This is a genomic window from Sphingomonas folli (assembly GCF_019429525.1).
GTDB lineage: Bacteria > Pseudomonadota > Alphaproteobacteria > Sphingomonadales > Sphingomonadaceae > Sphingomonas > Sphingomonas folii.
In genome coordinates this window covers 115,343-170,947 of record NZ_JAHXZL010000011.1, presented here as the reverse complement: position 1 = coordinate 170,947, position 55,605 = coordinate 115,343, and the positions used below count along the sequence as shown (strand labels likewise).

54 protein-coding genes (1 of these 54 running past the window's edge) are annotated in these 55,605 nt (G+C 71.7%); 32 read left to right on the top strand and 22 right to left on the bottom strand.

The features are described 5' to 3' along the window. The 6 genes in view from KZ813_RS16535 to KZ813_RS16510 are tightly spaced (at most 1 nt apart) and all read right to left on the bottom strand, a layout consistent with a single transcriptional unit that may run on beyond the window. A protein-coding gene (locus KZ813_RS16535) for a FliI/YscN family ATPase (protein ID WP_219756080.1) crosses the window boundary here: on the bottom strand, nt 1-1,143 show its 5' portion. 189 nt of this gene lie to the left of the window's left edge; 1,143 of the gene's 1,332 nt are visible here — the first part of the coding sequence; its start codon is at nt 1,141-1,143; the stop codon falls past the left edge of the window. Further along, a complete protein-coding gene (locus tag KZ813_RS16530; RefSeq protein ID WP_219756079.1) occupies nt 1,137-1,883 on the bottom strand; it encodes a FliH/SctL family protein in 747 nt (248 codons plus the stop codon). Before KZ813_RS16530 ends, KZ813_RS16535 begins: the two co-directional genes overlap by 7 nt. Beyond that, entirely contained in the window at nt 1,876-2,904 is a 1,029-nt protein-coding gene (fliG, locus tag KZ813_RS16525; RefSeq protein WP_308461919.1) for a flagellar motor switch protein FliG, read from the bottom strand. Before fliG ends, KZ813_RS16530 begins: the two co-directional genes overlap by 8 nt. Next, nucleotides 2,901-4,643, bottom strand: coding sequence for a flagellar basal-body MS-ring/collar protein FliF (gene fliF, locus KZ813_RS16520; RefSeq protein WP_219756078.1), 1,743 nt, complete (start codon nt 4,641-4,643; stop codon nt 2,901-2,903). Before fliF ends, fliG begins: the two co-directional genes overlap by 4 nt. Before the next feature lies 1 nt (nt 4,644). Then, nucleotides 4,645-5,001: a flagellar hook-basal body complex protein FliE gene (gene fliE, locus KZ813_RS16515; protein WP_219756077.1), complete on the bottom strand. Its 357-nt coding sequence runs from the start codon at nt 4,999-5,001 to the stop codon at nt 4,645-4,647. Further along, a complete protein-coding gene (locus tag KZ813_RS16510) occupies nt 4,998-6,272 on the bottom strand; it encodes a sigma-54 interaction domain-containing protein (RefSeq protein ID WP_219756076.1) in 1,275 nt (424 codons plus the stop codon). Before KZ813_RS16510 ends, fliE begins: the two co-directional genes overlap by 4 nt. A 277-nt stretch (nt 6,273-6,549) precedes the next feature. Here KZ813_RS16510 and KZ813_RS16505 point away from each other — a divergent pair, with 277 nt between their 5' ends. Further along, complete coding sequence (locus tag KZ813_RS16505) at nt 6,550-7,377, top strand: flagellin N-terminal helical domain-containing protein (RefSeq protein WP_219756075.1); 828 nt, start codon at nt 6,550-6,552, stop codon at nt 7,375-7,377. Nucleotides 7,378-7,754: 377 nt separating this feature from the next. Continuing rightward, nucleotides 7,755-8,585 (top strand): flagellin N-terminal helical domain-containing protein, encoded by an 831-nt coding sequence (locus KZ813_RS16500; RefSeq protein ID WP_219756074.1) that lies wholly within the window; start codon nt 7,755-7,757, stop codon nt 8,583-8,585. 291 nt (nt 8,586-8,876) lie between these two features. On the opposite strand, the gene KZ813_RS16495 is transcribed toward KZ813_RS16500, so the two are convergent. The 9 genes from KZ813_RS16495 to KZ813_RS16455 all read right to left on the bottom strand — a co-directional run bounded on the left by KZ813_RS16495 (nt 8,877) and on the right by KZ813_RS16455 (nt 15,402). Further along, a complete protein-coding gene (locus KZ813_RS16495; RefSeq protein WP_219756073.1) occupies nt 8,877-9,029 on the bottom strand; it encodes a hypothetical protein in 153 nt (50 codons plus the stop codon). 60 nt (nt 9,030-9,089) lie between these two features. Next, entirely contained in the window at nt 9,090-9,878 is a 789-nt protein-coding gene (locus KZ813_RS16490) for a sigma-70 family RNA polymerase sigma factor (protein ID WP_219756072.1), read from the bottom strand. Next, on the bottom strand, nt 9,875-11,932 hold the full coding sequence (gene flhA, locus KZ813_RS16485) for a flagellar biosynthesis protein FlhA (protein ID WP_219756111.1): 2,058 nt from the start codon (nt 11,930-11,932) through the stop codon (nt 9,875-9,877). Before flhA ends, KZ813_RS16490 begins: the two co-directional genes overlap by 4 nt. Nucleotides 11,933-11,942: 10 nt before the next feature. Further along, complete coding sequence (locus KZ813_RS16480) at nt 11,943-12,809, bottom strand: lytic transglycosylase domain-containing protein (RefSeq protein ID WP_219756071.1); 867 nt, start codon at nt 12,807-12,809, stop codon at nt 11,943-11,945. Nucleotides 12,810-12,991: 182 nt separating this feature from the next. Next, a complete protein-coding gene (locus KZ813_RS16475; RefSeq protein WP_219756070.1) occupies nt 12,992-13,303 on the bottom strand; it encodes a flagellar protein FlgN in 312 nt (103 codons plus the stop codon). Continuing rightward, entirely contained in the window at nt 13,290-13,586 is a 297-nt protein-coding gene (gene flgM / locus KZ813_RS16470) for a flagellar biosynthesis anti-sigma factor FlgM (RefSeq protein ID WP_219756069.1), read from the bottom strand. The genes KZ813_RS16475 and flgM overlap by 14 nt, the downstream gene beginning before the upstream one ends. A gap of 78 nt (nt 13,587-13,664) precedes the next feature. Beyond that, nucleotides 13,665-14,183 carry a flagella basal body P-ring formation protein FlgA gene (locus KZ813_RS16465; protein WP_219756068.1) on the bottom strand — a complete coding sequence of 173 codons (519 nt, stop codon included), beginning with the start codon at nt 14,181-14,183 and terminating at the stop codon, nt 13,665-13,667. Continuing rightward, the gene (locus tag KZ813_RS16460) at nt 14,180-14,701 is read right to left on the bottom strand and encodes a hypothetical protein (RefSeq protein ID WP_308461918.1); all 522 of its coding nucleotides are present in this window, start codon (nt 14,699-14,701) and stop codon (nt 14,180-14,182) included. The genes KZ813_RS16465 and KZ813_RS16460 overlap by 4 nt, the downstream gene beginning before the upstream one ends. After that, on the bottom strand, nt 14,698-15,402 hold the full coding sequence (locus KZ813_RS16455) for a motility protein A (protein WP_219756067.1): 705 nt from the start codon (nt 15,400-15,402) through the stop codon (nt 14,698-14,700). Before KZ813_RS16455 ends, KZ813_RS16460 begins: the two co-directional genes overlap by 4 nt. Nucleotides 15,403-16,014: 612 nt before the next feature. Between KZ813_RS16455 and KZ813_RS16450 the strand changes: the two genes are divergently transcribed. From KZ813_RS16450 to KZ813_RS16390, 13 genes are all read left to right on the top strand, one after another. Next, a complete protein-coding gene (locus tag KZ813_RS16450; protein ID WP_373369289.1) occupies nt 16,015-16,299 on the top strand; it encodes a flagellar basal body rod protein FlgB in 285 nt (94 codons plus the stop codon). Nucleotides 16,300-16,303: 4 nt separating this feature from the next. Then, nucleotides 16,304-16,714: a flagellar basal body rod protein FlgC gene (gene flgC / locus KZ813_RS16445; protein ID WP_132908352.1), complete on the top strand. Its 411-nt coding sequence runs from the start codon at nt 16,304-16,306 to the stop codon at nt 16,712-16,714. 2 nt (nt 16,715-16,716) lie between these two features. Further along, nucleotides 16,717-17,439 (top strand): flagellar hook assembly protein FlgD, encoded by a 723-nt coding sequence (locus tag KZ813_RS16440; protein WP_219756065.1) that lies wholly within the window; start codon nt 16,717-16,719, stop codon nt 17,437-17,439. 42 nt (nt 17,440-17,481) lie between these two features. After that, nucleotides 17,482-18,762, top strand: coding sequence for a flagellar hook protein FlgE (locus tag KZ813_RS16435; protein ID WP_219756064.1), 1,281 nt, complete (start codon nt 17,482-17,484; stop codon nt 18,760-18,762). A gap of 32 nt (nt 18,763-18,794) precedes the next feature. Next, complete coding sequence (locus KZ813_RS16430; protein ID WP_219756063.1) at nt 18,795-19,547, top strand: flagellar basal body rod protein FlgF; 753 nt, start codon at nt 18,795-18,797, stop codon at nt 19,545-19,547. A 14-nt stretch (nt 19,548-19,561) separates the two neighbouring features. Next, nucleotides 19,562-20,353 carry a flagellar basal-body rod protein FlgG gene (gene flgG, locus KZ813_RS16425; protein WP_219756062.1) on the top strand — a complete coding sequence of 264 codons (792 nt, stop codon included), beginning with the start codon at nt 19,562-19,564 and terminating at the stop codon, nt 20,351-20,353. Nucleotides 20,354-20,361: 8 nt separating this feature from the next. Further along, the gene (locus tag KZ813_RS16420; RefSeq protein WP_219756061.1) at nt 20,362-21,090 is read left to right on the top strand and encodes a flagellar basal body L-ring protein FlgH; all 729 of its coding nucleotides are present in this window, start codon (nt 20,362-20,364) and stop codon (nt 21,088-21,090) included. Beyond that, nucleotides 21,090-22,190: a flagellar basal body P-ring protein FlgI gene (locus KZ813_RS16415; RefSeq protein ID WP_219756060.1), complete on the top strand. Its 1,101-nt coding sequence runs from the start codon at nt 21,090-21,092 to the stop codon at nt 22,188-22,190. Before KZ813_RS16420 ends, KZ813_RS16415 begins: the two co-directional genes overlap by 1 nt. Beyond that, the gene (locus tag KZ813_RS16410; protein WP_219756059.1) at nt 22,190-22,531 is read left to right on the top strand and encodes a rod-binding protein; all 342 of its coding nucleotides are present in this window, start codon (nt 22,190-22,192) and stop codon (nt 22,529-22,531) included. Before KZ813_RS16415 ends, KZ813_RS16410 begins: the two co-directional genes overlap by 1 nt. Further along, on the top strand, nt 22,528-23,865 hold the full coding sequence (gene flgK, locus KZ813_RS16405; protein ID WP_219756058.1) for a flagellar hook-associated protein FlgK: 1,338 nt from the start codon (nt 22,528-22,530) through the stop codon (nt 23,863-23,865). The genes KZ813_RS16410 and flgK overlap by 4 nt, the downstream gene beginning before the upstream one ends. A 6-nt stretch (nt 23,866-23,871) precedes the next feature. Beyond that, the gene (locus KZ813_RS16400) at nt 23,872-24,771 is read left to right on the top strand and encodes a flagellin N-terminal helical domain-containing protein (RefSeq protein ID WP_219756057.1); all 900 of its coding nucleotides are present in this window, start codon (nt 23,872-23,874) and stop codon (nt 24,769-24,771) included. Nucleotides 24,772-25,090: 319 nt separating this feature from the next. Further along, nucleotides 25,091-25,303, top strand: coding sequence for a hypothetical protein (locus KZ813_RS16395; RefSeq protein ID WP_219756056.1), 213 nt, complete (start codon nt 25,091-25,093; stop codon nt 25,301-25,303). Further along, complete coding sequence (locus KZ813_RS16390) at nt 25,300-25,512, top strand: hypothetical protein (protein WP_219756055.1); 213 nt, start codon at nt 25,300-25,302, stop codon at nt 25,510-25,512. Before KZ813_RS16395 ends, KZ813_RS16390 begins: the two co-directional genes overlap by 4 nt. A 157-nt stretch (nt 25,513-25,669) precedes the next feature. Here the strand turns inward: KZ813_RS16390 and KZ813_RS16385 are convergent, their stop codons facing one another. After that, entirely contained in the window at nt 25,670-26,815 is a 1,146-nt protein-coding gene (locus KZ813_RS16385; RefSeq protein ID WP_219756054.1) for a CaiB/BaiF CoA transferase family protein, read from the bottom strand. 120 nt (nt 26,816-26,935) lie between these two features. Between KZ813_RS16385 and KZ813_RS16380 the strand changes: the two genes are divergently transcribed. The 3 genes from KZ813_RS16380 (at nt 26,936) to fghA (ending at nt 29,431) form a co-directional block, all read left to right on the top strand. Continuing rightward, nucleotides 26,936-28,042, top strand: a complete 1,107-nt coding sequence (locus KZ813_RS16380; RefSeq protein ID WP_219756053.1) for an S-(hydroxymethyl)glutathione dehydrogenase/class III alcohol dehydrogenase — start codon at nt 26,936-26,938, stop codon at nt 28,040-28,042. Between the two features lie 160 nt (nt 28,043-28,202). After that, nucleotides 28,203-28,586, top strand: a complete 384-nt coding sequence (locus tag KZ813_RS16375) for a VOC family protein (RefSeq protein WP_219756052.1) — start codon at nt 28,203-28,205, stop codon at nt 28,584-28,586. Between the two features lie 14 nt (nt 28,587-28,600). Next, nucleotides 28,601-29,431, top strand: a complete 831-nt coding sequence (gene fghA, locus KZ813_RS16370; protein WP_219756051.1) for an S-formylglutathione hydrolase — start codon at nt 28,601-28,603, stop codon at nt 29,429-29,431. Nucleotides 29,432-29,614: 183 nt separating this feature from the next. Here fghA and KZ813_RS16365 read toward each other — a convergent pair whose 3' ends face one another. Beyond that, a complete protein-coding gene (locus KZ813_RS16365) occupies nt 29,615-32,461 on the bottom strand; it encodes a TonB-dependent receptor (RefSeq protein WP_219756050.1) in 2,847 nt (948 codons plus the stop codon). A 173-nt stretch (nt 32,462-32,634) separates the two neighbouring features. Between KZ813_RS16365 and KZ813_RS16360 the strand changes: the two genes are divergently transcribed. Genes KZ813_RS16360 through KZ813_RS16345 form a run of 4 tightly spaced genes read left to right on the top strand, consistent with a single transcriptional unit; the run spans nt 32,635 to nt 35,791 of the window. Then, nucleotides 32,635-34,173, top strand: a complete 1,539-nt coding sequence (locus KZ813_RS16360) for a tryptophan halogenase family protein (RefSeq protein ID WP_308461917.1) — start codon at nt 32,635-32,637, stop codon at nt 34,171-34,173. After that, nucleotides 34,170-34,883 carry a SapC family protein gene (locus KZ813_RS16355; protein ID WP_219756048.1) on the top strand — a complete coding sequence of 238 codons (714 nt, stop codon included), beginning with the start codon at nt 34,170-34,172 and terminating at the stop codon, nt 34,881-34,883. Before KZ813_RS16360 ends, KZ813_RS16355 begins: the two co-directional genes overlap by 4 nt. Nucleotides 34,884-34,932: 49 nt before the next feature. Next, nucleotides 34,933-35,289, top strand: a complete 357-nt coding sequence (locus KZ813_RS16350; protein WP_183921807.1) for a GntR family transcriptional regulator — start codon at nt 34,933-34,935, stop codon at nt 35,287-35,289. A gap of 16 nt (nt 35,290-35,305) precedes the next feature. Next, nucleotides 35,306-35,791: an Ivy family c-type lysozyme inhibitor gene (locus tag KZ813_RS16345; RefSeq protein ID WP_219756047.1), complete on the top strand. Its 486-nt coding sequence runs from the start codon at nt 35,306-35,308 to the stop codon at nt 35,789-35,791. A gap of 243 nt (nt 35,792-36,034) precedes the next feature. Here KZ813_RS16345 and KZ813_RS16340 read toward each other — a convergent pair whose 3' ends face one another. Next, the gene (locus KZ813_RS16340) at nt 36,035-37,705 is read right to left on the bottom strand and encodes an acyl-CoA dehydrogenase family protein (RefSeq protein WP_219756046.1); all 1,671 of its coding nucleotides are present in this window, start codon (nt 37,703-37,705) and stop codon (nt 36,035-36,037) included. Nucleotides 37,706-37,741: 36 nt separating this feature from the next. On the opposite strand from KZ813_RS16340, the gene KZ813_RS16335 reads away from it, so the two are divergent. After that, nucleotides 37,742-38,668, top strand: coding sequence for an L-threonylcarbamoyladenylate synthase (locus tag KZ813_RS16335; RefSeq protein WP_219756045.1), 927 nt, complete (start codon nt 37,742-37,744; stop codon nt 38,666-38,668). Nucleotides 38,669-38,900: 232 nt separating this feature from the next. On the opposite strand, the gene msrA is transcribed toward KZ813_RS16335, so the two are convergent. After that, nucleotides 38,901-39,446, bottom strand: coding sequence for a peptide-methionine (S)-S-oxide reductase MsrA (gene msrA, locus KZ813_RS16330; RefSeq protein WP_219756044.1), 546 nt, complete (start codon nt 39,444-39,446; stop codon nt 38,901-38,903). 67 nt (nt 39,447-39,513) lie between these two features. Here msrA and galE point away from each other — a divergent pair, with 67 nt between their 5' ends. After that, on the top strand, nt 39,514-40,524 hold the full coding sequence (gene galE / locus KZ813_RS16325) for a UDP-glucose 4-epimerase GalE (protein ID WP_219756043.1): 1,011 nt from the start codon (nt 39,514-39,516) through the stop codon (nt 40,522-40,524). Continuing rightward, nucleotides 40,521-41,354: an HpcH/HpaI aldolase/citrate lyase family protein gene (locus KZ813_RS16320; RefSeq protein ID WP_219756042.1), complete on the top strand. Its 834-nt coding sequence runs from the start codon at nt 40,521-40,523 to the stop codon at nt 41,352-41,354. Before galE ends, KZ813_RS16320 begins: the two co-directional genes overlap by 4 nt. On the opposite strand, the gene KZ813_RS16315 is transcribed toward KZ813_RS16320, so the two are convergent. Both KZ813_RS16315 and KZ813_RS16310 read right to left on the bottom strand, forming a co-directional pair. Continuing rightward, complete coding sequence (locus KZ813_RS16315; protein ID WP_219756041.1) at nt 41,351-42,052, bottom strand: hypothetical protein; 702 nt, start codon at nt 42,050-42,052, stop codon at nt 41,351-41,353. The genes KZ813_RS16320 and KZ813_RS16315 overlap by 4 nt on opposite strands. A 223-nt stretch (nt 42,053-42,275) precedes the next feature. Beyond that, nucleotides 42,276-42,983: a phosphatase PAP2 family protein gene (locus KZ813_RS16310; protein WP_258046879.1), complete on the bottom strand. Its 708-nt coding sequence runs from the start codon at nt 42,981-42,983 to the stop codon at nt 42,276-42,278. A 468-nt stretch (nt 42,984-43,451) separates the two neighbouring features. Here KZ813_RS16310 and KZ813_RS16305 point away from each other — a divergent pair, with 468 nt between their 5' ends. Genes KZ813_RS16305 through KZ813_RS16295 form a run of 3 tightly spaced genes read left to right on the top strand, consistent with a single transcriptional unit; the run spans nt 43,452 to nt 49,103 of the window. Then, on the top strand, nt 43,452-45,980 hold the full coding sequence (locus KZ813_RS16305; RefSeq protein ID WP_219756040.1) for a TonB-dependent receptor: 2,529 nt from the start codon (nt 43,452-43,454) through the stop codon (nt 45,978-45,980). Nucleotides 45,981-46,039: 59 nt separating this feature from the next. Then, nucleotides 46,040-47,911, top strand: a complete 1,872-nt coding sequence (locus KZ813_RS16300) for a PAS domain-containing sensor histidine kinase (RefSeq protein WP_219756039.1) — start codon at nt 46,040-46,042, stop codon at nt 47,909-47,911. Nucleotides 47,912-47,918: 7 nt separating this feature from the next. After that, entirely contained in the window at nt 47,919-49,103 is a 1,185-nt protein-coding gene (locus KZ813_RS16295) for an acyl-CoA dehydrogenase (RefSeq protein WP_219756038.1), read from the top strand. Nucleotides 49,104-49,362: 259 nt separating this feature from the next. On the opposite strand, the gene KZ813_RS16290 is transcribed toward KZ813_RS16295, so the two are convergent. Continuing rightward, on the bottom strand, nt 49,363-49,971 hold the full coding sequence (locus tag KZ813_RS16290) for an NAD(P)-dependent oxidoreductase (RefSeq protein WP_219756037.1): 609 nt from the start codon (nt 49,969-49,971) through the stop codon (nt 49,363-49,365). A gap of 55 nt (nt 49,972-50,026) precedes the next feature. Here KZ813_RS16290 and KZ813_RS16285 point away from each other — a divergent pair, with 55 nt between their 5' ends. The 4 genes from KZ813_RS16285 to KZ813_RS16270 all read left to right on the top strand — a co-directional run bounded on the left by KZ813_RS16285 (nt 50,027) and on the right by KZ813_RS16270 (nt 55,450). Further along, on the top strand, nt 50,027-50,461 hold the full coding sequence (locus KZ813_RS16285) for a winged helix-turn-helix transcriptional regulator (protein ID WP_219756036.1): 435 nt from the start codon (nt 50,027-50,029) through the stop codon (nt 50,459-50,461). A 57-nt stretch (nt 50,462-50,518) separates the two neighbouring features. After that, complete coding sequence (locus tag KZ813_RS16280; RefSeq protein ID WP_258046878.1) at nt 50,519-51,613, top strand: Gfo/Idh/MocA family protein; 1,095 nt, start codon at nt 50,519-50,521, stop codon at nt 51,611-51,613. Then, nucleotides 51,610-52,617, top strand: a complete 1,008-nt coding sequence (locus tag KZ813_RS16275; protein ID WP_258046877.1) for an SMP-30/gluconolactonase/LRE family protein — start codon at nt 51,610-51,612, stop codon at nt 52,615-52,617. The genes KZ813_RS16280 and KZ813_RS16275 overlap by 4 nt, the downstream gene beginning before the upstream one ends. A gap of 370 nt (nt 52,618-52,987) precedes the next feature. After that, on the top strand, nt 52,988-55,450 hold the full coding sequence (locus KZ813_RS16270) for a TonB-dependent receptor (RefSeq protein WP_219756035.1): 2,463 nt from the start codon (nt 52,988-52,990) through the stop codon (nt 55,448-55,450). Nucleotides 55,451-55,605 lie beyond the last annotated feature (155 nt).

Below are 55,605 nucleotides of genomic sequence, written 5' to 3'. Positions count from 1 at the left end.
ATGGCGGCGCAGCGCGCGCGCGGCCTGCTGGTGCTCGGCGGGCACGATGTCGTTCATCACGCGGCTGACCGACTTGGAGACGTCGATCGCGGGATAGACCGCGCGCTCCGCCATCGCGCGGCTCAGCACGATATGGCCGTCGAGGATCGAGCGCGCCGAGTCGACCACCGGGTCGTTGCCGTCGTCACCGTCCGCCAGCACGGTGTAGATCGCGGTGATCGAGCCGCCGGTGTTCACGTCCGAGCCGGCGCGCTCGATCAAATTGGGCAGCATCGCGATCGCGGACGGGGGATAGCCGCGCGCCGAGGCGGGCTCGCCCAGCGCCAGCCCGATCTCGCGCCCGGCGTGCGCCACGCGGGTGAGCGAGTCGATGATCAGCAGCACCTTCTTGCCCTCGGCGCGGAACGCCTCGGCGATCGCGGTGGCGCGCAGGGCGCCGCGGATGCGCAGCACGGGCGAGTGGTTGGCGGGCACCGCGACGACCACCGCGCGCTGGCGCGCCGCGCCCGCCACCTTGGTCTCGAGGAAGTCGGCGACCTCGCGCGAGCGCTCGCCGATCAGCCCGATCACGATCACGTCGGCCTGCGCCGCGCGCACCATCATGCCGAGCAGCACCGACTTCCCGACGCCCGAGCCCGCCATGATGCCGACGCGCTGGCCCTGGCCGACGGTGAGCAGCCCGTTGATCGCGCGCACGCCGACGTCGAGCGGGGCGAGCACGCGGCCGCGGTCGAGCGGCGACTGCACGTGGCCCGCGAGTGGCCAGCGCCCCGCGCCGCGGATCGGGCCGAGCCCGTCGATGGGCGCGCCCGAGCCGTCGACGACTCGGCCGAGCAGCGCGGCGCCGACCTCGGCCTCGCCGGGCGCGCCGAGCGGGCGCACGGGGGCGTTGGGCAGCAGCGCGGCGGGGCCACCCAGGTTCATCATCAGCGTGCGGCCGTTGCGGAAGCCGATCACCTCGGCCTCGACCTGCGCGGTGCCCGCGGCGCCGATGCGGCACACGGTGCCGACCGGGAGCGACAGCCCGACCGCCTCCATCAGCAGCCCGTCATAGGACGACAGCCGGCCGGAGACCTTCGCGGCGAAGCGCGGCGCGGCCTCGGCCAAGGTGGCGAGATAGTCGTCGGCGAAGCGGTTCAGCACGCGGGCACCGCCGCGCGCTCGATCGCCGCCGTCAGCTGCTCCATCCACAGCGCGGGGCCGTCCTCGACGATGGTCGAGGCCGCCTCCAGCACGAAGCTGCCGCGCGCCACCTGCGCGTCGCCGACCGGGAAGATCGTCCCGGGCAGAAGTCCGGCGAGGAGCGAGAGGTCGTCGGGGTTGACCCGCAGCATCGCCGACTCGCTCGCGTCGGCGAGCAGGTCGACCGCCCCCTCGACGCGCGCGGCCAGCAGCGGACCGGAGACGCCGGTCTCGCCCACCAATGCGGTGACGAGCGTCAGCACGGTGCGGCGCAGCGCCTCGGCCAGCGCGGCGCGGTCGATCGCGCCGCCGCCACGCAGCTGCGCGGCGACGCCGTCGAGCAGCGCGCGGTCGCGGGTCGCCTCGGCCTGCGCGGCGTGCGCGGCGGCGGCGAAGCCCTCCTCATAGCCTTCCGCGCGCGCCGCCTCGACCTGCTCGAGGCAGGCGGGGGGCTGCGCGGCGGGGTCGAGCATGTCCCAGCCCGCGGTCGGGTCGCTGCCCGGGTCGGCCGGGGCGAAATGGCGCGGCTCCTCCGCGCCGGCGCCGGTCTCGGGCGAACGCGCACCGAACGCCTGCTCGATCCGCGCGATCAGGTCGGCGGGCGTGAAGCCGCCGGTGGACTCGGACTGCGCGCGCGCGCGCGTGGTGGCGGCCGCGTCGGCGCGTGCCGGCAGCCCGATGACGAACGTCGCCTCAGACATAATCGTCGTCGCCTGCCCCCATGTTGATCGTGCCGTCCTTGGCGAGGTTGCGCGCGATCTGGATGATCACCTTCTGCGCCTCGAGCACCTCGCTCAGCTTCATCGGGCCGCGCGCCTCCATGTCGTCGCGGATGCCCGCCGCGGCGCGCGCCGACATGCAGCCGAGGATGCGGTTGCGTGCCGCTTCCTCCACGCCCTTAAGCGCGCGGGTCAGCGTGTCGCCGTCGACGTTGCGGATCAGCGTGCCCAGCGACTTGTCGTCGAGCTCGAGCAGGTTGTCGAAGACGAACATCGCCTCCTCGATCTGGCGCGCGATGTCGCGGTCCATCTTGAGCAGCTTGGGCATGACGCGCTGCTCGGTCGCCTTGCGCGCGCCCTGGAGGATCTTGGCCGCCTCGCGCGCGCCGCCGAGCTGCAGCCCGCCGACCGGGCCGCCGCCGCTGCCGCCGCCGCCGCTGCGCGACGCGATCAGCGTGCGCAGCGTCTCGACCGCCTCGGGGGTGATCGGGCCGAGCTTGGCGATGCGGTGGAGGATGTCGGGCTGGACCGCCTCGGGCAGCAGCTCGAGCACCTGGCCGCCGACCGCGGGATCGAGGTTGGCGATCAGCACCGCGGCGATCTGCGGGTGCTCCTTGTCGAGCATGGTGGCGATCTCGCTGGCGTCGAGCCAGTCGAGCAGGTCGATTTCGCACACCGCCTCGGCCGGGGTGATCTGCGCCAGCACGCTCTCGGCCTTCTCGCGGCCGAGCGCGCGGGTCATCACCGCCTCCACCTTGGGGCCGGGGTTGAAGGTGATCCCGGTGCGCTCGCGCGCGCGCCCGACGAAATCGTCGAGCACCAGCTCCACTTCCTGCTCGCTGACGTCGGCCACCGCGAACATCGCGCTGCCCAGCTTGCGGACCTCCTCGGGATCCAGCTTCTGCAGGATCGCGGCGGCCTCCTCCTCGCCGACGAGCATCATCAGCACCGCGGCGCGCTCGACGCCGGTGAAGGTGCGCGGGGCGGCGGCGACCGCGCTCACGACTTGGCCTCGGCGGTGATCATGTCACGCACCGCCAGCGCCGCGCGCGCGGGGTTGTCGCGGGTGAAGCCGCGCACCGCGCCGATCCGCTCCTCGTAGCTGCGGCTGGTCTCGATCTGGTCGAGGCTGACCGGCGGCGCCACCGCGATGCCCGCCTCGGCGGTCAGCGGCTGGCCGTCGGCGCCGAGCAGCGGCTGGCCGTCCTCGCCGAGCAGCGGCGCGCCCGGCGTCGCGGTCGGCGCGGCGAGCTTCTCGGGGCTGGCGTCCTCGCGCTTCTTCATCAGCGCCTTGGCGATCGGGCGCACGCCGAGCAGCAGCACCAGCAGCGCGATGATCAGCGCGGTGAGGTTGCGCGCCAGCACCGGCAGCCAGGCGTTGTCGTACCATTTCGGCGCGTCGTTCGCGTCGGTGGCGTCGGCGAACTTGCGGCTGATCACCGTGACATTGTCGTTGCGGCTCTGGTCGAAGCCGACCGCGCTCTTCACCAGATCGTTGATCTGGTTGATCTCCATCGCGGTGCGCTTGCCCTTCTCGGGGTCGCGCAGCAGCACCGCGACCGACAGCCGCTTGATGTTGCCCGGCGCCGCGCGGGTGACCGAGACCTCCTTGTTGAGGTCGTAGGCGCGCTGGAACGAGTCGGTCTGCTTGTTGGCGTCGGGCGCCGGGCCGCCGGGCGAGGGCTGCGGCTGCGGGGTGCCGGGCGCGCCGGTGGCGGGCTGCGGCGTCGAGAGCTGCGAGGCGGGGGGTGGCGTGTTGCTCAGCGCGCCGGGGATGCCCGCGGGCGCCTGGCCGCTCGCCATGTTGCCGGTCCAATTGCCGGTCTCGGCGCGCAGGCGGCCGTCCTTGTCGTAGCTCTCGCGCGTCGCGCTGGTCTCGTCGAGGTTGACGTCGGCCTGCACCTCGGCGGTGAAATTGCCCGCGCCGACCAGAGGGGTGAGCAGCTGGATCAGCTGCTGGCGATATTTGTCCTCGACGCGGCGCTGGAACTCGATGCGCTTGTCGTTGGCGGCGTCGGCGCCGTCGCCCGACTTGGTGAGCAGGCCGCCGAGCTGGTCGACCACGGTGACCGAATCGGGCTTCATCCCCGGCACCGAGGAGGCGACCAGGTTGACGATCGAGCTGACCTGCGAGTCGCTCAGCGAGCGTCCGCCCTGCAGCTTGAGCACCACCGAGGCCGAGGGCGCGGCATTGTCGCGCACGAACACGCTGGCCTCGGGCATGGCGAGGTGGACGCGCGCCTCGGCGACCGCGTCGATCTCCTGGATCGAGCGGGCGAGCTCGGTCTCGCGCGCCTGGCGCAGCCGCTCGCCCTCGACCGCGCGGCTGACGCCCATCGGCAGCTGGTCGAGGATGGCGTAGCCGCCCGGCGCCGCCTTGGGCAGGCCCTGGCCGGCGAGCAGCATCCGCGCCTTGCTGAAATCCTCCTCGTTGACGGTCAGCGCGTCCGACGAGGAATCGACGTGGCTGGTGATGTTGGCGGCGCTGAGCGCGCTGGTCACCGCGGCCTTGTCCGAGTCGGGGAGACCCGAGAACAGCACCTTCTGCGGCGGGGTCGACAGCGCCGACCAGGCCAGGCCGGCGGCGCCGACCAGGCCGACCATCAGCGCCATCGGCCCGGCGCGGCGGACCGCGGGCTGCGCGAACACGCCCTGGATCTGGCGCAGCGGGTTGGCGAACTTCTCCGGCACCAGCGTGATCGGCGCGGGGTTCTGCGGCGAGGGGGTGAGAGCGTTGCTCATGTCAGACCGGCATGCTCATGATATCCTTGTACGCAGACAGGATCTTGTTGCGGACCTGCAGCGTCGCCTCGAAGCCCACCGAGGCCTCCTGGCGCGCCAGCATCACCTTGGCGATGTCGACCGTCTCGCCGCGCTCATACTGCTCGCTCAGCGCCGAGGCCTTCTGCTGGCCGTCGTTCACCTTGGCGAGCGCCGACTGCATCGTGTCGGCGAAGCTGGTCGCGCTGCTCGACGCGCCCTCGGGCGCGGCGGCCGGGGCGGCCGCGCCGGCGCGGCTCAGCGCGGCGTTGCGCTCGAGGATCTGCGCGCGCAGCGCCATCACGCGGTCGATGCCGCCGACGCCTCCCACCGCGCTCATGCCGAGATCGCCCGCGGCGTGCCGGACGCGAGATCGTCACCCTGCTCGCGCGCCTTGGCGAGGCGGTAGCGCAGCGTGCGCTCGGAGATGCCGAGCCGCCGGGCGGTCTCGATCCGGCTGCCGCCGCACGCCGCCAGCGTCTCGCGGATCGCGGCGAACTCGGAGAGCTGGACCACCTGGCCCAGCGTCGCGTCGTCGTTCTGGGTGGCGGCCGGGGCGAGCGCGCGCGGCGCGCTCGGGCGGTCGAACACGATGTGCGCCGCCTCGATCGTGTCGCCGCCGCAGAACAGCAGCGCGCGCTGGATCACATTCTCCAGCTCGCGGACGTTGCCGGGCCAGTCGTGCGCGACCAGCGTTGCGATCGCCTCGTCGCTCGGCCACGGCACCACCGGGCGGTTGCCGGCGTGGCGCAGGATCATCGTCGCGGCCAGCGCGGGGATGTCCTGCGCGCGCTCGGCCAGCGCCTTGGTGGTGAGCGGGAAGACCGACAGGCGGTAGTAGAGGTCGGCGCGGAAGCGGCCCGCCGCCACCTCCTCCTGAAGGTCGCGGTTGGCGCAGGCGATGACGCGGACGTCGACCGGCTGCGGCATCGTCGCGCCGATCGGCACCACCTCGCGCTCCTGCAGCACGCGCAGCAGCTTGGCCTGGAGGTTGAGCGGCATCTCGGCGACCTCGTCGAGCAGCAGCGTGCCGCCGTCGGCGGCGCGGAAGAAGCCCTCGCCGCCCGAGGAGGCGCCGGTGAAGCTGCCCTTCTGGTGGCCGAACAGCATCGCCTCGAGCATCGTCTCGGGCAGCGCGGCGCAGTTGATCGCGATGAACGGGCCATCGCGCCGCTCGGACTGGAGGTGGATCGTGCGCGCCAGCACTTCCTTGCCGGTGCCGGTCGGGCCGTTGATCAGCACGGTGATGTCGGCCTGGGCGACGCGCTCGGCCAGCGCCAGCAAGGCGAGCGACTCGGGGTCGGCCGCGGTGGGCAGCTCGGGGCCGCCGACCAGCGCGCGGGCGAAGGCGTTGCCGACCGCGGCGTCCTCGTGGTCATAGGCGATGCGCGCGGGCTGGCCGTCGCGGAAGGGGAGCACCTCGCGCCGGCCGCGGCCGACGATCAGCGTGCGCGCCGGGGCGGGGACGGGCTCGCCCGCGGCGACGAGGTAGCTCACCCCCGCCTGCGGCCGGGCGGCGGCGGGCTGGACGGCGAAGCCCTGCGCGCGCAGCGAGGAGACGAGCGTCAGGTGCTCGCGCTCCACACTGGCTGACGGCATGATCGATCGCATCGGAAATATCCCTCGAATCTCGAAGGCTTGAATGCGCTCCCAGTGGTTAACGCGGAGTATAATTGCCGGCGGCCGGCAGGTTTTTTCCGGGGGCGCGAGCGTCCGCGTCACGCGCGCGCGTACGTAGGGGAGGGATCGGGGCGCCGGCGGCGGCTCGCCGATCAGGGTCAAAGATTTTCGCTAAAGCTTCGCCAGACCCGGTCGTTTGAGGCGGTGACGGCGCGGCCACCTGCTCATTCGGGGGCGGCGGGACGGGCCGAGCAGACGGAGATACATCATGACCGTGATCAACTCGAACACCTCGGCCCTGCGCGCGACCACCGCTTCGAACATGGCGAACAAGGCGCTGTCGGTCTCGATGGAGCGCCTGTCGACCGGCAAGCGCATCAACTCGGCGAAGGACGACGCCGCCGGCCTCGCGATCAGCAACTCGATGACCTCGCAGATCCGCGGCATGAGCCAGGGCATCCGCAACTCGAACGACGGCATCTCGATGGCGCAGACCGCGGAAGGCGCGCTCGGCGAGGTCTCGAACATGCTCCAGCGCATGCGCGAGCTGACGGTGCAGGCCGCCAACGGCACGTATTCGGCGACGGACACGACGTCGATCCGCTCGGAGCAGGCCGCGCTGAAGGACCAGATCAGCTCGATCGTCACCAACACCTCGTTCAACGGCAAGAAGCTGTTCGACGCCACCGCGGCGACGGGCTTCTCGATCCAGACCGGCGCGAACAGCGGCGACACCGTCACGCTGAGCTCGGTCGACTTCTCGGCGGGCGGCAGCTCGAAGCTCGCGGTCGTCACCGCGCTGCCGTTCGACGCCGCCGGCACCAGCGCCACGCTGGCGAACTATGATGACGCGATCGCCGAGGTCTCGGGCGCGCGCGCCTCGCTGGGTTCGTCGCAGAACCGGCTCGAGTCGGCGGTGAACAACGCCACCGCCAACGTGACCAACCTGACCGACGCGCGCAGCCGCATCGAGGACGCCGACTTCTCGACCGAGACCACCGCGCTGGCGAAGTCGCAGATCCTCAACCAGGCCTCGACCGCGATGCTGGCGCAGGCCAACCAGTCGCAGCAGGGCGTGATGAAGCTGCTCGGCTAAGCCGACCGCCGCGGCACCGGCCCCTCGCCCCCGAACATGGCGGGGCCGGCGCCGGGGTGAGGATGATGAAGGTGCGGGGCCCCCGTCAGCGACGCTGGCGGGGGTTCTTCGTATGTGGGGAAAATCCTCCCCGGGACGGGGAGGGGGACCGCGCCCGAAGGGCGTGGTGGAGGGGGTTCTCCGCCCACGCACCGCTCGCATGCGGAAGCCCCCCTCCACCATGCTGCGCATGGTCCCCCTCCCCGTGCCGGGGAGGATCTTCGGGTAGCCCGCGAAAGCGCTAAAACTCCCGCCGACACGGTCGTTTCAGGGGATGACGGCACGGCCACCTGCACATTCGGGGGCGGCGAGCGGGCCGGGCAGATGGAGATAGTCGCATGACCGTGATCAACTCGAACACCTCGGCGCTGCGCGCCACCACCGCCTCCAACATGGCGAACAAGGCGCTGTCGGTCTCGATGGAGCGCCTCTCGACCGGCAAGCGCATCAACTCGGCGAAGGACGACGCCGCCGGCCTCGCGATCAGCAACTCGATGACCTCGCAGATCCGCGGCATGAGCCAGGGCATCCGCAACGCCAACGACGGCATCTCGATGGCGCAGACCGCGGAAGGCGCGCTCGGCGAGGTCTCGAACATGCTGCAGCGCATGCGCGAGCTGACGGTGCAGGCGAGCAACGGCACCTATGCCGCCTCGGACGTGTCGTCGATCCGTGCCGAGCAGTCGGCGCTGAAGGACCAGATCAGCTCGATCGTCACTAACACCTCGTTCAACGGCAAGAAGCTGTTCGACGCCACCGCGGCGACCGGCTTCACCATCCAGACCGGCGCGAACGCCGCCGACACCGTCACGCTGAAGTCGATCGACTTCGGGGCCGCCGGCGGCTCGCTCAAGGCGGTGACCGACCTGACCTTCGCCGACGCCACCGCCGCCAACAACGCGACGCTGGCGCAGTATGACTCGGCGATCGCCGAGGTGTCGGGCGCGCGCGCCTCGCTGGGTTCGTCGCAGAACCGCCTCGAGTCGGCGGTGAACAACGCGACCGCCAACGTGACCAACCTGACCGACGCGCGCAGCCGCATCGAGGACGCCGACTTCTCGACCGAGACGACCGCGCTCGCCAAGTCGCAGATCCTCAACCAGGCCTCGACCGCGATGCTGGCGCAGGCCAACCAGTCGCAGCAGGGCGTGATGAAGCTGCTCGGCTAATCGCCGACGCCCGTCGCCGGTCCCTCGCCCCCGAACATGGCGGGGCCGGCGCCGGGGTGAGGAGAGTGAAGGTGCGGGGCCCCCGTCAGCGATGCTGGCGGGGGTTCTCGTTCGTCGAGAGCGGGACAGTGAAATCCTCCCCGGCACGGGGAGGCGGACCGCCGCGCGCGGCGCGGTGGTGGAGGGGGCTCTCCGCGCGCGCACCCGATCGTATGCGGAAGCCCCCCTCCACCACGCCGCTGCGCGTCGCGGTCCCCCTCCCCGTGCCGGGGAGGATATGGAGCGGATACGCTACTCCCCGCCCTGGACGGTGAGGTCGTCGGGATTGTCCTCGGGCTCGCCCTCCGGCAGCTGGTCGACGCTCGGATCGGCCGGCGCGTTGCGGTCGCGCTCGGGCTCGGCGAGCGGCGCGGCGGCGGGATCGGGCTGGCGTGAGTCGGTCATCGGCGGCTCCTCTCGGACATGGCCGCCGGGCAACGCCCGTGACCGCGCCCCGATCCCGCCTCAGCCGCGCGTCATCGCCTTCTTCAGCCGCGCGTGCGCGCTCGACTTGATCTGGCACACGCGCGCGGCGCCGACGCCGAGCACCTGGCCGATCTCCTCCAGGTTCAGCTCCTCGACGTGGTACAGCTGGATCACCATCTGCTCGCGCTCGGGCAGGGAGGCGATCGCGGCGATCAGCCGGTCGCGGGTCTGCGCCTCGGACAGCTGCTCGAAGGCGTCGGGCGTGTCGCTGGCGAACCACGGCTGGTCGTCGGCATAGACCTCGTCGATCGACTCGTAGCGCACCGCCTCGGCCGCGACATAATCGGTGCGCAGCTTCTCGGGCGTCACCTCCAGCTTGGCGGCGACCTCGCGGTCGGTCGGGGCGCGGCCGTACTCGTGGCTGAGCTGGTTGACCGCGCGGGTGTACTCGCGCTTGCGGCGGATCGCGCCGCGCGTCATCGCGGCGTGGCGGCGCAGCTCGTCGATCATCGCGCCGCGCAGCCGCGTCACGAGATATTGCTTGAGCGTCACCTGGCCGCGGTCCTCGAAGGCGGCGACCGCCTCGACCAGCGCGACCAGCCCGACCTGCACCAGGTCCTCCACCTCGATCGCGGTCGAGACCGAGCCGTGGACGTGCCACGCCAGCCGGCGGACCAGCGGCAGGTGCTGCTGCACCAGCGCGTTCTCGTCGCGCTTGCGCGGGCGCGAGTAGGTCAGCGGCGCCGTCGTGGCAGCGGGGGGCGCGGCGGCGGGGGGCGCGGCGGGCTGGGCGGCGGCGAAGGTGCCGCGCATCGGCTCGGCGCTCATGCCGCCAGCGCCTGCGGCTGGTGCTGGCCGCCGATGATGGCGACCACCTCGACGGGCTTGTCCTCGGGCACTTCGAAGAAGCTCATGACGGGCGTATCCGGGAGAACGGTGCGGATGAGTTTGCGGACGGCGACTCGGATCGCCGGCTGCACGACGAGCGCGAAGGGCTTGGCCTCGGCCATCAGCGGCTGCGCGGCGGCCTGGAGCGCGTCGACGATGCGTCGGCCGAGCTCGGGCTCGATCACCTGGCGGCTCGGGTCGTTGCGCAGTCCCTGGCCGAGCAGCTGCTCCAGCCCGCCCTCGAGCGTCATGACGCGCAGCGGCTCGCGCACGCCGGCCAGCTTGGCGATGATCAGCGGGCCCAGCTCGGGGCGGATCAGCTCGATCAGCTCGACGGGGTCGTGCGTCTTCTGCGCGGCCATCGAGATGGCGGCGGCGATGCGGCGGAACTCGCGCAGCTGGATGCCCTCGGACAATAGCCCCTTGAGCACCGCCACCAGCGCGGTCTGCGGCAGCGGGGCCAGCGCGGCGACCAGCTGCGGCGCGCGCTCCTTGAGCCCGTCGAGCAGCGACTGCACCTCGTCGGCGCCGAGCAGGTCGGCGGCGTTGGCGCCGAGCGCGTGGTTGAGATGGGTCGCCATCACCGTGCCGGCGTCGACCACCAGATAGCCCTGGCCGGTCGCGGCGTCGGCGTCGCCCGGCGAGATCCAGGTCGCGTCGAGCCCGAAGGTCGGGTCCTTGGCCTTCTTGCCGATCAGCTCGCCGAAGCCCTGGCCGGTGTCGAGCGCCAGCATCTCGTCGGGCGAGACCTGGTCCTCGCCGACGCACACGCCGCCGAGCATCACGCGATAGGTATAAGGCGCCAGGTTGATGTCGTCGCGCACGCGCACCTGCGGCACCACGAAGCCCAGCTCCTTGCTCAGCTGGCGGCGCACGCCGGTGAGGCGGCTCATCAGCGGCGCGCCGCGGCGCTCGTCGACCAGCGGCACCAGGCCGTAGCCGACGTCGAGGTTGACCATCATCGCCTCGGTCACCTCGTCCCAGCCGATCTTCGACGGGTCGGGCTGCTCGACCGGGGCGGGGGCCTCGACGAACTTGGGGCGCTTGGCGTTCTGGTGCAGCTTCCACGCGGCGAAACCGGCGGTGGCGGCGAGCGGCAGGATGACGAAGTGCGGCATGCCGGGCAGCAGCCCGAGCAGGGTGAGGATCACCGCCACCGGCGTCCAGGTCCGCGCGGAGCCGAACTGGCCGCCGATCTGGCCGGCGAGGTCCTTGTCCGAGCTGACGCGGGTGACGATCGCGGCGGCGGCGATCGAGAGCAGCAGCGCGGGCACCTGCGCCACCAGCGCGTCGCCGATCGCGAGCATCGTGTAGGTCTGCGCCGCCTTGGCGATCGTCAGCCCGTGGCTGACGGGCCCGAGGATCAGCCCGCCGACGATGTTGGCGGCGAGGATCAGCAGGCCGGCGACCGCGTCGCCCTTCACGAACTTGGACGAGCCGTCCATCGAGCCGTAGAAATCGGCCTCGGTGGCGACCTCGACGCGGCGCTTCTTGGCGTCGTCGGGAGTGATCAGGCCGGCGTTGAGATCGGCGTCGATCGCCATCTGCTTGCCGGGCAGCGCGTCGAGCGTGAAGCGCGCCGACACCTCGGAGACGCGGCCGGCGCCCTTGGTGACCACGATCAGGTTGATGATGACGATGATCGCGAAGACGAACAGGCCGACGACATAGTCGCCGCCGATCACGAAGGAGCCGAACGCCTCGATCACGTGCCCCGCCGCGGCCGAGCCGGTGTGGCCGTGGACCAGCACGATGCGGGTCGAGGCGACGTTGAGGCCGAGCCGGAACAGCGTGGCGAACAGCAGCACCGTCGGGAAGGACGAGAAGTCGAGCGGCTTCTCGGCGTTGAGCGCCACCATCAGCACCGCGAGGCTGATCGTGATGTTCATGATGAAGAACACGTCCAGCATGAAGGCCGGGATCGGCACCACCATGAGGACGACGAGCAGCAGGATCGCGGCGGGCAGCGCCGCCTGGCGCGCGTGGCTGAGCATCTTCACCGGATCAGCTCCCCATCCGCGCGAGCATCATATAGGCCAGCCGCGCGTTGGCGGGGGTCGGGCGGAGCAGGCTGGCCTGCTGCGCCTGGTTGCCCTTGATCTGGCCGAGCGTCGATTGACCGAGCGTCGACCGGGCCCAGGCGAGCGCGTCGGTCGCGCTCTCGCCCGCGCCGGTGACGACGGTGTTCTCGTCCCCCATCGCCAGCGCCTGCGCGGCGAACTGCAGCGCGTCCGACGGCGTGGTCGCGCCCATCGACGCGGCGCCGTCGCCCAGCTTGCCGGCGAAGCGCTGATACACCTCGCCGAGCGAGCGTGCAGAGCCGTCGCCGTCGAAGAAGACGCCGCGGTTGGCGCGCGCGGCGGCGGGGAAGAGCGAGGCGGCGCTGCGCTCCGGATTGCTCTGCATCGCGGAGAGGAAGGTGCGCGCGCCACCCAGGCCGAGGAAGTGCGCCATATAGAGGTCGGTGCCGGTCGCGGTGCGGCCGGTCGCGGCCTCGATCGCGTCCTTGTTGTCGCTGGCGTGCTCGGCCGCCATCAGCGAGGCGATCTCGGGGTCGTTGCGCAGCCCCAGCACCGCGGCGCGGTTGCCGCCGGTGACGGTGAAGCGGCCGCCCGACTGCTGGATGCTGTCCGCCGCCCAGCCGAGCCCGTGCTCGCTGCCGTGCTTCTTCACCACCGCGAGCCAGCTCTGCTCGACGAACTGGTACAGGCCCGAGGCGGAGGAGGTGCTGGCGCGCGCGCTGGCGTTGAGCCCGCTCTCGATCTTGGCCTGGCCGAGGAGATAGTTGAAGTCGACGCCGGTGCGCTGCGCCGCGCGCTGGATCGCGGACGTGACGCGGCCGGTGGTCTGGGTGAGCGCGGAGACGGTCATGCCCGGCGTGCAGCAAGAGGCGTGCCAGATGGGGGCGGGTGTGGATCGCCCCGAGCGCTAACGTGTTCCCCGGCGAAGGCCGGGGTCCAGCTGGGAAGGCCGTCGTGGTTCCCGCTGAGGTTCACCCAACTGGGCCCCGGCCTTCGCCGGGGAACAGCGTGTGAGATGAAGGCGTGCGCCGCTTACGCGTAGGCCACGCCGGCGCGGCCGTAGGCGCCGCCGCTCTGCCCGGAAAGAAGTTGCAGGCGGCGGCGGACATTTGCCGCCATCAGGTTGACGTAGATCCGGCACGTGTCGTTGAGCCGGTCGGCCTCCTCGACCAGCCCGCGCAGCTCGGCGTCGGCCGGGCCGTCGCCGAGCGCCCGGAGCGTCTCGATCGCGCGCAGCTTGTTGCCGGTGGCGCGCTCCAGCCCTGCCATGTCGTTCGCCTTCAGCGCCGCGATCTCGGCGTGGAGCATGTCGATCACGCGCACCAGCGCGTCACGCCTGTTCATTGGCCATCCAGTCGAAACGAAGTGCGATGAACTGGTCCGCGATGGTCGCGGGCGAGAGCGGGAAGGTGCCGTTGGCGATCGCGGTCTTGATCTGCTGCACCCGGTCGCCGTCGACCGGCGGCTCGGCGGCGAGCGACTTGGCGAGCGTCTGCGGCGCCGCGGTCGCGGCGGTCGCAGTGTTCGCGGCCAGCGGGGCGGCCGGTGTCGGCGCACTGACGCGCGCCACGCCGGCGACCCGCAGGTCGTTCGCCTTGATCGTTGAGGGTCCTACCGATTCCACCATGTCTGCACCTGTCGGCCTCCGCTGACATCGGGGAAAACGACGGACCGTGGCGCAACTTTAGCACTTTTTTATCGTGGCTCATTCGGCCCAGCCGGGCAGCGTCGCGCGCCCCGCCTCGACCGCTACCGCCTGCACCGGGCGCGGCGCGTCGTCCACCTTGACCATCACGCGCGCGCCGGGCGCGGCGTCGGCCATGGCGACGCCCTCGCGCGTGATCGCGAAACCGTCGCTGCCCGCCTCGATCGTCACCGCGTCGCCGCGGCGGATCACCGGGTCGGCGCGCACCGGCACCGCGGCGGCCGCCGCGGTGCGCGGCGCGGCCGCGCCGGCGGCGCGCGGCGGCGCGATCACGGGGACGAACAGGCGCCACGACGGGCCGGCGCAGGCGATGACGACCGCATCATGCGCCTCGGTGCGCCACGACATCGCCACCATCGGGCAGGCGGCGAGGCGCAGTCGCTGGTCGACCGGCGCGCGCGCGCCCCCCTCGCTGCCGATCGGGCGCGCGGTGAAGGCGGCGACGGCGCGGTCGAGCGCGTCGGTGTCCTGGAAGCCGGCGCCCGTGGCGGCGGCGGCGAGGAGGAGGGCGGCGATCATCGTGTCTTCCCTTGTTCGCCCGCGAAGGCGAGCGTGACGAGTACCTGGCGGCGGCCGGGGCGCACCGCGGTGGCGAGGCCGAGCCGCGCGTCGGGCACGCCCGCGGCGGCCAGCGCCGCGGCGACCGCGCGCGCCCGGTCGGCGGCGAGGAGGGTGGCGCTGCGCGAGCGCGGGTCGACGTCCGCGGCGGTGCCGTCGGTCGCGCCCGTGACGGTGAGGCTCACGCGCGGGTCGCGCAGCTCGGCGCGCGCCCAGGCGGCGAGGCCGGCGGGTGTGCCGGGGGGCGTGGCGCTCCCCGGCGCGAAGCCGGCGACGCCGTAGCTCGCCACCGGCATGGCGGCGGGGGCCTCCGCGCCGAACCCCTCGGCCAGCCCGGCGGCGAGCGCGCGCGGGTCGAGCTGCTGGTTGGCCTGGAGCAGCACGAAGAAGCCCACCAGCAGCAGCGCGAGGTCGGCCAGCGTCATCAGCCAGAGCGGGCGCGCGGGGGCGTCGTCGGCGAGCAGGTCGTCGTCGCTCACGCGGCCTCCTCCCGCTCGGGTTCCTCTTGCTCCTGCGGGTCCGCCACCGGCGCGGGCGGCCGCGTGCCGGCGCGGACCCGCGGCGCCTCGCGGGCGGCGAGCTCGGCCAGCGGCGCGACGAGGCGCGCGCGCTCGAGCGCCTCGGCGCGCGCGGCGGCGCGCAGGCGCGTGGCGACCGGCATCGCGACCAGGTTGGCGAGCAGCGCGCCGTAGAGCGTGGCGAGCAGCGCCACCGCCATGGCGGCACCGATCGCGCCGGGGTCGCTCATCCGCGTGAACATCGCGACCAGGCCGACGAGCGTGCCCACCATGCCGAGCGCGGGCGCGGCCTCGGCGACCCCGGTCCAGCAGTCGCCGACGACGCGGTGGCGCTCGATCCGCGCGCGGCGCGCGATGTCGAGCGAGTCGATCACCGTCTGCGGCTGCGCGCCGTCGACGATCAGCGCCACCGCGGCGGCGACGTCGCCGTCGTGGATCACGCTGCGGTCGAGCGCGTGGACGCCGTGGCGCGCGGCGATGCGGCTGAGCGCGGCGACCTGGTCGAGCCGCGAGTCGGCGCGGAAGCGGCGTCGTGCCAGCACGCGCAGCGCGAGCAGCGCGCGGCCGAGGTCGCGCGCGGGGGTCCGCAGCGCCGCGGCGAGCGCGGTGCCGCCGAACACGATGGCGAGGGCGGCGGGGTCGAGGAACATGCCGGGGGTCATGCCCGCCTGTGTTGCAAGCGGCGGGCCAGATGCGGGGGATGGGGTGAGGTCGCCACGTTTCCCGGCGCCGGGGTGGCAGCGAGAGGGCATGGGCCGGCCCCCAATCAGCGTCATCCTGAACTCGTCTCAGGATCCACCGCCCCGCGGGCGCCTCCGCGTCTGAGTAAGCGGCAGGGTGGATCCCGAGACGAGCTCAGGATGACGGAATGGGAGGGGAAGGGCGGGTAGCCCCACACCTCTCGTGCCCCGGCGGAGGCCGGGGCCCAGTTGCGGGACGTGCGTGAGCGCCACGACCGCCTTCCCGCCTGGGCTCCGGCCTTCGCCGGAGCACGACACCGTTCGCGGACATGCAGGCGCCCGGGAACCGCCCCCCGCGGCCATTCGGCACCCGGCCGGCAACCCCGCTTGCCGGCAAACCCCGCCGGCAACCGGCAAGGCTTTGCCGCCCCGCGCGCCCGCCGCGCCGTTCCGCGCCACGCCACGCATTTGGCACGCCGCTTGCTCAACTCCCCGCGAGGCGACGGGCGATCCCCGTCTCGCATGGAGGTTCGGCCAGTGGCTGAGAGTTTGTTCGGAGTTCACGGAGCAGCCCTGGAGGTGCGCGGCCAGCGCATGGGCGTGCTCGCGTCGAACATCGCCAACGCGTCCACGCCCAATTTCAAGGCCCGCGACATCGACTTCAAGGCCGCGCTCGGCGCGGTCGAGCAGCGCGGCGCGGGCGGCGTCGCCGACGCGCTGCAATATCGCGTGCCGACCCAGCCCTCGATGGACGGCAACACGGTGGAGCTCTCCACCGAGCAGACCGCCTTCGCCGAGAACGCGGTCCAATATCAGACGACGCTCTCGTTCCTCAACGGGCGCATCGGCCAGATCACGCGCGCGCTGAAGGGGGAGTAAGACGATGTCCGGCTCGCCGCTCACCATCTTCCAGGTCGCCGGCCGCGCCATGTCGGCGCAGCTGACGCGGATGAACACTACCGCCTCGAACCTCGCCAACGCGGGCGGCGTCGCGGGCTCGGAGGAGGCCGCGTACAAGACGATGAAGCCGGTGTTCCGCACCAGCTTCGATGCGGCCAGCGGCCTGTCCACCACCGACGTGCAGCAGATCGTCACCGCGGGCGAGGCGCCGACCAAGCGCTACGACCCCGGCAGCCCGATGGCGAACAAGGACGGCTACGTCTTCGACGCCGCGGTCGATGAATCGCGCGAGCTGGTCGACATGATGGAGACCGCGCGCACCTACCAGAACAACGTCGAGGTCATGCAGACCGCCAAGACGCTGATCCTCGACACCCTCAAGATGGGCCGCTGATCATGACCAGCATCACCGCCAACACCTCGGCCACCGACAAGGCGACGCAGGACGCGATCTTCGCGTCGGCCGGCGTGGCGCGCTCGAACACCACCACCGCCGCGGGCGTCAGCGCCACCACCGGCAAGTCGACGCTGGGGCAGAAGGACTTCATCGCGCTGATGACCGCGCAGCTGGCCTATCAGGACCCGTTCAACCCGGTCGACAACACGCAGATGGTCGCGCAGATGGCGCAATTCTCGTCGGTCGCGGGCATCAGCGAGATGAACCAGACGCTGTCGGGCATCAGCACGCGGCTCAACTCCACCAGCGCGACCGACGCGATGGGCTTCGTCGGCCGCACCGTGCTGACCGCGGGCAAGACCGCGTACGAGCGCACCTCGGGCGGGATCGCCGGCGCGGTCGAGCTGGCCGGCGACGCGACCGACGTCGACGTCTCGATCGCGGACAAGGACGGCCGCGTCGTCAAGAACATCCAGCTCGGCGCCCAGGCGGCGGGCGAGGCCAGCTACAGCTGGGACGGCAAGGACGACGCCGGCAACAAGATCGAGAACGGCCCCTATACCGTCACCGTCGAGGCGGCGAAGGGCTCGACCCTGGTCGACGCCACCTCGCTCGTCTGGGCGCCGGTGGAATCCGCCAGCCTGCCCGCGGGCGGCACGCCCGTCCTCAACGTCACCGGGCTCGGCACGGTCGATCCCGCCGCGGTCCGCAAGGTCGCCTGACCCCTTCCTCTTCTCTCCCCGCTTTCCCCAGGAGCACACGCCATGTCCTTCTTCACCTCGCTCTCCGGTCTCCAGGCCATGCAGACCGACATGTCGGTCATCAGCCACAACCTCGCCAACGTCTCCACCAACGGCTTCAAGAAGAGCCGCACCGCCTTCGCCGACGTGATCTCGTCGAACGTCTCGACCGACCCGCGCAAGATGGTCGGCTCGGGCGTATCGGTGAAGGGCACGGTGCAGCAGTTCAGCGACGGCTCGTCGAACCAGACCAAGAGCGCGCTCGACATGCAGATCCTGGGCGAGGGCTTCTTCGTGGTGAAGTCGACCGGCCTGTCGGACCAGGTCAACTACACCCGCACCGGCGCCTTCACCGTGGACGAGAGCCGCAACGTGATCGACGCGCAGGGCAGCTACCTGATGGTCTACCCGGTCGACAATGACGGCAACGTCACGGCGACTGGCGACAAGTCGCTGACCAACCTGCAGATCCAGCCGACCAGCGGCACGCCGAAGATGACCAACAACGTCGCCACCAAGGTGCAGATCCCGTCGACCGCCACGGTCAAGGACCCGGCCGATTTCAAGCGCACCGACACCACGACGTACAATAACTCGGTCGCCACGCGCATCTACGACGCCAACGGCAACCCGATGACGATGACGAGCTACTACGTCCGCACCGCGGAGGGGCAGCCCGCCGCGACGCCGCCGAACACCGGCACGTGGCAGGTCTTCACCTATGTCGGCGACCAGATGCTGACCCCGGCGGGTCAGACCCAGCCCGGCCCGATCACCCAGGTGTACGACACCAAGGGCGCGCTGACCGGCGCGCAGTCGATCACCTTCGAGGACTTCATCCCCGCCTCGGGCGCCGCCGCGCAGGGCATCACGCTCGACCTCACCGGCTCGACCCAGACCGCCTCGGCCGCGGCGGTGAGCGCGCGCACGCAGGACGGCGTCGCGGTCGGCCAGCTCGTCGGCATCACCGTCGACGACGCGGGCATCATCAAGGCGAGCTACTCCAACTCGGACATCGTGCCGCTGGGCAAGGTGGCGATCGCGAAGTTCTCGGCGCCGACCGGCCTGCGCCAGGCGGGCAGCAATTACTGGCAGGCGACGGGTATCTCGGGGAAGGCGACGCTCGGCTTCGCCGCGGCGGAGGGCTTCGGCAGCCTGAAGTCGGGCCAGCTTGAGGGCTCCAACGTCGATATCACCGAAGAGCTTGTTAACCTTATTGCGGCACAGCGCAACTTCCAGGCGAACGCGAAGGCCCTGGATACGGCGACTCAGGTGTCGCAGTCGATCCTCAACATCCGCGCGTAAGCGCCGGATCGAGGCCCAACGAGAGGATGTAAGTGGACAAGCTGGTCTACACCGCGGCGACGGGCCTGCGCGCGCACATGCAGGCGCAGGCCGCGATCGCCAACAACATGGCGAACGCGTCGACCACCGGCTTCCGCGCCGACCGCGTCTCGTTCGACCGCATCATCCTCTCCGACGGCTCGTCGCAGCTGTCGGCGCGCGCGCCCACCTCGGAGGAGGTGCGCGACGCCGATCGCGCGCCGGGCGCGATGCAGCAGACCGGCCGCCCGCTCGACGTCGCGCTGGGCGACCGCGACACCTGGCTCACCGTGCAGGGGGCGGACGGCAGCGAGGCGTACAGCCGCCGCGGCGACTTCACCGTCTCCGAGTCGGGCACGCTCCAGACCGGCGACGGCTTCCTCGTGATGGGGTCGAGCGGCCCGATCACGCTGCCGCCCTATGAGTCGGTCGCGATCGGCTCGGACGGCTCGGTCTCGATCGTGCCGCAGGGCGACAAGAGCGGCCAGCCGCAGGTGATCGACCGGCTCAAGCTGGTCTCCTCCGCCGGGTCCGACACGGTGAAGGGGCTCGACAACCTGCTCCACGTGCGCGGCGGCGGCACCTTGCCCGAGAATCTCGACGGCAAGGTCACCGCGGGCGCGCTCGAGGGATCGAACGTCAACATGACCGAGGCGCTGGTCGACATGATCGAGAACCAGCGCAGCTACGAGCTCCAGGCCAACCTGCTCAAGGAGGCCAAATCCATGGACGAGTCGAGCGCATCGGTGATGCGCCTGCCGGGCTGAGGAAGGATTAGACCATGACCACGTCCGCCATGCACATCGCGCGTACCGGGCTCGACGCCCAGGACACGCGCATGCGAGTCATCTCGAACAACCTCGCCAACGTCAGCACCACCGGCTTCAAGCGCGACCGCGCCTCGTTCGAGACCCTGTCCTACCAGGTCGTCACCGCCGCCGGCGCGCAGTCGACCGCGGAGAGCAAATACGCCACCGGGCTCAACCTCGGCACCGGCGTGCGCGTGCAGGGCACGTCGCGCACCGAGACCCAGGGATCGATGAACCAGACCGGCAACAGCCTCGACCTCGCGCTCGACGGCGACGGCTATTTCCAGGTGCAGATGCCCGGCGGCCAGCTCGGCTACACGCGCGCGGGCAATTTCTCGCGCTCGCCCGAGGGGCTGCTGATCACCAGCCAGGGCTATCAGGTGATGCCGGGCATCACCGTGCCCGCCAACGCCACGCAGATCACGATCGGGCTCGACGGCACCGTCTCGGCCACCGTGCCGGGGCAGAACGAGGCGCAGAACCTGGGCCAGATCCAGGTCGCGAGCTTCCCCAACCCGGCCGGCCTGACCGCGACCGGCGACAATTTCCTCACCGAGAGCGCCGCCAGCGGCGCTGCCAACCTCGGCGTGCCGGGCGAGGACGGGCGCGGCCGCGTCCGCCAGGGGACGCTGGAGGCGAGCAACGTCAACGTCGTGGAGGAGCTGGTCGACATGATCGAGACCCAGCGCGCCTATGAGGTCAACTCGAAGATGATCTCGGCGACCGACGACATGCTGAAATACGTTAACCAGAACATGTCATAGACTCGGACATGAACCGACTCTCCCCTCTCCGCCGCGGCGCGCGGGTCACGCTGGGCACCGCGCTCGGCGCGCTCGCCGCCGCCGCGCTGGTGCCCGCGCCCGCGCACGCCGGGCTGCTCGGCAAGATGCTCCGCAAGAAGCCCGCGGAGGATTTCTCCGCGGTCCACGCGCCGGCGCAGCCGCCAGCGCCCCCCGCCGCCAACGGCGCGATCTTCCAGGTCGCCGACGGCTATGCCGCGCTCTACGAGGGCTGGCGCGCGCGCCGCGTCGGCGACCCGCTGACGATCGTGCTGGTGGAGCGCACCGCCGCCTCCAAATCGGCCTCGTCCAAGCTCGCCTCGGACGGCAGCTTCTCGCTCACCCCGCCGTCGACCGGCCCGCTCGGCGGGATCATCAGCGGCACCGACGTCGGCTCGAGCGGCAAGCGCGGCTTCAACGGCACCGGCACCGCGGACCAGGCCAACTCGCTCTCGGGCGAGATGTCGGTCACCGTCGCCGAGGTCTATCCCAACGGCACGATGCTGGTGCGCGGGCAGAAGCGCGTGACGCTCAACCGCGGCGACGAGTTCGTCCAGATCAAGGGCATCGTCCGCACCGCCGACGTCGACCGCGACAATCGCGTGCCCTCCACCCGAGTCGCCGACGCGCAGATCGCCTACACCGGCAAGGGCGACGTCGCGCGCTCCAGCCGGCAGGGCTGGCTGTCCCGCTTCTTCCAGGTCGTGAGCCCGTTCTGATGATCCGCCAGCTGCTCCTCGCGCTCGCCGCGCTCGCCGCCGCGCTCGCCGGCCCCGCCCACGCCGACCGGATCAAGGATCTCGGCGGCTTCCAGGGCATCCGCGCCAACCAGCTGACCGGCTACGGCGTGGTGGTCGGCCTGCCCGGCACCGGCGACGACAATCTCGAGTACACCGTCCAGTCGGTGAAGGCGGTGGCGTCGCGCTTCGGGCTGCAGCTGCCCGCGGGGGTCAACCCCGGCCTCAAGAACGCCGCGGTGGTGATGATCACCGCCGAGCTGCCCGCCTTCGCCAAGCCCGGCCAGCGGATCGACATCACCGTCGCCTCGATGGGCAAGGCCAAGTCCCTGCGCGGCGGCAGCCTGGTGCTGACCCCGCTGCTCGGCGCCGACGGCCAGGTCTATGCGATGGCGCAGGGCAATCTCGCGGTCGGCGGGCTCGGCGCCGAGGGCGCGGACGGCTCCAAGATCGTCGTCAACATCCCCTCTACCGGGCGGATCCCCGAGGGCGCGACGGTGGAGCGCGCGGTCGCGACCGGCTTCGCCGACACGCCGTTCGTCACCTACAATCTCCAGCGCGCCGACTTCACCACCGCGCAGAACGTCGCCGCCGCGATCAACCGCAAGTTCGGCTTCGGCACCGCGCAGGCGGTGGACGCGGTGTCGGTCGCGGTGCGCGCGCCGACCGGCGCGGACGTGCGCGCCACGCTGATGAGCGAGATCGAGAATCTCGACGTCGCCTCGGCCGAGCCGCCCGCCAAGGTGATCGTCAACGCGCGCACCGGCACGGTGGTGATCAACTCGGCGGTGCGCGTCGGCGCCGCGGCGGTGACCCACGGCAAGCTCACCGTCCGCATCGACGAGAGCCAGCGCGTCAGCCAGCCCGCGCCGCTCAGCCAGGGGCAGACCGCGCTGGAGAATCGCTCCAACGTCCAGGTATCGGAGGAGAAGAAGCCGATGTTCCTGCTCAATCCCGGCCCCAAGCTGGCCGACGTGGTGAAGGCGGTGAACGCGATCGGGGCGAGCCCGGCCGACCTGGTGGCGATCCTCGAGGCGCTCAAGGAGGCCGGCGCGCTCAAGGCCGAGCTGGTGGTGCTCTGATGGGCGACTCACCCGTCAACAACGTGGGTGTGGCGATCACCGGCAAGACCGGGCTCGACACCGGGCTCAGCCGCACCGCCACCAAAGCCAACCTCGACAAGGCCGCGCAGCAGTTCGAATCGGTCTTCACCGGCATGATGCTGAAGTCGATGCGACAGGCCAAACTGGCCGACCCGCTGTTCGACAGCCAGGCGCTCACCACCTTCCGCGACATGTCGGACCAGAAGGTGGTGCAGGAGATGGCGACCCACAAACCGATCGGCATCGGCGCCGCGATGAGCAAGTTCCTCGCGCAATCTCAACCTGATCTTAACGGGACTCATGGCACGCCGGTGGAATGAGTGATCTGCTCTCCATCGGCGCTTCGGGCGTCCGCGCGTACCAGACCGCGCTGACGACGACGTCGGAGAACATCGCGAACGCCGGCAACGCGTCCTACGTGCGACGCAGCGCGACGATCCGCGAGGTCCAGGCGAGCAACGGCTTCAACTCGTCGCTCAACGGCATGGGCGCGGTGGTCGACGGGATCGCGCGCAACGGCAGCCCCTATCTCGAGGCCTCGGTGCGCAGCGCCAGCTCGGACGCGCAGCGCACCCAGGCCAGCACGACCTGGCTCGAGCGGATCGAATCGGCGATGACCGGCGGGGCGCTCTCCACCAACCTGACGGGCTTCTTCGCGGCGAGCACCGCGCTCCAGGCCGAGCCGACATCGAGCGCGCTGCGCGCGGGCATGCTGGGCAGCGCGGCGACGCTGGCCGATTCGTTCAAGGTCACCGCCAAGGCGCTCGACGACGGCATGGCCGAGCTCGACACCAAGGCGCAGCAGACCGTCGGCGAGCTCAACCGGCTCAGCCAGGCGCTGCTCAAGGTCAACCAGGGCATCGTCAAGACCCAGCCCGGCACCTCCGCCGCCGCGGGGCTGGCCGACCAGCGCGACGACCTGCTCCAGCAGATGAGCGCGCTGACCGAGGTCAACGTCCAGGTCGACGATTTCGGCCGCGCCACCGTGCGCGCCGGCGCCAGCAACGGCCCGGTGCTGGTCGACCCGCGCGAGGCGAGCGAAATGAGCTACGCGCGCACCGGTGGCAACGCGGTGCTCAACGTGCTCAAGCCGAGCGGCACCGCGGTGCAGGCCAACCCCGAGGGCGGCGCGCTGGCGGGCATGATCGAGGGCGCGCAGCGGATCGCCGCCACGCGCGACCAGCTCGGCGCGATCGCCACCGACCTCACCACCAGCGTCAACGACCTGCAGAAGCAGGGGCAGGATCTCACCGGCGCGCAGGGGCAGCCCTTCTTCGCCAACACCAGCGACCCCGCCGACTTCTCGGTGGCGCTGACCGACGGCGGCCAGATCGCCGCGGCCAAGGCGGGCGGCGGGGCGCGCGACTCGTCCAACCTCGCCGCGCTCGCGTCGCTGCGCACCGGCAACCAGTTCGAGAGCAAGGTCCAGGCGCTCACCACCGACAATGCCGCGACGCTCAAGCAGCGCCGGCTGGTGGGCGACGCGCAGACCGCGATCTACGACGGCGCGGTGACCGCGCGGTCCGAGGCCTCGGGCGTGAACCTCGACTCGGAGGCGGTCGACCTCGTCCGCTTCCAGCAGGCCTATCAGGCGTCCAGCCGCGTGATCCAGGTCGCGCGCGAGACCTTCCAGTCGATCCTCGAGATCAGGTAAGCCGTCATGCAGATCTCCAGCAACCTCCTCTACGATCGCTCCGCCGCCCGGATGGGCGCGCTGATGGCGACCGCGACCAAGCTGCAGACCCAGATCGCCACCGGCAAGAAGATCAGCACGCCCTCCGAGAATGTCGCGGTGGCGCAGCAGATCGCCGAGTTCGACCGCAAGGACGCCGACGCCGCCGCGTTCAACACCAACCTCGACCTCGCCGGCTCGCTGCTCAAGCAGGCCGACGGCACGATGGGCTCGATCACCGAGCAGATGCAGCGCGCCACCGAGCTGGTGAACAACGCCGCGACCGACACGCTGGGCGCGTCCGACCGCAAGGTGATCGGCGACCAGCTCCAGTCGGTGATCGCGACGCTGGTGTCGCTCGGCAACACCAACGACCTGCGCGGCCAGCCCCTGTTCGGCAGCGCGGCGGGCGTGCCCGCGGTGATCGACAACAAGGACGGCACCTTCACCTACAACACCGCGCCGAGCCTGTCGGAGATCCCGATCGGCGAGAACGGCCTGTCGATCCAGCCGACCGAGACCTCGGCGCGGATATTCACCTCGAGCAAGGGCGACACGCTGGCGATGCTGTCGGCGCTGGCCACCGCGCTGCAGGCGGGCGAGCCGACCGGCGACAAGGCGCGCGCCGCGATCGACTCGCTCAAGACCGCGAGCGACCAGGTCTCGACCGTGCAGGCCTCGGTCGGGGCGCGCGCGGCGCGGGTCGACCTGCAGCAGAACCTGCTGAGCAACGCCGGCGTCGACCGCGCCGAGCTGCGCTCGACGCTGGAGGACACCGACGTCACCCAGGCGTACACCGAGCTGTCCAAGACGATGACGATCCTGTCGGCGACCCAGGCGAGCTTCTCCAAGCTGTCGCAGCTCTCGCTGTTCACCTATCTGCGCTGACGTAGCGGCTCGTAGGGGTGGCGCCCGCGTGCGCCGCCACTCCAAGAGCCAAGGATCGGCGAGACTCGGCTGATCCTCCCCTGGAAGGGAAGGTGGCGCGCGCGGCGCGACGGAGGGGTGTCGCGGCCTGCGAGTGTCTCGAACCTCACGCCCGGTGATACCCCGTCAGCCCCTGCGGCTGCCACTTCCCCTCGCACGGGAGGATCGACGAACCTCTTCTCGCAGATCAACGATCCGTGACGTCCGGGGCACGTGCGAGCGCGAGGAACCCCGGTCGCCGCGCAGCATTGATGCAGCGCAACGACGAGGGTCTTTCCACATGGGTGCTACCACCATCGGCGCGCTGATCGGCGGCGCGATCGACGCGATGTCGGGCGACGACAGCGCGGCGGACGGCGCGCTCTACGGCGCGATCACCGCGAACGTCCTCAAAGTCGTCCTGCCCGTCGCGGTCACCTACGCGATCGGCTGGGGCGTGCTGAAGGGGCTGGAGACGCTCGGCGACACCATCTCGGAGAGGGTAAAGGCATGATCAGGACCATCATCGGCGCGCTGCTCGGGCGCGAACTGGACCGTCGCGACGGGCGGGGCGGGGTCGGCGGCGCGATGGTCGGCGCGCTCGCGACCCGCGCGGTCACGCGGATGGGGCCGCTCGGCATGGCGCTGGGCGGGGCCTATGTCGCGAAGAAGGCCTATGACCGCCACCGCGCGGGCCGCGCGGGCGTGCCGCCGCGTGGGTAACGCCTCCTAAGATCCTCCCGGGCACGGGGAGGGGGACCGCGCCCGCAGGGCGTGGTGGAGGGGGCACCCACAAACGCTGTGCTGCGTGGCGAGCCCCCTCCACCACCGCGCTGACGCGCGACGGTCCCCTCCCCGCCGATCGGGGAGGAGCCGAAGCTCATTCCCACTCCGCGCCCTCATGCTCGCCCAGCCGCGGGCTCGCGCGCTCGGCCATGACGCGCGCGCCGTCGTAGACGATCGGAGTCGCCAGCCCCGGCAGGCCCTCCACCAGCAGCCGCATCCCGCGCGCGACCACCTGCGGGTCGGCGAACACCTCGTCGACGCGGTTGACCGGCCCGACCGGCACCCCCGTCGCCTCGAGCGCGGCGAGCAGCGCGGCGCTCGTCCACGTCAGCGTGCGCTCGATCAGCGCCGGCAGCAGCGCGGCGCGGTGCGCCACGCGCGCGGGGTTGGTGGCGAAGCGCGGGTCCTCCGCCAGCGCCGGGACGGCGAGCACCGCGCACAGCCGCGCGAACTGGCGGTCGTTGCCCACCGCCACGATCAGGTCGCCGTCGCCGGTGGGGAAGCTCTGATACGGCGCGAGGTTGGCGTGGCCGTTGCCCATGCGCCGCGGCACCGCCCCGCCGACCATCCAGTTGAGCGCCTGGTTGGCCAGCACGCCCACCTGCGTGTCGAGCAGCGCCATGTCGATGTGCGTGCCCGTGCCCGTGCGTTCCCGCGCGTGCAGCGCGGCGAGGATCGCGACGGTGGCATAGACCCCGGTGAAGAGGTCGGCGGTGGCCACCCCGGTCTTCTGCGGCGGGCCGTCGGGCTCGCCGGTGATCGACATCATCCCGCCCATCCCCTGGACGATGAAGTCATAGCCGGCGCGCGCCGCATAGGGTCCGGTCTGGCCGAAGCCGGTGATCGAGCAGACGATCAGCCGCGGGTGGCGCGCGCGCAGCGTCGCCGCGTCGAGCCCGTATTTGACCAGGCCGCCGAGCTTGTAATTCTCGATCACCACGTCGGCGCCGGCGGCGAGCGCGGCCACGCGCGCCTGGCCCTCGGGCGCGGCGATGTCGACCGCGACCGAGCGTTTGCCGCGGTTGCAGGCGTGGTAATAGGCCGCGGAGAGGTCGCTGCCGTCGGCGGCGCGGACGAAGGGCGGCCCCCAGTGGCGCGTGTCGTCGCCCTCGCCGGGGCGCTCGACCTTGATCACGTCGGCGCCGAGGTCGGCGAGCAGCTGCCCCGCCCAGGGCCCGGCGAGGATGCGCGCCAGCTCGAGCACGCGCAGGCCGGCGAGGGGGCGGGGAGTGTCGGTCATGGCAGCGGTGTAGCGGCGCGCGGCGCGCGGCAGAAGGGCGGCGTGGCGCCGCGACGGTTGAAGCCGCCGCGCCCGCGGCATAGAGACGCAGCCGATCCTGAGACACAGAGAGGCCGCCCCATGAAGACCCGCGCCGCCGTCGCGTTCGAGGCCAAGCGGCCGCTGGAGATCGTCGAGCTCGACCTCGAGGGCCCCAAGGCCGGCGAGGTGCTGGTCGAGATCATGGCCACCGGCATCTGCCACACCGACGCCTACACGCTCGACGGGCTCGACAGCGAGGGCCTGTTCCCCAGCGTGCTCGGCCACGAGGGCTGCGGCGTGGTGCGCGAGGTGGGCGCGGGGGTCACCAGCGTGGTGGCGGGCGACCATGTCATCCCGCTCTACACGCCCGAGTGCCGCCAGTGTAAGTCGTGCCTCAGCCAGAAGACGAACCTGTGCACCGCGATCCGCGCGACCCAGGGCAAGGGGCTGATGCCCGACGGCACCACCCGCTTCCACTACAAGGGCCAGCCGATCTACCATTACATGGGCTGCTCGACCTTCTCGAACTTCACCGTGCTGCCCGAGATCGCGGTGGCGAAGATCCGCCCCGACGCGCCGTTCGACACCAGCTGCTACATCGGCTGCGGCGTCACCACCGGGGTGGGCGCGGTGGTCAACACCGCCAAGGTCGAGCCGGGCGCGACCGTGATCGTGTTCGGGCTGGGCGGGATCGGGCTCAACGTGATCCAGGGCGCGAAGCTGGCGGGCGCGCACCGTATCATCGGCGTCGACATCAACCCCGATCGCGAGGACTGGGGCCGTCGCTTCGGCATGACCGACTTCGTCAACCCGCGCGACGTCGGTGATCTCGTCCCGCACCTGGTCGCCCTGACCGACGGCGGCGGCGACTATACGTTCGACTGCACCGGCAACACCGCGGTGATGCGCCAGGCGCTGGAGAGCGCGCACCGCGGCTGGGGCGAGTCGATCGTGATCGGCGTCGCCGAGGCGGGCAAGGAGATCGCGACGCGCCCGTTCCAGCTCGTCACCGGGCGGGTGTGGAAGGGCACCGCGTTCGGCGGCGCGCGCGGGCGCACCGACGTGCCCAAGATCGTCGACTGGTACATGGACGGGATGATCCAGATCGACCCGATGATCACGCACCGGCTCAGCCTCGACGAGATCAACAAGGGCTTCGACCTGATGCACGCCGGCGAGAGCATCCGCAGCGTGGTGGTGTATTGAGGAAGTCCTCCCCGGCACGGGGAGGGGGACCGCCGGCGAAGCCGGTGGTGGAGGGGGCTCTCCTCGCAGCGCGGCGCCTGTGGGAAGCCCCCTCCACCACGCCGCTGCGCGTCGCGGTCCCCCTCCCTGTGCCGGGGAGGAGCTTAGGAGAGAGGATCCCATGTTCAGCCACGTCATGCTCGGCGCCGACGACATCGCCGCCGCCCGGACCTTCTACGACGCCACGCTGGGCGCGCTCGGCGCCGCGCCGGGGGTGATCGACGAGTGGGGGCGGCTGGTCTACGCGCACGACGGCGGGCGCTTCCTGGTCACGCGCCCGATCGACGGCGAGCCCGCCAGCCACGCCAACGGCGGCACGCTCGGCTTCCGCGCGACCTCGCCCGAGCAGGTCGAGGCGTGGCACGCCGCGGGCGTCGCGAGCGGCGGCACCGCGATCGAGGCGCCGCCGGGCGTGCGCCACGTCACCGGCGGGCGCGAATTGTACCTCGCCTATCTGCGCGACCCCGCGGGCAACAAGGTCTGCGCGACGCACCGCGTCGCCTGAGCGGAGGAGCGAGCATGGAGACCGTCTCGACCGCGCGCGCGCACGGCGGCACGCAGGGCGTCTATCGCCACCGCAGCGCCGCGACCGGCACCGACATGACCTTCTCGGTCTATGTTCCCGATCACGCGCCGGGCACGACGCTGCCGCTGGTCTGGTACCTCTCCGGGCTGACCTGCACCCACGCCAACGTGACCGACAAGGGCGAGTATCGCGCGGCCTGCGCGCGCCACGGGCTGATCTTCGTCGCCCCCGACACCAGCCCGCGCGGCGAGGACGTACCCGACGCGGACCGCTGGGACTTCGGCCAGGGCGCGGGCTTCTACGTCGACGCCACCGCGGCGCCCTGGTCGACGCACTATAAGATGTGGTCCTATGTCACCGAGGAGCTGCCCGCGCTGGTCGCGGCCGCGTTCCCGGTCGACCCGGCGCGCCAGTCGATCATGGGCCATTCGATGGGCGGCCACGGCGCGCTGACCGCGGCGCTGCGCCACCCGGGCCGCTACCGCGCGGTCTCGGCCTTCGCGCCGATCGTCGCGCCCACGCAGGTGCCCTGGGGCGAGGCGCTCGATCGTTACCTCGGCGACGACGCCGCGGCGAAGCGCCGCCACGACGCGGTCGCGCTGATCGAGGACGGCGCGCGCGTGCCCGAGCTGCTGGTCGACCAGGGCGAGGCCGATTCCTTCCTCGCCGAGCAGCTCCGTCCCGAACTGCTGACGGCGGCGTGCGCGGCGGCGGGTATCCCGCTCGCGCTGCGGATGCGCGCCGGCTACGATCACTCCTACCTGTTCGTGTCGAGCTTCATGGGCGATCAGCTCGACTGGCACGCGGCGCGGCTGAAGCGCTGAGCGGGTGTTGACCGAAGGCCGGGCGGCTTCCTCCCCCTCAGGGAAGGGGCGGGGTGGCGCGCTTCCGCGAAGGACGCGCTGGTGGCTAGGCCCCACCCCCACCCCTCCCCCTAAGGGGAGGGGCTCATTCCGAGAAGGCAGGCAATCCTGCTCCCCGCGAGGACCGGCGCGGGGATGCGGCGATCAGAACGAGAAGCGCACGCCGGCGTCGTAGCGCGGGCCGAAGTTCTGGTATTGCAGCAGCTGGTTGTCGAAGCGGCCGGTGGTGTAATATTTCGCGTTGAACAGGTTGGTGCCCTCCACGAACACCTGCGCGAAGGGCGTGACGTTGACCGCGACGCTGCCGTCGAACTGGCCATAGTCGCGCACGAAGATCGGCTCGTTGCCCGCGCCGCCGGCGAGCTCGCGCAGGAAGCGCTCGCGGCGGTTGTAGGCGATGCGCGCCGAGACGCCGTATTTCTCGTAGAAGACCGTGGCGTTCTGCGAGTTGCCGATGCCCTCCGCGGCGAACGACTGGCCCACCTGGCTCGTGTCGAAGTCGCGGTTGGTGCTGACGAAGGTGGCGTTGGCCTGGACGCCGAAGCCGCTCAGCACGCCGGGCAGCCAGTCGAACGTGTGGACCAGGTTGAGCTCCAGCCCCTTGATATCGAGCGAGGTCGCGTTGCGCGGACGGCGCACGCTGAAGCGCGCGGTGTTCCGGTCGACGATCAGCCCGCCGACCGGCAGCCCGACGCCCTGCGCGTTGCCGGCGTTGGCGATCGGGAACAGCTCGTCGCCGAACAGCTGGATGATGAAATCGTCCACCTTCTTGTAGAACACCGCGGCCGACAGCGTCGTCGTGCGCGTGGGATACCATTCGAGCGACAGGTCGAGGTTCTTCGCCTGATAGGGCCTCAGGTTGGGGTTGCCGCCGCTCGCGGTGAGCGTCGCCGGGCGCAGGGTGCCGATGTCGAGGCTCGGCGCCAGGTCGCCGATCGCCGGGCGGGTCAGCGTCTTGTAGGCGGCGAAGCGGACCTGCAGCTCCTGCGTGAAGTTGAGCCGCGCGTTCAGCGCGGGCAGGAAGTTGCTGTACGACGATTTCTGCGAGATCGGCGTGCCGGTCGGGCTGGCGAACACGCCGACGTAGATGGTCGGGTCGGTCGGCGGGTTGCCCTGGGTCGGGGTGAGGTCGACCAGCTGGCGCTGGCTGCCCGACGAGGTCAGCTCGGTATATTCGTAGCGCGCGCCGACGTTGACCAGCCAGGGCATGCTGCCGAGCTGGCCCGAGAAGTCGACGTCGGCGTAGCTCGCCCACACCGTCTCCTTCACGCGCGTCCCCGGCTGCGGCGCCACCGCATAGCCGTTGGTGGCGGCGTAGCGCGCCGCGGTGGTGCCCGGCGCGAGATTGTATTTCGCGTCGAGCGCCGAGGTCGCCGCCGGGCTGGCGAGGAAGTTCAGGTATTGGAACGCGTCATAGGTGAGGAAGGTGGTCGGCACCGATCCGCTCGGCGCGCCCAGCCCCTTCACCGTGAAGGGCGACAGCAGCGACGAATCCGCCAGCGTCGGATAGCCGCAATAGACGCAGCCGACGTCGTCGCCCGAGGTGACCGCGACGTTGGTCTTGTCGCGCGTCGTGCTCATCAGGCCGAAGCGCACCGTCTGGAGCACGCCGTAATCGGGCTTCCACTCGTTGTTCCAGCGATACTCCTGCACCTTCTCGGTGACGTCGTTGCCGTTGATCCCCGCGATATGGGTGCGGCCCAGCGCCGGGTTGGTCAGCACGCCGTCGGCGAAGCCGTTGACCGTGGGGATGCCGTTCCCCTCCGCCTGGGTGAAGGAATAGGGCGTCGGCGTGCCGATCACGGTGAAATAGGAGCCGCCGCCGCCCGCGTTCTTGGCGCGCGAGTAAGCCGCGTCGATCACCATCTTGAAGTTGTTGGCGGGGTTCCACTCGGCGTTGAAGCCGCCCTCCCAGGTCGTGGTCTCGCGCAGCACGCCCGAGGAGATGAAATCGGCGTTGCCGCTGGTGGTCAGCGAGGTGACGGTGCGGTTCTCGTCGACCTGGGCGGCGGTGTAGCTGGTCGGCTCGAACCAGGCGCCCAGCGCGCGAGTCGTCGAGTCGCTCTTGAACTTGTTGTACAGGCCGTCGAGCGTGAAGGTCAGCTCGTCGGTCGGCTGGTATTGCGCCACCACCGTGGCGCCGAAGCGGGTGCGGTCGTCGCGCGCGGTGTTCACGTCGAAGTTGCGCGGCGCGTACACGCCGGTGGCGATCGGGTTGCTGTTCGGCCCGACCGAGCTGTTGGGCAGATAGCCGTCGTTGCTGACCGAGGCGATCTGCGCGATGCGGCGCTGGTACGAGACCGAGGCGAGCAGACCGAGCCGCCCGTCGGCGAAGGTGTCGCTGATCAGGCCGAAGCCCTGCGGCGTGAACTTGTCGCTGTTCTTCTCGTACAGCGCCTTGCCGGTGACGATCGCCTTGAAGCCCTTGAGCGCGAGCGGGCGCGGGGTCTGCACGTTGATTGTCGCGCCGATGCCGCCGCCCTGCAGCGGCGCCTGCGCGGTCTTGTACACCTGCGCGCCGCTGATCAGCTCGGCCGGGATCAGGTCGAACGAGAAGGCGCGGTTGTAATTGTCGCTGGCGAAGCTGCGGCCGTTGAACAACACGGTGTTGAACGCCGGGCCGAGGCCGCGGACGCTGACCTGCGCGCCCTCGCCGTTGGTGCGGTCGATCGCGACACCGGGGATGCGCTGGAGCGACTCGGCGACGTTGGCGTCCGGGAACTTGCCGAGATCTTCCGACGAGATCGCGTCGAGGATACCGACCGCGTCGCGCTTCTGCGCGGCGGAGGAGGCGATGCTGCCGCGGATGCCGGTGACGACGATGTCGCCCGAGGTGCCGTCGGCGTCGGCCTGGCTCGGCGGGGCGGAGACCGCGGGCGGCGTCTCCTGCGCCAGCGCCGGTGTGGCGGCGATCAGCGCGCCGATCGCGCAACCCATGCCGCCCGAGAACAGAAAAGCACGTGCCGTCACTTGCCGAAAGCTGGTCGCCACCGTCATCCTCCCCTTCCGCAGCCACACTTGTTATGCGTGTGCTGTCGGAAGCAGCTTCGTTGATATATCCGACAAATACAAGTGGGATCGATTACATTGGCGGCGCGAAGACGTCGCAGCGGAGAGGCGTAGGTAGAATTATGGCCGCCAATCAACGGCATGATGACGCACTCGTGACTCAAGTCGTGGTCGTCGGCGGAGGCTCGGCGGGATGGATCGCGGCCTGCCGACTCGCCGCCCAGGCGCAGCGCACGCGCAGCGGCGTCGCGGTGACCTTGGTGGAATCGGCGCGCATCCCCACCGTGGGGGTCGGCGAGGGGACCTGGCCGACGATGCGTAACACCTTGGCGAAGATCGGGATCTCCGAGACCGACTTCGTGCGCGGCTGCGACGCGGCGTTCAAGCAGGGCGCGCGATTCGCCGGCTGGACCGATGATTCGCCCGGCGAGGGCTATTACCACCCGCTCAACCCGCCCGCGGGCGCGACCGAGCTCGATCTCGCGCCCCACTGGCTCGCCCAGTCGGACGCGCCGGGAGCGGAGGACTTCGCCACCTGGGTCGATTTCCAGGCGACGCTCTGCGACGCCGGGCTGGCCCCCAAGTCGATCACGACGCCCGAGTGGGTCGGCCAGGCCAATTACGCCTACCATCTCGACGCGGGCAAGTTCGCCGCGCTGCTGCGCGCGCACGCGGTCGAGCGTCTGGGCGTGCGCCACGTGATCGGCGACGTGGCGCGGGTCGAGCAGGGCGAGGGCGGGGACGTCACCGCGCTGGTGCTCGCCGACGGCGCCGTCATCGCGGGCGACCTGTTCGTCGACTGCACCGGCTTCGCCGCCCTGCTGATCGGCGGCGTGTACGAGGTCCCGTTCCGCCGCTGCGGCGACGTGCTGTTCGCCGACCGCGCGATCGCGCTGCAGGTGCCCTATGACAGCGAGGACGCGCCGATCACCTGCCACACCGTCTCCACCGCGCAGGCGGCGGGCTGGATCTGGGACATCGGGCTGTGGACCCGCCGCGGCGTCGGCCATGTCTACAGCAGCGCGCATGTCAGCGACGACGCCGCCGAGGCCGCGCTGCGCCGCTATGTCGGCCCCGCCGCCGACTCGCTGACCGCGCGCCGCATCACGATCGACGGGGGGCATCGCGAGCGCTTCTGGCAGAACAATGTCGTCGCGGTCGGCCTGTCGGCGGGGTTCATCGAGCCGCTCGAGGCCTCGGCGCTGATGCTGATCGAGGCGTCGATGGACGCGGTCGCGGACCGGCTGCCGCGCACGCGCGGCGCGATGCACGTCGCCGCGCGCCAGTTCAACGCCGCCTTCACGCACCATTGGGCGCGGATCATCGAGTTCCTCAAGCTCCACTACGCGATCACCAAGCGCACCGACACCGACTTCTGGCGCGACAATGCCTCGCCCGCGACCTGGCCCGACGGCCTGGCGGAGCGGCTGGAACTGTGGCGCACGCAGCCGCCCGCGCCGCAGGACTTCGACCACGCGCGCGAGGTCTTCTCCTGGCCGAGCTACCAGTACGTGCTCCACGGCATGCGTTTCGACGCGCGCTACGCCCGGATCGACCCGGCCGCGCCCGAGAGCGCGCTGGCGCGGCGCCATCGCGCGCGGGCCGAGCGCGCGCGCGCCGAGGCGATGCAGCGGCTGCCGCGCCACCGCGACCTGATCCGCGCGGTGCGCGAGCACGGCCTCCAGGCGGTATGAGCGCGCTCGTCGCGCTCGACCCGCGCCGGCACCGCTCGCTGCGCTTCGACGCCGCCGCGGCGGGGCGCGGGCGCGCGATCGCGCAGCTCGGCCGCGGCGAGATCGCGCTGGCGGCGTGCGACATGCCGCTGTGCCTCGCCAAGGACTCGGGCACGGGCCGCTTCAACCTGGTCGCGCTGATGGCGCTGGGCGGCGACAACCTCTTCGCCGGCGCCGCCGGCTTCCACGCCACCTATATGCCCCAGGCGGTGCTGCTCGGCGCCTTCCGCCTCGCCGAGGGTGGGACCGGGCTCGCGATCGATCCCACCGACGCCGCCCTGGGCGCGCGCGGCGCGGCGCTGGTGGACGGCGAGGGCGCGGCGCCGCTGGTGGCGGAACTGCGCGGCGCGCTCCAGCGGCTGGTCGAGGACGTGACCGCGGCGCGCGCCTTGGCCGACGCGCTCGCCCGCCACCGGCTGCTGCGCGCGTGGCGGCTGGTGCTGCGCCGCGCCGACGCGCGCGAGCACGCGCTCGACGGGCTCTACACGATCGACGAGGCGGCGCTCGCCGTGCTCGACGACGACGCGGTCGCGGCGCTGCACCGCGAGGGGGCGCTCGCCGCGGCGGCGGTGATCGCCGCCTCGCGCCACCAGGTCGAGCGACTGCGCCAGCTCCACGCCGCGGCGAACCCCGACGATCGCCTGACCGTCCACGAGCTCGCGGACGACTGAACCGCGCCGCCCGGCTCGACAATCACGTCCTATAGTGTATTAACGCAGCATGGCAGCGCTGAGCAGCGACGACTCGCCGGTCTATCTCCGGCTCCGCGGTACGATCGCCGCGGCGATCCTGCGCGGCGACTATGCCGCGGGCGACCAGCTCCCCTCGGTGCGCGCGCTCGCCGCCGAGCACGGCGCCAACCCGCTTACCGTCGCCAAGGCCTATCAGAGCTTCCAGGACGACGGCTATGTCGAGGTGCGTCGCGGCGTCGGCATGTTCGTGCTGGCGGGGGCGGCGGAGCGGCTGCGCCGCGCCGAGCGCGAGGATTTCGTCGCGCACCAGTGGCCGCGCATCCGCGAGCGGATCGACCTGCTCGGGCTCGACGCGACCGACCTGCTCGAACGAGTCGCCGGCTGAGGCGTTGTCGCTGGTGATGCGACGCCTGATCTCCCTCGCGGCCTGCGCCGCGCTCGCCGCCTGCCAGCAGCAGCCCGACCAACCGACGAACGCGACGCCGGCGGCCTCGCCGAGCGCGACGCCGAGTGCCACCGCCACGCCGGTCGCGGCGCTGGCGCGCTACGTCGGCCATTATCCGACCGACGCGGTGGCGGGCGGGACGAGCTTCCTGGCCGACCCGGCGGTGCGCGCGGCGGTGGCGACGGCGGTGCCCGACGCGGCGGTGCGCGCGCGCGTGCTCGACACCGATGTCACCGCCACGCCGATCGCCGAGGTCGACGGGCGCGTGCTCTCCTACGGCTGCGAGCCGCACAATTGCGGGCCGCACAATTGGGCGATCGCGCTGACGCCGGACGGCGCGTCGGGCGCGGTCTGCTACTATGACGAGGACCGCAAGGTGGCGCGCTGGTACCCCGCGGGCGCGGGGCCGAACCCGGCGGGCGGGTGCCCCTCGGGGGAGTGAGCGGGCTGCCTTGGGGTAGGAGTGCTCCGCCCTCCGTAACGGTTGTTCCTTGGCCTGCGCCGGAGAACGGGGATCAGGTCGTCGCGCGCGCTTTCCCGCCGTCGCCCCGGCGGACGCCGGGGCCCAGGTGGGAGACGTCACTGAGACTCACTACGGCCTTCCCTACTGGACCCCGGCATGCGCCGGGGTGGAGCTAGGAGGAAGGAGAGCGGTTCATCCGCGTCTCGCGTCCCTCGGGTCCGACTAGAACGCCGTCGCGGGCAGCGCGTACAGCACCTCGGCGCTCGCGCTCGCCGCCGCCTCCAGCCCCAGCGCCTCGGGCACGATCTGGTCGAGGTAGAAGGCGCAGGCCGCGCGCTTCACCGCGTCCGCCTCCGGTACCGCCGCCTGCCGCTCCATCAGCCAGCCGCACGCCGCCACCGACAGCATCGTCAGGAAGGGATAGCTCGCCGCCTGTCGGTCGTCCGCGCTCGCGCCCTGGAGACGCCGCCCCACCGCCGCGCAGACGTCGACCAGCCGCGCCAGCGCGGGGTGGCGCGCGTCGCGGCGCAGGTCGGCGATCAGGTCGGCGAAGGCGCCGCCGTTGGCCAGCGACAGCTTGCGCCCGACCAGGTCGGCCGCCTGGATCCCGTTCGTGCCCTCGTAGATCGGGGTGATCCGCGCGTCGCGGAAGAACTGCGCCGCCCCGGTCTCTTCGACATAGCCCATCCCGCCGTGGACCTGCACGCCCAGGCTGGCCACCTCGTTGCCGAGGTCGGTGGCGTGCGCCTTGGCGAGCGGGGTCATCATCTCGAGCCGCTCGCGCGCCTTGGCGTCGCCCAGCGTGGCGCGATCGACCTGCCCGCAGGCGTAATAGACGAGCGCGCGCGCCGCCATGGTCTGCGCCTTCATCCGCAGCAGCATGCGGCGCACGTCGGCGTGCTCGACGATCGCCGCGGGAGCGCCGTCGCGCGCGCCCTGGACCCGGTCGCGCGCATAGGCCGCGGCCTTCTGCGTCGCGCCCTCGGCCACCTGCACGCCCTGGACGCCGACGTTGAGCCGCGCGTTGTTCATCATCGTGAACATCGCGCGCATCCCGCCATGTTCGGGGCCGATCAGCTCGCCGATACAATCCCCGTGGTCGCCGAACGACAGCACGCAGGTGGGCGAGGCGTGGAGCCCCAGCTTGTGCTCGATCGAGACCGCGCGCACGTCGTTGGGCGTGCCGTCGAGCCGCACCTTGGGCACGAGGAACAGCGAGATGCCGCGCGTCCCCGCGGGCGCGTCCGGGGTGCGCGCGAGCACGAGATGGACGATATTGTCGGTCAGGTCGTGGTCGCCGAAGCTGATGAAGATCTTCGTGCCGCTGATGCTGTACGTCCCGTCGCCCCGCGGCGTCGCGGTGGTGCGCAGCGCGCCGACGTCGCTGCCCGCCTGCGGCTCGGTCAGGTTCATCGTGCCGGTCCACTCGCCGCTGGCGAGCTTGGGGAGGTAGGTCGCCTGCTGCTCGGGCGTGCCGTGATGCGCCAGCGCCTCGATCGCGCCGACGGTGAGGATCGGCGCGAGCGCGAACCCCATGTTGGCGGTGCCGAGCGTCTCCAGCACCGCGGCCTGGACGACGAAGGGGAGGCCCTGGCCGCCCCAGCGCTCGTCGACCCCGATCGTGCCCCAGCCGCCCGCGACATAGGCCTGGTAGGCGGCGCGATAGCCCTCGGGTAGCACCACGCCCTCGGCGGTCCAGCGCGCGCCGACGCGGTCGCCGGCCGTGGCGAGCGGCGCCCATTCCCCTTCCGCGAAGGCGCCGATGCCCTCGAGCACCGCCTCGACCGTGTCGGCGCTGGCGGCGGCGAAGCGCTCGTGCTGCGCGATCTCGACCAACCCGACGACATGGTCGAGGACGAAGCGCTGGTCGGCGATGGCGGGCGCGAAGGTCATTTCTCTCTCCTGTGCGCCCTCGCTATACCCGGTGCGATGACCGCTCAACTCCCCCAGATCCGCCGCTACGGCACGGCCGCGATCGCGGCGGCGGCGGCGGCGATCCGCGCCGGCGGGATCGTCGCGGTGCCGACCGAGACCGTCTACGGCCTGGCCGCCGACGCGCGCGATTCGCGTGCGGTGGCGCGGATCTACGCCGCGAAAGGGCGGCCCAGCTTCAACCCGCTGATCGTCCACGTGCTCGATCTCGCCGCGGCGGAGGCGCTGGCGGTGCTCGACGACGACGCGCGGGCGCTGGCGGGGCGCTTCTGGCCGGGGCCGCTGACGCTGGTGCTGCCGCTGCGCGCGGGGGCGGGGGTGGCGTCGCTGGTCACCGCGGGGCTCGACACGATCGCGCTGCGCGTGCCGGCGCATCGCGCGATGCGCGCGCTGCTGGCGGTCAGCGGCGCGCCGCTCGCCGCGCCCTCGGCCAACGCGAGCAACGCGATCAGCCCCACCCGCGCCGAGCATGTCGCGGCGAGCCTGGGCGCGGCGGTGCCGCTGATCCTCGACGACGGCGCGACGGACGAGGGGGTGGAGTCGACGATCGTGGCGGGGCGGACGATCCTGCGCCCCGGCCCGGTCACCGCGGAGATGCTGCGCGCGCTGCTGCCGGTGACGGCGGGGACGACCGCGCACGTCAGCGCGCCGGGGCAGCTCGCGACCCATTATGCGCCGCGCAAGCCGCTGCGGCTGGAGGCGGTCGCCGGCGAGGCGGACGAGTGGCTGATCGGCTATGGCGCGGTGGCGGGGGACGACACGCTGTCGGCGGCGGGCGACCCGGTCGAGGCGGCGGCGCGGCTGTTCGACGCGCTCCACCGCGCCGACGCGAGCGCGCGCGCGCGGATCGCGGTGGCGCCGGTGCCCGAGGCGGGCGTGGGGGTCGCGATCAACGACCGGCTGCGCCGCGCCGCGCGGCGCTAGGCGCGCGCGGCGTGTTCCTGCCGCGGCATCGCTTCGGAGCTTGCCCGCTCCTCTTTCCCCGTCATCCCGGACGTGTTCCGGGATCCAGCGGTCCGCGTACGTAGAAGGCGTTGCTCACGCGGAAGGATGGATCCCGGACCAAGTCCGGGATGACGGAGAAAGGGAGCCCGGCGATCACGTCGGCGGGCCTTGGCCAAGACGAGCTCTCAACCCCGGCGAGGCCGCCCCTCCCTCACGCCGCCGACGCGCTCGCCCTGCTGCGCGCGGCGAAGCTCTTGCGCAGCTTCTGCAGCTTGGGCGGGATCACCGCCATGCAATAAGGGTTCGACCGCCCGGCGGTCTCCCAGTAATCCTGGTGGTAACCCTCGGCCGGGTACCAGTCCCCGAACTCCTCGATCGTGGTCACGATCTTGCCCGGCGCATCCTCCTGCGCGCGCGCGATCGCCTGGTTGGCCTGTTCCTCCTGCATCACCGTCTCGGGGAAGATCGCCGAGCGATACTGCGTGCCGACGTCGTTGCCCTGGCGGTTGAGCTGGGTCGGGTCGTGCGTGGCGAAGAAGATGTCGAGCAGGTCGGCGTAGCTCACCTGCGCGGGGTCGAAGCCGACCCGGATCGCCTCGGCGTGGCCGGTGTCACCGCCGCACACCTGCTTGTAGGTCGGGTGGGGGACGTGGCCGCCGATATAGCCGCTCTCGACGCTCTCCACGCCGATCACGTCCTTGAACACCGCCTCGGTGCACCAGAAGCAGCCACCCGCCAGCGTCGCATATTCCGTCATGAGAAGCGTCTCCTTTGCGTGTCATGTAGGAAGCCGCTAGGCGGCGGCAACGGCACGGGAGACAGGCATGACGCAGGACGCGACGCTCGACGGCAAGGTGATGGTGACCGGCGGCGCCGGCTATATCGGCAGCCACGCCGTGCTCGCGCTGCTGGATGCCGGCTACGACGTCGTCGTCGTCGACAATCTCGTCACCGGCTTCGACTGGGCGGTCGACCCGCGCGCCGCCTTCGTCGACGTCGCGGTCGAGGACGCGCGCGTCCGCGACGTGATCCGCGAGCACGAGGTGCGCGCGATCATGCATTTCGCCGGCTCGGTGGTGGTGCCCGAGTCGGTCACCGACCCGCTCAAATATTATCGCAACAACACCGCGGCGACGCGCAGCCTGATCGAGAGCGCGGTGGCCGAGGGCGTGCCGCACTTCATCTTCTCCTCGACCGCGGCGACCTATGGCACGCCCGAGCGCGTGCCCGTCGCCGAGAACGACCCCAAGGTGCCGATCAATCCGTACGGCATGTCCAAGCTGATGACCGAGCATATGCTCAAGGACGTCTCGGCGGCGCACCCGATGAACCACTGCTGCCTGCGCTATTTCAACGTCGCGGGCGCGGACCCGCAGGGGCGCAGCGGCCAGTCGACCGTCGGCGCGACCCATCTGATCAAGATCGCGGTCGAGGCCGCGACCGGCAAGCGCGCCGCGGTGTCGGTCTACGGCACCGACTTCCCGACCAGCGACGGCACCGGGGTGCGCGACTATATCCACGTCAGCGACCTCGCCGAGGCGCATGTCGCCGCGCTGAAGCTGCTGGTCGAGCGGCCGGGCGAGAGCCACACGCTCAACTGCGGCTACGGCCGCGGCTTCTCGGTGCTGGAGGTGCTCGACGCGGTCGACCGCGTGACCAACCACCCGATCGAGCGCCGCCTCGAGGGCCGCCGCGCGGGCGACCCGGCCGAGCTGGTCGCGGACAATGCCGCGATCCTGCGCACGATCGACTGGGCGCCGCGGCGCGACGACCTGGAGGGGATCGTCCGCGACGCGCTGGCGTGGGAGCGGCGGCTGGCCGAACGCGCGCGGTGACGTGGCGCTCGCTCCTGTTCGTGCCGGGCGACCGGCCGGAGCGGATGGAGAAAGCGCTGGGGCTCGGCGCCGACGCGCTGATCCTCGACCTGGAGGACGCGGTCGCGCCCGCCGCCAAGCCGGCGGCGCGCGACGCGGTACGCGCCCTTCTCGCGCGCGCGCCGGCCGGCCCGGCGCTGCTGGTGCGGGTCAACCCGGTCGGGACCGAGGCGTTCGCCGCCGACGCCGCCGCGCTGGCGGGCGCGCCGCTCGCCGGCGTGGTGCTGCCCAAGGCGGAGGGCCGCGCCACCGTCGCCGCGCTGCGCGCCGCGCTGCCGGGCGACTATCACGTGCTCCCGATCGCGACCGAGACGCCGCGCGCGGTCTTCGCGCTCGGGGACTATGACGGCGCCGGGCTGGCGGGGCTGACCTGGGGCGCGGAGGACCTGCCCGCCGCGATCGGGGCGCTCACCGCGCGCGCGGCGGACGGGGACTACACCGACCCCTATAAGATGGTGCGCGCGCTCGCCTTGTTCGCCGCGCATGCCGCCGGCGTGGCGGCGATCGAGACGGTCTACCCCGATTTCCGCGACCTGGACGGGCTGGCGGCCTATGCGGCGCGCGCGCGGCGGGACGGTTTCACCGGGATGATGGCAATCCACCCCGCGCAGGTGGCGGTGATCAACGCCGCTTTCACCCCCGGCGAGGACGAGCTGGCGGCGGCGCGGCGGCTCGTCGCGCTGTTCGACGCGCACCCGGGCGCGGGCGCGCTCCAGCTCGACGGCCGCATGGTCGACGCGCCGCACCTCGCCGCGGCGCGGCGGCTGCTCGCGCGAGCGGACCCGCGCTAGGCGTCGGTCGCACCGAGACGGTGCGTCGACCGCCGCGTGGCGATGAGCCACCACAAGAGCGTGCACGTGAAGCAGAGCGGGACGGCGAGCGCCAGTTTGCCATCGGCGGCGCGCAGCATGGGCGAGAATAGCGCCTCGAGTTGGTACGACACCCGCTTCAACCACGGGCCGCTGAGCGGGATCAGCGCGGCGCCGCGCAGTGACGCGGGGAGGAGCAAGATCATCGACAACGCGCCGATGGCGAAAGTGGTCGAGCGCGCGGCCAGCGGTCGCGTGGCGGTCTTGGGAGACAGCGCACCGAGGCCCAGCAACGCGGCGACGAGCAGACCGAACGCGGTGACGCCGTAGCGAGGATCAACGCCCAGCGTGAACGCGGCGCTCGAGACGTTGCCAACGCCGAACAGGGCCGGCGCCGCCGCGAGATAGACGCTGAGCACGAAGAGGAAGGCCGCTGGATAGAGGCCGATCGTGCGGGACCTGAGATAGGCAAGTCGGGCGATATACACACCCACCCCGATCACCAGCGGCAGCCGAAAGACAATGCCGGCTAAGAGCGCGACCGCGCCGCATGCTCCCCCCGTCCCCGCGCAGGCGGTGGCGCCGAGGAGTGGGCGTAACAGGAGAGGGAAAGCGAGCGCCGCCACGACCAACAGGCCCAGGGCGATCAGCCAACGCCTCGTGAAACTACCTTCTGACACAAACAGATCCCCCGTTCGCCTGCCCCAGGGCACGCCGGTATTCCCGTTTTCTTGCCAATCGGTTGCCTATCGCTCGCCGGCGTCGCGCTAGGGTCTGACCCACCTCCCTCGGTCCGTGCTCCGGTGAACGCCGGAGCCCAGGGCCGCAGGCGTGACGCGCGAGGCTCTGGGCTCCTACGTCGGTCGGAGCACCCCCGCAGGTTCACACCAGATGAATCAGCCTCTAGCGCGCCAGCGAGCGCCGCAGGGTCGCGCCGAGCCACCACCATAAAGCCGCCCAACCCGTGCCGGCGCACCAGCCCGCCAGCACGTCGGACGGCCAGTGCACGCCGAGGTACACGCGGCTCACCCCGATCGTCCCGGTCAGCAGGATCGCGATAGAGAAGATGTAGCTGCGCACCGCGCGCCCGTCGGCGACCTGCGCGACCAGCCCGGCGAGCGTGAGATAGACCAGGGCGCTGTTGGTCGCGTGCCCGCTCGGGAAGCTCAGCCCGGTGACCTGGACGAGATGGTCGACCAGCTCGGGCCGCGGCCGCCCGACCCAGTATTTCGCCTGGGCCGCGAGGATCGAGCCGCTGATCGTCGCCGCCGCGACCAGCGCCGCGGTGAGCCACAGCCGGCGCACCAGCAGCAGCCCGCTCGCCCCCGCCACCACCAGGGTCAGCACCGTGCCGCTGCCGAGCGCGGTGACGTCGACCAGCGCCGCGTGCAGCCACGCCGGGCCGATCGGCTGCGCCGGGTCGCCGGGCACGCGCAGCGCGAGCATGATCGCGCGGTCCCAGGCGAGCGGCGCGCCGCCGCCGACCAGCAGCGCGAGCAGGACGACGCCGACCAGCCCGGCGAGGCCGAGCGCGATCCACAGCACGGGCGGGGCGGTCGGGGCATCGCGCGGCTCCTCGGCGGGGACGGCGCGGTCGATCATCGTCTGCATGGCCTGCGACAACGGCCGAGCGGCGCGCGCGCTGCGTCGGCGTGTCGAAATCCGTCGCCGCGGCGGCCACCCGGGCTCGGGCGGGGGGCGGCGCTGGACGCCCGACGGGGCCTGTCGGTCGCTCGCCTCCGCCCGCGACGTGTCGCCTCTCCCTCCGTCAGCCCCGCGCACGCGGTGATCCCTACACGCCGACGTGAGGCTCTACCACGAAGGTCGGCGCGGCCGGATCCCGCCTGCGTGGGGAGGACGGGAGTGGCGCGGTTGCACCGGCTCGCCTGGAAGCGGCCGACCTTTTATGTCGTCCGCTCGCGGCTCACCGAGCCATGCGCGACATCGGTGCCACACCCGCGGCAACAAAATGTCGCGCCCCGCCGCAAGGCCGATTGACGCGTCCCGCGCCGCAGCGCAGCATGCCGGTCATATAGTCGCAACAATGGGGGCATTGTGGTCGTGAGCTTCAAGCGTCGCATGCTGGTGCAGCTTCTCGCCTCAGCCGCGATCGCGTCCCCGGCGGCGGCGCAGAACGCGGCGCCGGACCAGGTCGCCGCCGCGCCGACCGGCTCTGGCCAGGTCACCCAGGCCGACGTGCCGCAGAACAGCAGCGCCACCGACGGTGACATCATCGTCACCGCGCAGAAGCGCGACGAGAATATCCAGGACGTGCCGATCAGCATCCAGGCCATCGGCACGCGCCGGCTGGACCAGCTCAACGTCTCCAACTTCAACGAATATACCCAGCTGCTGCCGTCGGTGGCGTTCCAGTCGACCCAGCCCGGCGTCACCACCGTCTACATGCGGGGCGTCGCCTCCGGCGGCGACGGCAACCACTCGGGGTCGCTGCCCTCGGTCGGCACCTATCTCGACGAGCAGCCCGTCACCACGATCGGCGGCACGCTCGACATCCATATCTACGACATCGCCCGGATCGAGAGCCTCGCCGGGCCGCAGGGCACGCTGTACGGCGCGTCGAGCGAGGCCGGCACGATCCGGATCATCACCAACAAGCCCGACACCGCCGGCTTCTACGGCCGCGTCGACGGCGAGGTGAACAGCGTCCGCTCGGGCGGGATCGGCTATTCCACCGAGGGCATGCTCAACATCCCGTTCGGCGAGCGCGTGGCGCTGCGCGTCGTCGGCTTCTACCAGCGCGACGCGGGCTTCATCGACAACGTGCCCGGCACGCGCAGCTTCCTGCCCGAGCCCGGCGGCATCACGGTCAACAACGACCAGTTCGTCGAGAAGGACTATAACGACACCGAGACCTATGGCGGCCGCGCCGCGCTCAAGATCGACCTCGACGACAATTGGACCGCGACGCCGACCCTGCTCTACCAGGAGCAGCGCAGCCACGGCACCTACGCCTATGATCCGAAGGTCGGCGACCTCGAGGTGCAGCATTTCTACCCGGAATATCGCAAGGACCGCTTCGCCCAGGCGGCGCTGACCATCGAGGGCCAGCTCGGCAACTGGGACGTGACCTATGCCGGCGCCTATCTCGACCGTCGCGCCGAGCAGTCGACCGACTATACGGACTATTCCGAGGCGTATGACTCGCTCTATTCCTCGGTCGGCGGGCTGGCCGGCTATTTCTACTATCAGGATTCCGCTGGGAACACGATCGACCCGCGCCAGCGCGTGATCGGGCGCGACCATTTCAAGAAGACCAGCCAGGAGCTGCGCGTCGCCTCGCCCGCCGACCAGCCCTTCCGGATCGTCGCCGGCGGCTTCTACCAGCGGCAGAGCAACCTGATCTTCCAGGACTACCAGATCCCGAACCTCGGCCCCGACGTCTCCGTCAACGGCTATACCGGGACGCTGTGGCTGACGCGCCAGCACCGCGTCGACAAGGATTACGCGGTCTTCGGCGAGGCGAGCTACGATCTCACGCCCCGGCTGACGCTCACCGCGGGCGGGCGCGCCTTCATCTACGACAACTCGCTGGTCGGCTTCTTCGGCTTCGGCCGCAATCCCGGCGTCGATCCCGCCGACGGGCGCCCCTATACCGCGACGCCGTTCAACGCCGCGGGCAGCTCGCGCACCGGCGTGGCGAGCTGCTACCTCGCCGGCGGGGGCACGCTGCGCGACGCCTATCTCAACGGCGGCGACACCGGCGCCTTCCTGACGACCCCCGACGTCGGCGCGATCCCCTGCGTCAACCTCGGCGTGGTCAAGGGCAACACCGTGGTGCCCAAGCGCGCCGACGGCCAGGGCGTGACCTATCGCTTCAACGCGACCTGGAAGCCGACCGACCTGCTGCTGCTCTACGCCACCTGGTCGAAGGGCTTCCGCCCCGGCGGGATCAACCGGCGCGGCGACGTCGGCGACTATGCCGCCGACTTCCTCACCAACTATGAGCTCGGCTGGAAGACGACCTGGCTCGACGGGCGGCTGCGGATCAACGGCGCGGTGTACCAGCAGGACTGGGACCAGTTCCAATTCTCGTTCCTGGGCGAGAACAGTTTCACCGTGATCCAGAACGGCCCCGACGCGCGCATCCGCGGCATCGAGCTGGACGCCAACGTCAGCGCCGGCCCGCTCTCGCTCACCGCCTCGGGCGCCTACACCGATGCCAAGACACGCACCGACCTGTGCGACACCGTCACCTGCCTGGGCGACGGCAGCGACGTGCTCGCGCCGAGCGGCACGCGGCTGCCGGTGACGCCGCGCTTCAAGATCGGCGGCACCGCGCGCTACACCGTGCCGATCGGTGCGGCCAAGGCCTATCTCCAGGGGCTGGTGTCGCACCAGAGCTCTGCGGCGTCGGACCTGCGCGTCGCCAAGGCCGCGGCGCTGGGGCGGATCGAGGGCTATACCACGGGCAACCTCTCCGCGGGGGCGGAATGGTCGAGCTACACGCTCGAGCTGTTCGTGCGGAACCTGTGGGACGAGCGCGGCCAGATCTCCCGCTTCCAGCAGTGCGGCGCGTGCGACCAGCGGCCGTATGTCGTGCCGATCACCCCGCGCACGATCGGCCTGCGGCTGGGCGCGAAGTTCTGACCGCGGCTCGGATGCCTAACCGGCTGGCGGTGGCGCCGATCGGCCGATAAGCCGGGCGCATGAAAGGACCGCCGCACGACGAGCACGACGCACCGATGTTCCGTCGCGCCGCCGCGGTGGCGGGGCATGCGATCGTCGTCACCGGGCCCGAGATCGAGCGCCCCGGCCCGGTGATCCGCTTCGTCAACGCGGCGATGTGCGCGCTCACCGGCTACGCGGAGCACGAGCTGCTCGGCGCGACGCCGCGGATCGTCCAGGGCCCGGAGACCGACCGGGCGGTGCTCGCCGCGCTCAAGGACGCGCTGCGCGCCGGCCGCGGCTACGCCGGCGAGACAATCAACTACCGCAAGGACGGCGCGCCGTACGTCGTCGACTGGACGATCGACCCGATCCGCGACCCCGCCGGCGCGATCGAGGGCTGGATCGGCGTGCTGCGCGACGTCACCGTCGAGCGCCACCGCGACGCGCAGCGCGCCGCGAGCGACGCGCGGCTGCGCGCGATCTTCTCCGTCGCCTCGGTCGGCCTCTCCGAGGTCGACCAGGGCGGGCGCTTCCTGCGCGTCAACCAGGAGCTGTGCCGGCTGCTCGGGCGCGACGAGGCCGAGCTGCTGCGGCTCGGCGTCGCCGACGTGACCGACCCGGCCTATCTGGCAGCCTCTTACGCCGCGGTCGGCGAGGCGCTGGCGAGCGGGCGCACCGCCGCGCTCGACAAATGCTACCATCGGGCCGACGGCAGCGTCGTCTGGGCCAACAGCAGCATCACCCCGCTGGGCGACGCGGGCGAGGCGCCGCGCTCGCTGCTGGTCGTCACCATCGATCTCACCGCGCGCAAGCGCGCCGAGGCGGCGCTGCGCCAGAGCGAGGCGCGGTTCCGGCAGTTCGGCGCCGCCTCGACCGACGCTTTGTGGGTGCGCGACGCGCGCGAGCTGCGGGTGGAATATGCCAGCCCCGCGTTCGAGCGGCTGTACGGGCTGCCGCTCGCCGAGATCGGGAGCCGCGACGACCTGCGTCGGGTGGCGCGGCTGATCCTGCCCACCGACCGCGCCGGCGCGCTCGACGCGCTGCGCCGGGTTCGCGCCGGCGACACCGTCACCGCCGAGTTCCGCGTCCGCCGCGCCGCGGACGGCGCGGTGCGCTGGGTGCGCGACACCGCGTTCCCGATCCGCGACGCCGACGGGCGCGTGCACCGCATCGGCGGGATCAGCGAGGACGCGACCGCGGCCAAGGCGAGCTCGGACCGGCTCGAGGTGCTCGTCGCCGAGCTGCAGCACCGCACGCGCAACCTGCTCGGCGTGGTGCGCGGCCTCTCCAACCAGCTGATCGCCAGCAGCACCTCGCTCGACGATTTCGCGGGCCGCTTCGACGACCGGCTCAGCGCGCTGGCGCGGGTCAACGGCCTGCTCGCGCGGCTGAGCGAGGGCGACCGCGTCACCTTCGACGAGCTGGCGATGAGCGAGCTCGAGTCGCTCGGCGGCACCGACTGGCTCGCCTCGGGGCGGGTGACGATGAGAGGCCCGCGCGGGGTGCGGCTGCGCTCGACCACGGTGCAGACCTTCGCGCTGGCGCTCCACGAGCTCGCCACCAACGCGCTCAAATATGGCGCGCTGTCGCCGCGCGGCGGGCGGCTGGCGCTGGACTGGCGGGTGGCGGAGCACGGCGGCGTGCCGATGCTCCACGTCACCTGGCACGAGAGCGGCGTCGCGCGCGACACGGGCGTCGACGCGCCGGCGCCGGGCGGCGGCTACGGGCGCGAGCTGATCGAGCACGCTCTGCCCTATCAGCTCGGCGCGCGCACGCGCTTCGAGCTGCGCGACGACGGCGTCCGCTGCGAGATCGCGCTGCCCGCCTCGCGCGGTTCCGAAAAGGCGCGCACTGCGTTAGAGCCGGGCGCAGACCCCGGCGGCGCCGGGCACGACATCGGAGAGGATTGAGCACCGCATGACCCAGATGGGCCGGTTCGACTGGGCAGACCCGTTCCTGCTCGACGATCAGCTGAGCGAGGACGAGCGGATGGTGCGCGACACCGCGCGCGCCTATGCCGAGGACAAGCTCGCGCCGCGCATCGTCGAGGCGTTCGCCAACGAGCACACCGACCCCGCGATCTTCCGCGAGATGGGGGAACTGGGTCTGCTCGGCCCGACCATCCCGGAGGAATATGGCGGCGTCGGCGCCTCCTACGTCGCCTACGGCCTGGTGGCGCGCGAGGTGGAGCGGATCGACTCAGGCTATCGCTCGATGATGAGCGTGCAGTCGAGCCTCGTGATGTACCCGATCTACGCCTACGGCTCGGAGGCACAGCGCCACCGCTGGCTGCCGGGGCTGGCGCGCGGCGAGCTGATCGGCTGCTTCGGGCTGACCGAGCCCGACGCCGGCTCGGATCCCGGCGGCATGACGACGCGCGCGCGCAAGACCGAGGGCGGCTACGTGATCTCGGGCGCCAAGACCTGGATCTCGAACAGCCCGATCGCCGACGTGTTCGTGATCTGGGCCAAGAGCGACGCGCACGACGGCGCGATCCGCGGCTTCGTGCTGGAGAAGGGCGCGAAGGGCCTGGCCACGCCCAAGATCGAGGGCAAGCTCAGCTTGCGCGCCTCGATCACCGGCATGGTGATGATGGACGAGGTTGAGGTCAGCGAGGACGCCCTGCTGCCGAACGTGGCGGGGCTGAAGGGGCCGTTCGGCTGCCTCAACCGCGCGCGCTACGGGATCAGCTGGGGGGCGCTGGGGGCGGCGGAATATTGCTTCCACGCCGCGCGGCAATACGGGCTCGACCGCCGGCAGTTCGGCACGCCGCTCGCCGGGCGGCAGCTGTTCCAGAAGAAGCTGGCCGACATGGAGACCGAGATCGCGCTCGGGCTGCAGGCGAGCCTGCGGGTCGGGCGGCTGATGGACGAGGGGCGGTTCGCGCCCGAGATGGTCTCGCTGGTCAAGCGCAACAACGTCGGCAAGGCGCTCGACGTGGCGCGCGCGGCGCGCGACATGCACGGCGGCAACGGCATCTCGGGCGAGTATCAGGTGATGCGCCACCTGATGAACCTCGAGACGGTCAACACCTACGAGGGCGCGCACGACGTCCACGCGCTGATCCTCGGCCGCGCCATCACCGGCATCGCCGCGTTCTGAGACAGGTCCTCCCCCGGGGCGGGGAGGGGGATCGCTCGCCAAGCGAGTGGTGGTAGGGGTTCTCCGAGCGGCGCGACGCGCGTGGAGGCGCGTCCCACGTGAAGGCGCGTCCCACGGGGCGCAGCGCCCGTGGAGAGCCCCCTCCACCAGCCTGCGGCTGGTCCCCCTCCCCGCGAGCGGGGAGGATCTTGAACCCGTTGCCGCTTTCTCGCCGCATCCCCGCGAGGGGGCGCTGAGGCCGCGAGCGCCGTCACACGCCTCAATAGGCCGCGGTGAAGCGGGCGCGCGGGTGCCGGTGCTGTTCCAGCTCGTCGACCATCGCGATCGCGTAATCGGCGAAGCTGATCCGGCTCTGCCCCGCGCCGTCGACCACCAGCTCGTCGCCGCCGAGCCGGAACTGCCCGGTGCGCGGCCCCTCCTCGATCAGCGCGGCGGGCGAGAAGAAGGTCCAGTCGACGTCGTCCACCGCGCGCAGCGCGTCGAGGAAGCGGACGCCGCCCATCGCCATGTCGCGCCACGCCGCGGGGAAGTCGGGCGAGTCGATCAGCTTCCCACCGTCGGCGGTGCGCAGGCTCGCCGCGCCCCCGGTCACCAGCAGCCGCGGCACCCCGGCGGCGCGCACCGCGCCCAGCAGCGTCTCGGCGGTCACGTCGAAGTGGAGCGCGCTGATCACCGCGTCGTGCCCGCGGATCAGCGCCGCCAGCGCGTCCGCGTCGTGCGCGTCGCCCGCCACCGCGGTGACGCCGTCACCGGCGGGGATCGCCTCGGGGTGGCGCGCCACCGCGGTGACGGCGTGGCCGCGCCGCGCCAGCTCTCGCGTGATCTCCTTGCCCGCGCGACCGCTCGCGCCCAGCACCGCTACCTTCATCTCACCCTCCGTAGGTGGTTTCCAACGGTGACCTACTCGGCTAGGGCGCGGCGTCATGCAAGACGGCACCTCCGCCTCACCTGGTCACCCCGGCGATACCGTGCGCGGCGACGCCTACGCCGCCGACTGCCCGACCCGTCGCCTGCTCGACCGCGTCGGCGACAAATGGAGCGTGCTGATCCTGCTGCTGCTGGGCGACTCGCCGCGGCGCTTCAGCGAGCTCAAGCGCCGGGTCGCGGGCGTGTCGCAGAAGATGCTGAGCCAGACGCTGCGCTCGCTCGAGCGCGACGGGCTCGTGACCCGCGAGGTCGAGGCCAGCGTGCCGATCAAGGTGGTCTATCGCGTCACGCCGCTCGGGCGCGAATTGCTCGGCGCTCTAGGCCAGATCATCGACTGGGCGGAGACGCGGATGGGTGCGGTGGCGGCGGCGCAGGCGCGCTACGACGCGCGCGGGGCCGCCGCGGCGGACATGGTAGCGCTCCCCGGATGATGCTGTTACCCCTCTGAGCAGCGGCGCCCAAAGCGTCGACAGCAGAGGGAGAGGGACATGCGCGAGGCCGACCGTCGCACCATCATCGCCGGGCTCGGGATGGGGCTCGCCGTCGCCGCGAGCGGCGCCTGCGCCGCGCCACCGCGCGACCGCAAGATCGGCTATGCCGTGGTCGGGCTGGGCCGCTACGCCGAGCTGATCATGTCCAAGTTCGCCGAGTGCGACCATTCGCGGCTGGTCGCGCTGGTCAGCGGCACGCCCGCCAAGCTCGAGAAGTTCGGCGCGCAGTACAACATTCCCAAGACGCATCGCTACAGCTACGCCAATTTCGACACGATCCGCGACAATCCCGACGTCGACGTGGTCTACGTCATCCTGCCCAACTCGATGCACGCCGAGTACGTCGTGCGCGCCGCCAAGGCGGGCAAGCACGTGATGTGCGAGAAGCCGATGGCGGTCTCGGTGGCGGAATGCCAGACGATGATCGACGCCTGCCGTGCTGCCAAGCGCAAGCTGATGATCGGCTATCGCTCGCGCTTCCAGCCGCACAACATGCTGGCGATCCAGCTGGCGCAGAGCGGCTTCGTCGGGCCGACGCAGATCATCACCTCGGAGCACGGCTTCACCATCCAGCCCAACCAATGGCGGCTCGACCGCCCGCTGTCGGGCGGCGGCTCGCTGATGGACATCGGCATCTACAGCCTCAACGCGGCGCGCTATCTCGCCGGCGAGAACCCGGTCGAGGTCAGCGCGATCGAGTCGACCGACCGCTCCGACGCGCGCTTCCGCACGGTGGAGGACAAGATCTCCTTCCTGCTGCGCTTCCCCTCGGGGATCGAGGCGACCTGCGTGTCGAGCTACAATTCGAACCACAACGCCTATCGCGTCACCGGCACCAAGGGCTGGATCGAGCTCGAGCCCGCCACCTCCTATGACGGCCAGCAGATGCGGATCCACCGCGACGGCCGCACCGAGCCGCGCGACCCGCCCGCGGGCAAGGCGCAGCACGCCGGGCAGCTCGACCATCTCGCCGAGTGCATCCGCGACGACAAGGAGCCGCTGACCGGCGGCGAGGAAGGGCTGGCAGACCTGCGCGTGATCGAGGCGATCTACCGCTCGGCGCGCGAGGGCCAGCGCGTGCGGCTGGTATGACCGCGCTCACCCGGCGCGCCGCGCTGGCGGGGCTGGGCGGCGGGATGCTCGTCGCGGGCGCGGCGCGCGCGGCGGAGCCGGCGCCGCTGGGCGTGGTACGGCTCGACCCGCGGCTCGACCGTATCGTCCCGCCGGGCGCCGCGATCGAGACGCTCGCCACCGGCTATCGCTGGACCGAGGGGCCGGTGTGGGTGGCGCGCGGCGACTATCTGCTCTTCTCCGACGTGCCCGCCAACGTGGTGCACCGCTGGTCGCGCCGCGACGGCGCCAGGCCCTTCCTCGACCCCTCCGGCTTGCAGACGCCGATCCCGCCGACGATCCGCGAGGCCGGGGCGAACGGGCTCGCGCTCGACCACCAGGGCCGGCTGATCGTCGCCGACAGCGGCACGCGCGCGATCGTGCGGGTCGATCTCGCGACCAGGAAGCGCACCGTGCTGGCCGACCGCTATCGCGGCCGGCGCTTCAACAGCTGCAACGACGTGGTGGTGGCGCGCTCGGGAGCGATCTACTTCACCGACCCGACCTACGGGCTGGCGGAGGGACCGGATTCGCCGCTGCGCGAGCTGGACGTGATGGGATTGTACCGGCTCGACCCCGACGGGACGGTGACGCTGCTCGACGGCACGCAGCGCTTCCCCAACGGCATCGGCCTCTCGCCCGACGAGCGCACCCTGTACCTGTCTCGCTCCGACGACGCCGCGCCGGTGGTGCTCGCCTATGCGCTCGACGCGCGCGGGGTGCCGACCGGCTCGCGCCTGTTCCGCGACATGCGCGCCGAGAAAGCGAGGGGCTGGCCGGGCTCGCCCGACGGGATGGACGTCGCCGCGGCGGGGCACCTGTTCGCGAGCGGGCCGGGCGGGATCCACGTGCTGTCGCCCGCGGGCGAGCTGCTGGGGATCATCGGCAACGGCAGGCCCATCGCCAACGCCTGCGTGGGCGAGGGCGGGCGCAGCCTGTTCCTCACCGCCTCGGACCGGATCTGCCGGCTGGCGCTGGTGGGGTGATCGCGTCGCGCGCGGGTGCACGGAGGAGCCGGGCAACACGCGCTGCACGACGCCACGGCGGGTAGCCCCCGCGCGCGGCGATGGCGCGGATGATCGCGCCGCCGGCGCGTCTGAATCCTCGCCTGCGCGGGGATGACATTTTTTACTGCTTAGATTTGTCATTCTTCTTTTCGTCATCCCCGCGCAGGCGGGGATCCAGACGCGCTGTCTCGATAGAGGGAGCACGCCGCTCGCCGGACTGTGGCGCGAAAGCAACCCCTTCCCGGCAACGACCCAACCCCGGCCCGCCGTGTGTCGACACGAGTCCGCGCGCGACCTACATGCATGGTTAACGGCGCCATCCGAGCGCCGCGCCAGAGGGAGAAGAAACATGCGGTCCATCCACGCCACGCGGCTGCTGTCCGGCGCCGCCACCGTCGCGCTGACGCTGCTCGCGCCCGCCGCACTCGCCCAGACCGGCAGCGCGCCCGGCAGCGCGCCCGACCCCGCCCAGGACACCGCGCAGCGATCGCAGCCCGACACCGGCATCGTCGACGCCAATGCGCCGACCGGCGACGACATCATCGTCGTCGGCACCGCGGGCGGCGGCACGCGGCGGCAGGACGCCGCCTTCGCGGTGACCACGCTCAGCGACGACGCGATAGAGCGCGCCGCGCCCAACAGCACCGCCGACCTGCTCCGCACCGTCCCCGGCGTGATGGCGGAGAGCTCGGGCGGGCAGAACGGCGCGAACATCTTCGTGCGCGGCTACCCTTCGGGCGGCGACGCGCAGTTCGTCACCTTCCAGCTCGGTGGCGTGCCGATCTTCCCGCCGCCGACGCTCTCCTTCCTCGAGAACTCGCAGCTGATCCGGCTCGACGAGACGGTGCAGCGGGTCGAGGCGGTGCGCGGCGGCACCGGCTCGCTCTTCTCCAACGGCCAGCCCGGCCTCACCGTCAACGTCGTGCCGCGCACCGGCGGCAGCGAGCTCCACGGCCTCGCGAAATTCTCGTACACCGACTATGACGAGGCACGCGGCGACGCCTGGGTGTCGGGCCCGCTCGGCGAGAACACCGGCTTCATGATCGGCGGCTTCTACGCGCAGGGCAACGGCATCCGCGACCCAGGCTTCCGCGCCGAGAAGGGCGGGCAGGTCACCGCCAACATCCACCATGACTTCGAGGGCCGCGGCTCGGTCGAGGTCTATGCGCGCTACCTCAACGACCGTGGCCAGTGGCTGCTGCCGATCCCGGTGATCCAGGACGGGCGCAAGATCAGCGCCTATCCCGGCTTCGACGCGGGCACCGGCACCCTGCTGGGCCCGGAGACGCGGCTGACGCGCAACGTCCAGGGCGCCACCGTCGACCTCGAGAACGGCCGCGGCGCCGACGTGATCAACACCGGCCTCACCTTCGACTATGAGGTGGCCGACGGCCTGCGCGTGCGCGAGCGGATGAGCTATCTCGGCGGGCGCGCCGACACGGTCGGGCTCGTGCCCGACGGGCCGCCCACCGCCGCCTCGGCGATGGCGGTCGCGCTCGGCGGCGCGGGCTCGACCGTGTCGTCGCTCAGCTACGTCAACGGCGGCGGCGCGGTCGCCTCGGGCGCGGACACGCAGGTGATGCGCGCGGGCATCTGGAGCGTGCAGAAGAAGATCACCTCCTTCGTCGCCGACACCGCGCTGGAGTGGAAGGCCGGCGGCAACAAGCTGACCGGCGGCTTCTACTACGCCGACTACACCACGCGCGACCAATGGGCGCTGGGCAACCAGGTGCTGCTCACCGCCGAGCCGCGCGCGCGGCTGCTCGACCTGACGCTCAACGGCGGCCGCACCGCGACGCAGAACGGCTTCACCAGCGGCGACGGCTTCCTGGTCGACGCTTATTACAAGGGGTCGGACCTCGCCTTCTACGCGGTCGACGAGCTGCAGATCACGTCGCAGCTGCGCGTCGACGGCGGGCTGCGCTACCAGAAGCATATCGTCGACGGGAACCTGCGCACGCCGGCGGCGACCCCGGTCAACCTCGATGGCAACCCGAACACGCTCTACGACAATGCGGTCAACGTCTTCGGCGAGCGCGTCGCGCTGGATCCGTATCGCGAGGGGCGCTGGTCGTGGACCGCGGGCGCGAACTTCGACTTCACCTCGCAGGTCGGCGTGTTCGCGCGCTACAGCCGCGGCCACAGCTTCCCGCAGTTCGACAATCTGCGCGAGGGTCTCACCATCGTCGCCAAGGTCGATACCTACGAGGGTGGGCTCAAGGTCTCGATGCCGTGGCTCAACCTCTACGCCACCGTGTTCCACAATAAGTTCGACGGGCTGGCGACGACCCAGCTGGTCAACAACGTCGCGCTGAGCCAGGTCGGCGGCGCCAAGGCGACGGGCGTCGAGCTGGAGGGCGCGCTGCGGCCGTTCGCGGGCTTCAGCCTGGCCGCGGCGGGGACCTTCCTCGACGGCACCTACCAGGACTTCTTCACCGGCGGCGGCGCGATCGACAACACCGGCAACCGCGTGCAGCGCCAGCCACGCTGGATGTGGCGCGTGACGCCGTCCTACGAGCTGCCGGTCGGGAGCCTGCGCCCGTCGCTGTTCGCCACGCTGCAATATACCGGCGACCGCTTCTCCGACCCGGAGAACCAGCAGCTGCTGCCGCGCTTCTACCAGCTCGACGCGGGCGTGTCGGTCGAGGTGGCGGAGCGGATCCGGCTGCAGGTCACGGGCAACAATCTCACCAACGAGATCGGGCTGACCGAGGGCAACCCGCGGATCATCGGCTCGCAGGGGACCGGGCCGGTGCTGGCGCGCCCGATCCTCGGCCGCTCGCTGCGCTTCAGCGCCGCGCTGAGCTTCTGAGGGGAGGACGTCACTCCACGCCGCCGTCATCCCGGAACAGGTCCGGGATGACGATAGAAGGTGCTGCCTCCCTCCACGCCGACGGCCGACCCGTCGCGCCCGGTATACGGCAGCGACGCTAACGTATCGGCTTGCCCCGCTTCCCGACGTGACGC

Bases quoted from the DNA above. Each gene is read 5' to 3' on its own strand.
- KZ813_RS16530 (WP_219756079.1), bottom strand. From the start codon at position 1,883: ATGTCTGAGGCGACGTTCGTCATCGGGCTGCCGGCACGCGCCGACGCG.
- flgG (WP_219756062.1), top strand. From the start codon at position 19,562: ATGACCACGTCCGCCATGCACATCGCGCGTACCGGGCTCGACGCCCAG.
- fliE (WP_219756077.1), bottom strand. From the start codon at position 5,001: ATGAGCGCGGTGGGAGGCGTCGGCGGCATCGACCGCGTGATGGCGCTG.
- KZ813_RS16390 (WP_219756055.1), top strand. From the start codon at position 25,300: ATGATCAGGACCATCATCGGCGCGCTGCTCGGGCGCGAACTGGACCGT.
- KZ813_RS16335 (WP_219756045.1), top strand. From the start codon at position 37,742: ATGACCGCTCAACTCCCCCAGATCCGCCGCTACGGCACGGCCGCGATC.
- fghA (WP_219756051.1), top strand. From the start codon at position 28,601: ATGGAGACCGTCTCGACCGCGCGCGCGCACGGCGGCACGCAGGGCGTC.
- KZ813_RS16340 (WP_219756046.1), bottom strand. From the start codon at position 37,705: ATGACCTTCGCGCCCGCCATCGCCGACCAGCGCTTCGTCCTCGACCAT.
- KZ813_RS16415 (WP_219756060.1), top strand. From the start codon at position 21,090: ATGATCCGCCAGCTGCTCCTCGCGCTCGCCGCGCTCGCCGCCGCGCTC.
- flgK (WP_219756058.1), top strand. From the start codon at position 22,528: ATGAGTGATCTGCTCTCCATCGGCGCTTCGGGCGTCCGCGCGTACCAG.
- KZ813_RS16375 (WP_219756052.1), top strand. From the start codon at position 28,203: ATGTTCAGCCACGTCATGCTCGGCGCCGACGACATCGCCGCCGCCCGG.
- KZ813_RS16510 (WP_219756076.1), bottom strand. From the start codon at position 6,272: ATGCGATCGATCATGCCGTCAGCCAGTGTGGAGCGCGAGCACCTGACG.
- flhA (WP_219756111.1), bottom strand. From the start codon at position 11,932: ATGCTCAGCCACGCGCGCCAGGCGGCGCTGCCCGCCGCGATCCTGCTG.
- KZ813_RS16355 (WP_219756048.1), top strand. From the start codon at position 34,170: ATGAGCGCGCTCGTCGCGCTCGACCCGCGCCGGCACCGCTCGCTGCGC.
- galE (WP_219756043.1), top strand. From the start codon at position 39,514: ATGACGCAGGACGCGACGCTCGACGGCAAGGTGATGGTGACCGGCGGC.
- KZ813_RS16400 (WP_219756057.1), top strand. From the start codon at position 23,872: ATGCAGATCTCCAGCAACCTCCTCTACGATCGCTCCGCCGCCCGGATG.
- KZ813_RS16290 (WP_219756037.1), bottom strand. From the start codon at position 49,971: ATGAAGGTAGCGGTGCTGGGCGCGAGCGGTCGCGCGGGCAAGGAGATC.
- KZ813_RS16350 (WP_183921807.1), top strand. From the start codon at position 34,933: ATGGCAGCGCTGAGCAGCGACGACTCGCCGGTCTATCTCCGGCTCCGC.
- KZ813_RS16345 (WP_219756047.1), top strand. From the start codon at position 35,306: ATGCGACGCCTGATCTCCCTCGCGGCCTGCGCCGCGCTCGCCGCCTGC.
- KZ813_RS16490 (WP_219756072.1), bottom strand. From the start codon at position 9,878: ATGAGCGCCGAGCCGATGCGCGGCACCTTCGCCGCCGCCCAGCCCGCC.
- KZ813_RS16380 (WP_219756053.1), top strand. From the start codon at position 26,936: ATGAAGACCCGCGCCGCCGTCGCGTTCGAGGCCAAGCGGCCGCTGGAG.
- KZ813_RS16450 (WP_373369289.1), top strand. From the start codon at position 16,015: ATGGGCGTGCTCGCGTCGAACATCGCCAACGCGTCCACGCCCAATTTC.
- KZ813_RS16385 (WP_219756054.1), bottom strand. From the start codon at position 26,815: ATGACCGACACTCCCCGCCCCCTCGCCGGCCTGCGCGTGCTCGAGCTG.
- KZ813_RS16395 (WP_219756056.1), top strand. From the start codon at position 25,091: ATGGGTGCTACCACCATCGGCGCGCTGATCGGCGGCGCGATCGACGCG.
- KZ813_RS16280 (WP_258046878.1), top strand. From the start codon at position 50,519: ATGCGCGAGGCCGACCGTCGCACCATCATCGCCGGGCTCGGGATGGGG.
- KZ813_RS16295 (WP_219756038.1), top strand. From the start codon at position 47,919: ATGACCCAGATGGGCCGGTTCGACTGGGCAGACCCGTTCCTGCTCGAC.
- KZ813_RS16300 (WP_219756039.1), top strand. From the start codon at position 46,040: ATGAAAGGACCGCCGCACGACGAGCACGACGCACCGATGTTCCGTCGC.
- KZ813_RS16480 (WP_219756071.1), bottom strand. From the start codon at position 12,809: ATGACCGTCTCCGCGCTCACCCAGACCACCGGCCGCGTCACGTCCGCG.
- KZ813_RS16410 (WP_219756059.1), top strand. From the start codon at position 22,190: ATGGGCGACTCACCCGTCAACAACGTGGGTGTGGCGATCACCGGCAAG.
- KZ813_RS16420 (WP_219756061.1), top strand. From the start codon at position 20,362: ATGAACCGACTCTCCCCTCTCCGCCGCGGCGCGCGGGTCACGCTGGGC.
- KZ813_RS16505 (WP_219756075.1), top strand. From the start codon at position 6,550: ATGACCGTGATCAACTCGAACACCTCGGCCCTGCGCGCGACCACCGCT.
- KZ813_RS16310 (WP_258046879.1), bottom strand. From the start codon at position 42,983: ATGCAGACGATGATCGACCGCGCCGTCCCCGCCGAGGAGCCGCGCGAT.
- KZ813_RS16465 (WP_219756068.1), bottom strand. From the start codon at position 14,183: ATGATCGCCGCCCTCCTCCTCGCCGCCGCCGCCACGGGCGCCGGCTTC.
- fliF (WP_219756078.1), bottom strand. From the start codon at position 4,643: ATGAGCAACGCTCTCACCCCCTCGCCGCAGAACCCCGCGCCGATCACG.
- KZ813_RS16270 (WP_219756035.1), top strand. From the start codon at position 52,988: ATGCGGTCCATCCACGCCACGCGGCTGCTGTCCGGCGCCGCCACCGTC.
- KZ813_RS16275 (WP_258046877.1), top strand. From the start codon at position 51,610: ATGACCGCGCTCACCCGGCGCGCCGCGCTGGCGGGGCTGGGCGGCGGG.
- KZ813_RS16440 (WP_219756065.1), top strand. From the start codon at position 16,717: ATGACCAGCATCACCGCCAACACCTCGGCCACCGACAAGGCGACGCAG.
- KZ813_RS16285 (WP_219756036.1), top strand. From the start codon at position 50,027: ATGCAAGACGGCACCTCCGCCTCACCTGGTCACCCCGGCGATACCGTG.
- KZ813_RS16495 (WP_219756073.1), bottom strand. From the start codon at position 9,029: ATGACCGACTCACGCCAGCCCGATCCCGCCGCCGCGCCGCTCGCCGAG.
- flgC (WP_132908352.1), top strand. From the start codon at position 16,304: ATGTCCGGCTCGCCGCTCACCATCTTCCAGGTCGCCGGCCGCGCCATG.
- flgM (WP_219756069.1), bottom strand. From the start codon at position 13,586: ATGGTGGAATCGGTAGGACCCTCAACGATCAAGGCGAACGACCTGCGG.
- KZ813_RS16435 (WP_219756064.1), top strand. From the start codon at position 17,482: ATGTCCTTCTTCACCTCGCTCTCCGGTCTCCAGGCCATGCAGACCGAC.
- KZ813_RS16500 (WP_219756074.1), top strand. From the start codon at position 7,755: ATGACCGTGATCAACTCGAACACCTCGGCGCTGCGCGCCACCACCGCC.
- KZ813_RS16305 (WP_219756040.1), top strand. From the start codon at position 43,452: ATGCTGGTGCAGCTTCTCGCCTCAGCCGCGATCGCGTCCCCGGCGGCG.
- KZ813_RS16455 (WP_219756067.1), bottom strand. From the start codon at position 15,402: ATGACCCCCGGCATGTTCCTCGACCCCGCCGCCCTCGCCATCGTGTTC.
- KZ813_RS16475 (WP_219756070.1), bottom strand. From the start codon at position 13,303: ATGAACAGGCGTGACGCGCTGGTGCGCGTGATCGACATGCTCCACGCC.
- msrA (WP_219756044.1), bottom strand. From the start codon at position 39,446: ATGACGGAATATGCGACGCTGGCGGGTGGCTGCTTCTGGTGCACCGAG.